Raw genomic sequence first — 56269 nt, 5'->3', positions numbered from 1 at the left:
TGGGTGGCGGCGGCGCCCGACAGCTACGCCATGATCGAGGCCGCGGGCCGGACGCTCGGGCGCATCGGCGGGGGCTGATGCGGCGCCTCGCCGGGCTGCTGGCGCTGGCCCTTCTCTATGGCGGCAGCCTCCTGGTCGTGCGGCCCGACCTGCCGCGCCTCTGGGCCGGGCTGCCCCGCCTCTCCGCCTGGCTCGGCGGGGCCTTCCCGCCGGATTTCTCCGGCCTGCCGGACCTGCTGCACCGGGCAGCGGAGACGGTCGGCATCGCCACGCTCGGCACCACCCTGGCGATGCTCCTGGCCCTGCCCATCACGCTGCTGGCGGCGCGGCCGGTCGCGCCGATCGCCGTCCTCTATCACCCGGCCCGCGCCGTGCTGGACGCGCTGCGCGGCATCGACGGCTTCGTCTTCGCGCTGATCTTCGTCGCGGCCGTCGGCCTCGGCCCCTTCGCCGGCATGCTCGGCATCGCGCTGCATTCGGCCGGCAGCATCGGCAAGCTGTGGTCGGAGGTGCTGGAGACCGCCGATCCGGCGCCGCTCGAGGCCGTCCTCACCGCCGGCGGCAGCCGCGCCCAGGCCGCGGCGGTGGTGCTGCTGCCGGATGCGCTGCCGCAGCTCGCCTCGGCCCTGCTCTATGTCTGGGAGTTCAACATCCGCGCCTCCACCGTGCTCGGCCTGGTCGGCGCGGGCGGGCTGGGGCAGGAGCTGAAGAATGCCGTGGACCTGCTCGACTTCGCCCGCGTGCTGGCGATCCTCGCCATCATCGTCGCGCTGGTCCTCGCCGCCGACCGGCTCTCCGGCCTGCTGCGGCGGCAGCTCGGCTGATGCTGCGGGTCGAGGGCCTGTCGGTGGCGCTGGAGGGGAGGCGGGTGCTGCGCGATATCGGCTTCGCCGTGGCGCCGGGCGAGGTGGTGGCGATCGAAGGGCCCTCGGGCGCCGGCAAGACCACGCTGCTGCGGGCGATCGCCGGGCTGGTGCCGGTGGCGGCGGGCCGCATCCTCGCCCCGCCCAGCGCGCTCGTCTTCCAGCAGCACGCGCTGGCGCGGCGGCTGACGGCGCTGGAGAACGTGCTGGTCGGGGCGCTCGGCCGGATCGGCTTCTGGCGCTCGGCCCTGCGGCTCTGGCCGGCGGCGGAGCGGGCCGAGGCCCTGGCCTGCCTGGAGCGGGTCGGGCTGGAGGGGATGGCGGGCCGGCGGGCGGATCGCCTCTCCGGCGGCCAGCGGCAGCGCGCGGCGGTGGCCCGCGCGCTGATGCAGCGGGCGCCGCTGCTGCTGGCGGACGAGCCGGTGGCCAGCCTCGACCCGGACAATGCCGCCGCCGTGCTCGCCCTGCTGCGGGCGCTGGCCGCACGGGGCGACCGGGCGGTGCTGCTCATCCTGCACCAGCCGGAACTCGCCCGCCGCTATGCCGACCGCCGGCTGCGCCTGGAGGAGGGATCGCTGTGCCCGGGATGATCGAGATGCGCTGCGATGGCCCAGTGCTCTGCTTCGGCGGGCCCTATTCGAACCTGCAATCCCTGCAGGCGCTGCTGGCCGAGGCCGGCCGCCGCGGCATCCCGCCCGGGCGGATGCTCTGCACCGGCGATGTCGTCGCCTATTGCGCCGATGCGGCGGCGACGCTCGACCTGATGATGGCGAGCGGCATCGCCACGGTGATGGGGAATTGCGAGGAGAGCCTGGCCGCCGGCGGCGCCGATTGCGGCTGCGGCTTCGCGGCGGGCACGGCCTGCGACCGGCTCTCGCAGGACTGGTTCGCCCATGCCAGCCGGCAGGTGACGCCGCGCCACCGCGACTGGATGGCGGCCCTGCCGCGGCGGATTGAGGTCCGGATCGGCGGCCGGCGGCTGATGGCGCTGCATGGCGGCGCCACCGTGATCAACCGCTTCCTCTTCGCCTCCGCGCCCGAGGCGGTGCTGGCCGCCGAGATCGCCGCGACCGGCGCCGAGGGCGTCATCGCCGGACATTGCGGCATGCCCTTCACCCGGCTGGCCGGCGCCAGGCCCGGTGGCGGCCGTGGCCTCTGGCACAATGCCGGGGCGATCGGCATGCCGGCCGATGACGGCACGCCGCGCGGCTGGTTCTCGGTGCTGACGCCGGAGCCCGAGGGCCTGCGCATCGAGCACCTGGCCCTCGATTACGACCATGCGGCCGCCGCCCGGGCGATGCGCCGCGCCGGCCTCGGCGATGCCTATCGCGCGGCCCTGTCGAGCGGGCTCTGGCCCTCGGCGGATGTGCTGCCGCCGGCGGAGCGGGCGCGCCGCGGCCGGCCGCTCGCGGCAAGCCATGTCCTGTGGCCGCGCGCCGGCCATGGGGCAGGGGGCGCCTGCACCGGCCTGCCGTAGGAGCGCCTCCCGGAACCGTCGCCGCCCGTTGCCCCGCCGCGTCCAGGCCGCGCCGGCATTGCACGAGACGGCGAAGGGAGCCTGTGTCCCCCGGCCGTCAGCGCGAAGGCTTGCCCAGCTCGCGCCAGCTCCGTTCGTGCAGCTCGACGCCGAATTTCTTCGCCGCGGCCTGGATGCGCGTCCAGGCCTCGTCGCGCTCGGCATCGGTGACGCCCTCGACCTGGTCGAAGCGCGCCACGGCGTTGCGGACATGCCGCGCATCCTCGAGCGGCTCCTTGCGCTGCCTGGGGAAGGCGAATTCCTTCGCCGGCAGGGCGTCGCGGTGCGTCTTGTCGAGCTCGGCCATGGGAGGTCTCCGGAGGCGAAAGCAGATCGCGGTGGGCGTGAACGCCCGGACGCGAGACTCTGCTTTGGAAACAATGGGCCACAACGCCGGCCCGGCGGGCGCGGTTTGCGCCGCTCCTTCCGGCCGCGCATGAGGGTCATTGGCCGCGGTGATTGGCGGCCGGGCGGATTCTTCCCCAGATTGCCGGCAACGACGCCCGGGGCCCGCCGCCCCGGCCTCCGCTTCACCCGCCGGCGCCTCGGCGCCGCCGCATCCGGACCCCATCCCGTCATGAAGAAGATCGGCTTCCTGTCCTTCGGCCACTGGGCGCCCTCGCCGCATTCCGGCACCCGCTCCGCCGCCGACGCGCTGCTGCAATCCATCGACCTCGCCGTTGCCGCGGAGGCGCTGGGCGCCGACGGTGCCTATGTCCGCGTCCACCACTTCGCCCGCCAGCTCGCCTCGCCCTTCCCGCTGCTCGCCGCCATGGGGGCGAAGACCAGGACGATCGAGCTCGGCACCGCCGTCATCGACATGCGCTACGAGAACCCGCTCTACATGGCGGAGGATGCCGGCGCCGCCGACCTCATCAGCGGCGGCCGCCTCCAGCTTGGCCTCAGCCGCGGCTCGCCCGAGCAGGTGATCGATGGCTGGCGGCATTTCGGCTACGCCCCCGCCGAGGGCGAGACGGATGCCGATCTGGGCCGCCGCCATGCCGAGGTCTTCCTGGAGGTGCTGAAGGGCGAGGGCTTCGCCCGGCCGAACCCGCGCCCGATGTTCCCGAACCCGCCCGGCCTGCTGCGCCTCGAGCCGCATTCCGAAGGGCTGCGCGAGCGGATCTGGTGGGGCTCCGGCTCCAATGCCACGGCGGTCTGGGCGGCGAAGCAGGGCATGAACCTGCAAAGCTCGACTCTGAAGGACGACGAGACCGGCGAGCCCTTCCACATCCAGCAGGCCAAGCAGATCCGCGCCTATCGCGCGGCCTGGAAGGAGGCCGGCCATGTCCGCACGCCGCGCGTTTCGGTCAGCCGCAGCATCTTCCCGCTGCTCGACGACCGGGACCGGGCGTATTTCGGCCGCGGCGGCCAGGAGCAGGACCAGGTCGGCTTCATCGACGAGCGCACCCGCGCCATCTTCGGCCGCGGCTATGCCGCCGAGCCCGAGGCGCTGATCGAGCAGCTTCGCGGCGACGAGGCGATCGCCGAGGCGGATACGCTGCTGCTGACGGTGCCGAACCAGCTCGGCGTCGATTACTGCGCCCATGCCATCGAGGGCATCCTGACGCAGGTCGCCCCGGCGCTCGGCTGGCGCTGAGGGTCGCGGCGCCGGCCGGTCGGCGGGGCTTCACCCCGGCCTCCGAGGGATATCGGCGTGCCGCTGATCAGGCCGGCGCCGTGGCGCGCGGCAAGACCGAAGCGGCCCAGGCGACGATCCGCTCCGCCGGCATCGCGCCCGCCTGGCGCGCCAGCTCCTGCCCCGCCAGGAAGGCGGCGAGGGTCGGGATGCTGCGGATGCCGAGCTCGCCGGCGAGTTGCGGCGCCTCCTCGGTCGAGACCTTCACCAAGCGCCAGCGCGGCTCCAGCCGGGCCGCCGCCTGTTCGAAGGCCGGCGCCATCGCCTGGCAGGGGCCGCACCAGGAGGCCCAGAAATCCACCAGCAGCGGCAGCCCGCTATGCCGCAGGTGGTGGCGGAAGCGCGCCTCGGTCAGCGGCAGCGCATGGCCCTGGAAGAGGGGTGCCTTGCAACTCCCGCAGCGCGGCGAGTCGCCGAGGCGCGCCGCGGGGACGCGGTTGATGGCGTCGCAGGCCGGGCAGACCACCTGCTGAATGCTGTTGGCCATGATTCCTCCGCTTTGGCCGTAACGTGCATCGCGGCATCGGGCTCCGCTGCGCCGGCCGCCGCGCGGCCCAGGGGAGAGGCATAGGGAGAGGCATAGGGAGGCGTCGTGGAAGGACGCGGTACGCTCGCGGCGCCGGGACCTGCCGGCGCCGCCATGGCGAGGCCATCGCGCGACCCGCCGCATCGCGGGCCCGGTCGGGCCCGCTCGGGGTTCAGGCCGGCTTGCCCAGCCGCTTGCGGCCGCCCGCCCAGGCTTCCTGGGCGCTGGGGAAGGTGTCCTGGGACTGCTGGACGACGACCTGGGAGGCTTCCTCGACGATCAGCCAGAGCCAGCGGCGCGGCGGCAGCGGCTGGCGCTGCACCCTGACCTCGTAGCTGCGCGGGTTGCTCGGCGGGATCGCGGGTCCGTTCTTTCCGATGACGCTTGTCGACATGCGTGCGTGGCTTACAGCTCGTTCTGTTACGGATGTCCGGCCTGGCATGCGAAGCGCGCAGCCCTTGCGGCAGCGCGGATCCTCATGGACCCCAGGCGGATCGTTGCGACTGTCGGGGGTTCTGCGGCCCCGGCACGCCGCTTGTAGGCCAAAGCCCGCTGCGGCGCTGCTCACAAGCTTGCTCAGTCGCCCGACACAGCATGGCATTCGCTGCGGAATGCCCTGGTTCGACGCAGCATTTTCTCGATGCGCGCAAAAATTCTTCTTCATTCTCGCTAAAGACGATAAACCCCGGCACGGCAACCTCGGCAGCCGCTTGACCGCGGCGTCATTTGCCCGGCATGGCGGTTGCTGATCGGATGCAACCGGCGCTGCCTCACCGGCCGGGTCACAGCGTCCGGTCCGGGCCGCGCCGCAGGAGAGCCGCCGATTGGCCAAGCACCGCAGCATGCCGCAACCGGGCCGCGTTGAGGCGCTCGCCCTTGCCCGCGCGGCGCAAGGCCCGGATCTGGTCATCGGCGTTGTCGGCGCCGTCGGCTCCGGCACCTCGACCGTCGCGCGGGTGCTGCGCCGCCTGCTCGGCCGTGCCGGCGTCGATTCGGTCGCCATCCGGGCCAGCGACGTGCTGGCGCGGGCGGCGCCGCTCGACTGGGCGGCCGCGATGGCGGAGCCGCCGATGCGCCGCTTCGGCGCCCTGCAGGCGATCGGCAGCCGGTTGCGGCACGAGAACGACAACGCCTTCGTCGCGGCCGGCATGATCGCCGGCATCCATGCCGCCCGCGCCGGCGGCGGACCGCCGATCGCCGTCTGCGACGCCATCCGCCACCCGGCCGAGCTGCAGCTGCTCCGCTCCGTCTATGGCGAGGCCTTCTGGCTGGTCGGCGTGGTCTGCGACGAGCGCACGCGGCATGCCCGGCTGATGCGCAAATACGGCCTGGCGCCCGAGGATGCCGATGCGGCGCGGGCGGTGCAGGACTTCATGGGCCGCGACGAGAATGCCGGGGTCGAGTATGGCCAGAAGGTCGCCGAGGCCTTCCGCTACGCCGATTTCCACTGCGACAGCTCGGCCGCCCTGCCGCAGGCGGATGCGCCCGATGCGGTGCTCGATGCCTGGCCGGTCACCGCCGATCTCGAGCGCTTCCTGGCGCTGGTCCGGGCCGAACGGCCGATGCTGCGGCCGACCGAGGCGGAGCAGGCGATGTATCACGCCTATGCGGCGCGGCTCGGCAGCGCCTGCCTGTCGCGCCAGGTCGGCGCCGTGCTGCTCGGCCAGGACGGCCAACTGCTGGCCACCGGCTGCAACGAGGTGCCGCGCGCCGGCGGCGGCCTCTATGGCGAGGGCATGGACGACCCGGCCGAGGTCGAGCGCGGCCGTTGCCACGCCTATGGCGGCTTCTGCCGCAACACCGACGAGCGCAACAAGCTGGTCGACCACGTCCTCGACCTGCTGGCCGAGGAGGGGGTCGCGCTCGGCGACGAGACGGCGCGCACCGCGCTGGCGCGGCGGCTGCGGCGCTCGCGGCTCGGCCATCTGGTGGAGTTCAGCCGCTCCGTGCATGCCGAGATGGATGCGCTGGTCTCGGCGGCGCGGCGCGGCGTCTCCACCGTCGGGGCGCGGCTCTTCGTCACCACCTTCCCCTGCCACAATTGCGCCCGGCACATCGTCGCCGCCGGCATCGACGAGGTGCAGTTCATCGAGCCCTATCTGAAGAGCAAGGCGCTCGCCCTGCACGACGACAGCATCACCCTGCCGCAGGAGGGCTGGGTGCCGCCGAGCCTGGCGCGCCGCCTCGGTCGGCCCGGCCCGCAGCGCGTCTGCTTCCGCCCCTATGTCGGCGCCGCGCCGCGCCTGTTCCGCCGCGCCTTCCTCAAGGATGGCGAGGTGAAGGACGGCATGTCCGGCCGACTGCTGCCCGCGCCCGAGGGCGCCTTCGAGAACCGCCTGCCGCTGCGCGACGGCTACCGGGCGCTCGAGGCCGAGATCGCCGCGCGCTTCGCCGGCACCGGTTGAGCGGATTGGCAGGTGGAACGCCCCGGCCTAGGCTCACCGCCTCGGCAAACAGGGGAACGTCCAGCCATGATCCACGTGATCGCCATCATCACCGCCAAGCCCGGCATGCGCGGGCAGATCCTCGAGCATTTCCGCGCCAACATGCCGGCGGTGCATGCCGAGAAGGGCTGCATCGAATACGGCCCGGCGATCGATGCCGAGGGTATGGGCAAGTTCCAGACGCCCTTCGGCGCCGACACCTTCCTCGTCATCGAGAAGTGGGAGAGCAAGGAGGCGCTCGCCGCGCATGCCGCCGCGCCGCATATGGCGGCCTATGCGGCGAAGACGAAGGAGATGATCGCCAGCCGCGTCATCCACGTGCTCGAGCCCGCGGCCTGACATCGCGGCGGGCCGTTGCCGGTCTCCCGGCAACGGCCTTCGGCATCAGGCGGCGAGTTGGGTGCGGATGAACTGGCCGGCCGCGGCGATGGCGCGGCGGCCGGCGGCGAGCTGCGGATGGAACAGGTGCCAGACATGGATCATGTCAGGCCAGACCTCCAGCGTCACCGCCACCTCGGCCGCACCAGCCCGGCCGGCGAAGGCGACATCCTCGTCGAGCAACGTCTCGGCCGAGCCCACCTGCACCAGCATCGGCGGCAGGCCGTGCAGATCGGCGTGGATCGGCGAGGCGAGCGGCGTGCGCGCCGGCGCCTGGCCGAGATACATGGCGGCGATCTCGAGCAGATAGGGCTTCTGCACCATCGGATCGGCCTCGGCCTTGCTCGCCATGCTGGGATAGGTGCTTTCCAGATCGACCCAGGGGCTGATCAGCCAGGCGCAGCCGGGCAGGGGCAGGCCCTGGTCGCGCAGCGCCACCAGCGTCGCCGCCGTCAGCCCGCCGCCGGCGCTGTCGCCGCCGATCGCGATCCGCTCCGGCGCGAAGCCCTGCTCCAGCAGGTGCCGGTAGCCGGCGATGGCGTCCTCGAGCGCGGCGGGGAAGGGATGCTCGGGCGCGAGCCGGTAGTCGAGGGCGAGGGTGCGCATCCCGGCCTGCCGCCCGGCTTCGGCCACCATCGGCCGGTGGCTGGTGAGCGAGCCGGCGACATAGCCGCCGCCATGCAGGTAGAGCAGCACGCGCGAGGCATCCGCCCCCGGCGCCTCGGTCCATTCCGCCGGCACGCCGCCGGCGCTGGTCGGCTCGACGCGAACATCGCCGGGCAGCGCGTAGCTGCCGCCGAGCGCATCGAGCCGCCGGCGGCGCTCGGCCAGCTCCGGCGGCCGCGGCCGGGCGGTGAGGACGGCGCGGATGGCCTCGATCTCGGCATCGGGCTGGCGCTTCGGCATGGTCTTCCTCCCTTGTCGCGTGGATGCGAAGGCAGGAGCATCCACCCGCGCGCCGCCGGCCCGCAAGGTCGCGGCGGGCGGCACGGCATGCCGCTTGCAGTGCCCGGCGTGCCGCCTTGGAGGGGATCTGCCTGCATGTATGACGTCATCGTGGTCGGGGCCGGCTCGGCCGGCGCGCCGCTCGCCGCCCGTCTCAGCGAGGATGCCGGCCGTCGCGTTCTGCTGCTCGAGGCCGGCCGCGACTGGCGCGGCGCGGAGGCGCCGCATGCGCTGCGCAGCGCCAACATCGTGCCCTTCATGCATGATCCGGCGCATCAGGCGGCGTGGCAATGGCCGGGGCTGACGGCCCGCCGCACGGCGGCGCAGGCGCCGAAATTCTATTGGCGCGGCAGGGCGCTCGGCGGCTCCTCCACGGTGAATGCGCAGATCGCCATCCGCGGCGTGCCGGCCGCCTTCGATGCCTGGGCGGAGGCCGGCTGCGAGGGCTGGTCGGCGGCCGATGTGCTTCCGGTCTTCGACGCCATCGAGGACGATGCGCTGAGCGGCGCCGCGCCCGGCATCCGCCGCGGCGGCCCGCTGCCGGTCTTCCGGATGCCGGAGGCGGATTGGGGCGCGGTCGACCTCGCGTTGCGCGACGCGGCGCTCGCCGCCGGGCATCCCTGGAAGCCCGACCTCAACGCGCCGGAGGGCGAGGGCGTCTCCTGCAACCCGATCAACAGCCGCGATGGGAAGCGGGTGACGACGAACGACGCCTATCTCGAGCCGGCCCGCCACCGGCCGAATCTCGAGATCCGCGGCGGCATGCTGGTCGATCGTGTGCTCTTCGAGGGGCGCCGCGCCAGGGGCGTCCGCGCGCGGCGCGAGGGCGGGGCCTGGGAGGAGGTCCCGGCGCGGCTGGTGGTGCTCTGCGCCGGCGCCATCCACAGTCCGACGATCCTCATGCGCTCCGGCCTCGGCCCGGCGCCGCAGCTCGCCGCGCTCGGCATCCCGGTGCTGCAGGACCTGCCCGCGGTCGGGCGGCACTTCATGGACCATCCGATCCTGCGGGCGACGCTGATGCTGAAGCCAGGCCATGCGGCGACCGATCCCGATGCCCGCCACACCAATTGCTGCGTCACCTACAGCAGCGGTCTCGGCGGCGGCGGCGAGCGGGACATGATCATGATCGCCTACAACCATCGCGGGCTGGAGGGCGAAAGGCCGGCGCCGGTCGGCGCCATCGGTGTCGCCCTCTACGACGCCTTCTCGCGCGGCGAGGTGCGGCTGGCCTCGGCCGATCCGGAGGCCAACCCGCTGGTCGAGGAGAACATGCTGGCCGATCCGCGCGACCGGCTGCGGCTGCGCGACGGCGTGCGGCGCCTGGCCGCGCTCTGCGCCCTGCCGCCCGTCGCCGGCATCGCCGGGGCGATTCGCTTCGGCGATAGCGACCTGGCGATGGCCGAGGCCGCGGCGCTGCCCGATGATGCGCTGGACGCGCTGATGCTGCAGGAGGCCGGCGACATCCAGCATGCCGCCGGCACCTGCCGCATGACCGCCCATGAGGACTCGCGCGGCGTGGTCGATCCGCTGCTGCAGGTGCGGGGCGTGGAAGGGCTGCGCGTCGCCGATGCCTCGATCATGCCGGCCGATTGCCGGGCCAACCTGCACTTCACCTGCGTGATGATCGGCGAGATGCTGGCGCGGCGCCTGCGCGCCGGCTGATGCGAGAGGTTGTCAGGTTGTCAGGCTGGGACGGCGGAGGCCTGCGCCTTCGCCGCGCGGACGATGCGGGGCGAGGACCGCGTCGCGCGGGCGAGCTTGCCGATGAGCAGGCCGAGCACCGCCGTCTCCTCCGGCCGCAGCCCGGCGGCATCCTCGCGCAGCTTCTCCTCCGCCTCCCGCTTCAGCCGCAGCGCCAGCCCGCCATCCATGTAGAGGTCGAGCAGGCCGGGATGCACGTAGCACTTGCGGCAGATGGTGGGCGTGTTGCCGAGCCGGGCGGCGACCTGCTCGATCGCCTGCTTCACGTTGCGCTTGGCGGCGGCCTGGCTGTCCACGCGCTCGAACTCGTGCAGGGCGAGGGCGGCGAGCACCGTGCCGGCCCAGGTGCGGAAATCCTTGGCCGTCACCTCCTCGCCGGCGATGTCGCGCAGATAGTCGTTCACGTCGCCGGAATCGATGCCGTGGCGCGCACCCTCGGCGTCGAGATACTGGAACAGCTCCTGCCCGGGCAGCTCCTGGCACTCGCGCAGGATGCGGGCGAGGCGGCGGTCGCTCACCTGCAGTTTCCAGGTCTTGCCGCTCTTGCCCTTGAAGAGGAAGCGGAGGCTGTCGCCCTCCACCGCGACATGCCGGTTGCGCAGGGTGGTGAGGCCGTAGCTGCCGTTCTGCCGGGCGTAGTCGTCGTTGCCGACGCGGATGAGCGTGGTCTCGAGCAGGCGCACCACTGTCGCCAGCACCTTCTCGCGCGGCAGGCCGGGGCGCCGGAGATCGGCCGCCACCCGCTCGCGGATGCGCGGCAGCAGCCGGGCGAAGCCCACCATGCGGCCGAACTTGGCGGCGTCCCGCGTTTCCCGCCAGCGCGGATGGTAGCGATACTGCTTGCGGCCCCGCTCGTCCCGGCCGGTCGCCTGGATATGGCCGTTCTCGAAGGGACAGATCCAGACCTCGGTCCAGGCAGGCGGGATGGCGAGCGCCTTGATCCGCCGCAGCGTCGCCCGGTCGGTGAGCGTGCCGCCATCCGGCGCGCGGTAGCGGAAATGCGCACCGTGGCGGCGCCGGCCGATACCGGGCGCCTCGTCCGAGACGTAGCGCAGCGCGGCGGCGCGGGCCGCCTGGCGGGCATCCTGGGCATGGGTCGGGACGGGATCGGCGGGCATGCGGGCCTGATCGTCGAGGGGCCAGGCTTCAACCCGGCCCTGCCCGGGCGGTTCCTCCGCCGGGGCGGGCACAGGCTTCACCGTTGCGACGGTGGTGGCCAGAACTCCAAGTCTGTCAGGCCTGGTCCAGGCCGTTGTTTGATCGCGTGATTGACGCTTTTCAGTGAGTCTACCTCGAGCGATCACGCTCCAGGATCGGTCAGGCGGCCGGTCCGCTGGCGGCGGAGCGCCTATCGGAACCATCGCTGCCCGCTGCCCTGTCGCGGCTTCGCCGCGGCAGGCTGTGACACCCTTTGGGCAGGAGGGGATTCCATGGGGCCCCCGCAAAGCCGCGCAGCGGTCTTGCGGGGAGTTACCTGACCGCCGGGACGAGCCGCTCGTTCCGATCCGTCGGCGGCGCGTCCGGCGCGGCCGCCTGGTGGCCGGATCGCTGCTCGGCCGGCTTTTCCGACCGGGTCAGGTTGCCGGCGGTGCTGACCAGCGCGATATGCGAGAAGGCCTGCGGGAAGTTGCCGACCTGGCGCTGCGCCTTCGGGTCGTATTCCTCGGCCAGCAGCCCGACATCGTTGCGCAGCGCCAGCAGGCGCTCGAACATCCGCCGCGCCTCCGGTCGCCGGCCGATCATCACGTAATTATCCGCCAGCCAGAAGCTGCAGGCGAGGAAGGCGCCCTCGCCGGGCGGCAGGCCGTCGACATCCGAGCCGGTGTCGTAGCGCCGCACGAAGCCATCCGTCATGAGCTCGCGCTCGATCGCCTCGACCGTGCCGCGGACGCGCGGATCCTCCGGCGGCAGGAAGCCGACCAGCGGGATCATCAGCAGGCTGGCATCGAGATGCGACGAGCCGTAGGCCTGCACGAAGCTGCCCCGCGCCGGGTCGAAGCCGCGGCTGCAGACATCGTGGTGGATGCGCGCGCGCACGGCGCGCCATTCCTCGAGCGGCCCGGGCAGTCCGAAGCTCTCGATCGCCTGCACGCAGCGGTCGATCGCCACCCAGGCCATCACCTTGGAATGGGTGAAGTGCCGGCGCGGGCCGCGGATCTCCCAGATCCCCTCATCCGGCTGGTGCCAGATCTCGATCAGCCGGTTGGCGAGCGTCCGCTCCAGGTTCCAGGCCGCGTCGCTCGGCGGGATGCCGGCGCGGCGGGCATGGTGCATGGCGTCGAGCAGCTCGCCGAAGACGTCGAGCTGCATCTGGCCGGAGGCGGCGTTGCCGATGCGGACCGGGCGTGCCCCCTGATAGCCGGAGAGCCAGGGCACCTCCCATTCGTCGAGGCGCCGCTCGCCGGCGAGGCCGTACATGATCTGCAGCTTGTCGGGGCTGCCGGCCACCGCCCGCAGCAGCCATTCGCGCCAGGCCGTGGCCTCCTCGACATAGTCGCCGGCCATGAGCGCCAGCAGCGTCAGCGTCGCGTCCCGCAGCCAGCAGAAGCGATAGTCCCAGTTGCGCGACCCCTTGAGCTTCTCGGGCAGCGAGGTGGTGGCGGCGGCGACGATGCCGCCGGTCTCGTGATGCGCCAGGCCGCGCAGGGTGATGAGCGAGCGGTCCACCGCCTCCGCCCAGGGCCCGGTGGTGCGGCTGCGCGCCGACCAGGCCTGCCACTCCCGTGTCTCGGCGGTGAGGATGTCCTCGGCCGAGAGCCGCTCCGGCAAGGGCCGGTAGGACGGGTTCCAGGTGAGGAGGAAGGCGATGCTCTGCCCGGCCGCGACATCGAAGCGCGTCACCGTCGTCATCCGCTCGCCCTTGAGCGGGACCGAGGTGTCGAGCAGCAGCCGGTCCGGCCCGGCGATGGCCTGCAGCCGCCCGTCCTCGAGCCGCGACACCCAGGGGATGTCGCGGCCGTAGTCGAAGCGCATCGCCAGGTCGCTGCGCATCGCCATATGGCCATGCTCGCCGCGCACCACCCGCACGATGTCGCTGCAGCCGTCCCGGCGATGCATGCAGTCGATGACCGTGACGGCGCCGCCGGGGCATTCGAAGCGCGTCTCCAGCACCATGGTGCCGGGCCGGTAGCGGCGCGTCACCCGGGCGCCATGGGTAGAGGGGGCGATGCGCCAGCGCCCGTTCTCCGCTGTCCCCAGCAGGGCGGCGAAGCAGGCCGGGCTGTCGAAGCGCGGCAGGCACAGCCAGTCGATGCTGCCGTCGCGTCCGACCAGCGCCATCGTCTCGCGGTTGCCGATGACCGCGTAATCCTCGATGCTGAGCGCCATCCCATCCTGTCCCGCAGAGAGTTCGGCCTATGATCGGCGCGGCCGGCTGAGCGCCGCGCCGAGTGGCGCGAAGCCAGGCCGCCGGAGGCGGCGCCGGCGACTGAGGCCATGGAAATGCACCCGCATTGATGCGGATCGGTATCAGAGGGTGAAGTCGATCACGGTCTTGATGTCGTCCTTCTGCCGCTGCAGCGCCGATTGCCAGCGATCGAGTGGCTCGCGCCGGGTCACCAGCTGCCCGAGCCAGCCGCGGTCGGCGCGGGCCAGCGCCTCGGCGGCGGCGCGGAAATGCCGCATGTTGGCGTTGACCGAGCCGAACAGCACCTCGTTGCCGAGCACCATCTGCCGTTCCGCCGTGCCGCCGTCGAAGCAGATCCGCCGGGCGCCGGAGGAGATCCCGGCCAGGCAGCAGATGCCGGCCGGCGCGATCTGCTGCATCGCCGCCACCACCACCTCCGGCGCGCCGGTGCATTCGATGACGACATCCGGGTGGAACGGCAGGTCGGTGACCTCGCCGGCATGGTAGGTGGCGCCGAGCGCCCGGGCGAGGCGCGGCCGCGGCCCGTCCGGGCTGCGCGCCAGCACATGCACCTCGAGGCCGCGCTGCTGGCCCATCATCGCGGCGAGCAGCCCGATCGGCCCGACGCCGGTGACCAGTACGCTGCGCGGCGCCCAGCGGGCGCGCTGGCCGATGCGCTCCACATGCTCCCAGGCCTTGGCGAGGATGCTCGCCGGCTCCATCAGCACCCCGTGCAGGCCGAGGCCGGGATCGATCGGCACCAGGAAATTCGGCTCGATCCGGAACCGCTCCGAGGCGAAGCCGTGCCGCTGCTTGATGCCGCGCTCGGTGTAGCGGCCGTTGCGGCACATGTCCCACTCGCCGACGCCGCAGGCGAGGCAGGGCACCGGGTCGGGCCGCCGGACCACCCCGGCCACCAGGTCGCCCGGCTTGAAGCCGCTGCCCGCCGGCGCCTCCAGCACCTCGCCGAGAGATTCGTGGCCGATGATCAGCCGCTCCTCGCCCTCCGGCGCCCAGCCATAGGTGCCGGAGACGATCTCCTCATCCGTGCCGCAGACCCCGACCGCATGGGTCCGGACCAGGATCGGGCCATCCTCCAGGGAGGGTTCCGGCACCTCGACGACCGCGGCGGAGCCGGCCCGCCCGGGGATGACCGTCAAAGCTCGCATGACGCACTCCACACCCGCGAAGCGGCCTCAACGCCATGCAATCCGCGGACGTTCACCCTCATGCCGTTCAATTCACATGCGGTTCATGTGGGACGGAATCGCCCGGACTCGGGCAAATGGTGGTCAGGCGGGGTTCCCGCTGCCGTCGCAGTCGCCTACGAGTGCCATCATGAGACGCCGAAGCCTGTGCCTCGCGGCGCCAGCCGCGATCGCCATCCTCCCCAGCGTCGCACGCGCCGCGCCGCGCCGGCCGGCGGTGTCGCCGCGGCGCATCGCCATCCGGCACGCGGCGAACAACTCGCGCTTCGCCGGCGTGTGGCACGATGGCCGCGCCGCCGATCCGCGCGCGATGTCCGAGCTGTCCGAGGTCCTGGCCGATACCCGCACCGGGGCGGTCATGCCCTTCGACCCGGCGGCGATCGAGATCCTCTGGGAGGTGGCGCAGCGGGCCGGCCTGGCCGGCGAGATCATCATCCTCTCGGGCTACCGCACGCCGGCGACCAACTACGCGGTGCATGGCGCCGGGGACAGCCAGCACCTGCGGGCCGGGGCGCTCGACGTGATGCTGGCGCCGGAACGCCTGGCCGGTTTCGGCGAGCAGGCGATCCGCCTCGGCCGCGGCGGCGTCGGCATCTATGGCAGCCGCGGCTTCGTGCATGTGGACAGTGGCCCGGTGCGGCGCTGGGGCGACGTGCCAGCCGAGTTGCAGACCCTGCCGGTCGCCGCCGGCGGGCCGCGGCGGCGCCTCGACCTCACCTTCGACCCGGTCTCCCGCCTCGCCGAAGCCTGGGCCAAGACCCGGCTGAAGTAGCGCCGGCGGCGCGATGCCGGCGGACCGGCCTTCGACCGGTCCGAGGCTCCGAACGGGGCGCCCCCATGCGGTCCCGCAGGCGGGCCTTCCCTCCAAGACCTCTCGGCCGGGCCTCAGCCCGGCCGCGGCGCGGTCCATTCCTGCCAGAGCAGGGCGAGGGCGGCCATCAGCGCCGGGCCGAGGAAGAGGCCGAGCAGGCCCCAGCTCTCCACGCCGCCCAGGATGCCGAGCAGCACCAGCAGGAAGGGCAGGCGGGTGGCGCCGCCGATCAGCGCCGGCCGCACCGCATGGTCGGCGACGAAGACCACCGCGAGGCCGAACAGGAACACCGCCAGCCCGGCCGTCGCGGCGCCCTGCGCGGCCAGGACCAGCGCCGCCCCGCCGAAGACGATGGGCGCGGCGAAGGGGATGATGGCGGCGAGGCCGGTGACGGCGCCGAGCAGGGTCGGGTGCGGCACGCCGGCCAGGGCATAGGCGATGCCGAGCAGCAGCCCTTCGCCGAGCCCAACCAGCACCAGCCCGTCCACCGTCCCATGCACCGAGGCGACCATCTGCCGCGCCACCCGCTCGCCGGTCGGCCCGAAGCCGCGGGCGCTGGCCCGCAGCGCCTGGGCGGTCAGCGCCGTGCCGTCGCGGAACAGGAAGAACAGCGTCAGGATCGTGAAGGCGAAGAGGATCACCCGGTGCAGCAGGCTGACGCCGAGCTCGCGGCCCATGCCGATCACCTGGGACTGGTTGAGGCGCGCCAGCAGCTCCGCCAGCGAATCGGGATCGGCGAGGTTCTCCTGCCACCAGTGGCGGAGCTGGGCGCCGCCGAGGGGGAGGTTGGCCAGCCAGTCCGGCGGCGGCAGCCCGCTGCGCTGCGCCTCCTGCAGCCAGTGCAGCAGCCCGCCCGCCTCCCGCCCGGCCTGCACCGCCAGCAGGGCGAGGGGCAGCAGAAAAAGCAGCGCGAGGGCGGTGGTGAAGAGGATCGGCAGGACGAGCCGGCGCTGTCCCGGCCAGCGCCGGCCGGCGCGCTCGAAGGCCGGCCAGGCGGCGATGGCCAGGATCACCGCCCAGGCGAGGGCCGGCAGGAAGCCGTGCAGGGTCCAGAGCCCGAGCAGGACGAGCCCGGCCACCAGCGCGGCGCGTGCGAGGGCGGGGCCGCCGGCGACGAGGCCGGTCGGGGGCTGGGCGGGATCGGCGGGCATGCGGAGTCTCCTGGTGGCCGGCGGCCTAGGCGGGCTGGCCCTGCCCGTCGAGTCGCGGCCGGACCTGGCGACTCGTGGCCTCCGAGGACCCGGTCAAGGCCGCGGCGGGCCAGGGGAGAGGCAGGGGAAAGGCCGCTCGACAGCGCGGATTTGATCGAGTCGCTCCCCTCACAGGCGCCCGGCGGCGGGTTCTTGCACGCCAGACGCAATGAGATGACTGACGCCGCGCGATCTTCTCGCTATGACGCGAGGACTCGCAGGGAGTCCCGAGCATGTCGAAGAAGTTCCTGACCGACGTCATCGTCCAGTCCACCGAGATGCCGGCCGTCGCGGCGAACCGGCTGGCCACCGACATCATCGAGGCAATCAAGACCGAGATCACCGGCACCGGCCGCTTCACCCTGCCGGATTTCGGCTCCTTCGTCGTGCGCGAGACGCCGAAGCGCACGGCCATGAATCCGCGGACCGGCGAGAAGGTGCCGGTGAAGGCCGGCGCGACGGTCCGCTTCAAGGCCAGCCCCTCGCTGAAGGAAGCGGCGCTGGCCGGCATGAAGAAGGCGAAGCGGAAGGCCGCGAAGGCCTGATCCCAACGGACCGGTCCCTCGGCCGGTCCGAGGCCCCCGAACGGGGCCTGCGACTTATGGCGCGACGCCAGGGAGACCGGAGGTTTGCGTCCGGCGTGTGAGGGCGTTGGGCTGACGCCCGTTGCCCTGCCGCGGCCTGGCTGCGGCGAGGCGTCACGCGCCTCGACCCTGAAGCGAAGCACAGGGCCCCTGCGGCGACGCGAAGCGGCGTCGCGGGGGAATTCTCAGAGCCGGTAGGCTTGGCGCGCCAGCAGCTTCCAGTTGCCGCCTTCCTTGGTCCAGACCTGCAGCACGCCGATCTTCACCGGCGTGACCTTGCCGGCCGGGCTGACCGTCTCGCCGGTGAAGAGGTGGCGGACGATGGCCTCGTCACTGACGATGGAAATCGTCTGGTCGCTCAGCTCGATCGTCCGGAAGGCGCTCTCGCGGCTGACCAGGTAGTCGATGAACTGCTTCTTGGTCTCGATCCGGCCGGCGGAATGGCCGTAGCTGAGCCCTTCGGCGGTCAGCGCCTCGAGCTGCGGCTTGTCGACGGCGATCATCGCCTTGGTCAGGGCATCAACGGCCTTGGCGACCTGCGCCTGCTCGTCGGATTGGGCGTGCGCGAGGCCAGGCAGCAGCAGCATGGCGGCGCCCGCCATGGCGAGGTGGCGGCGTGCGGGGTTCATGGCGTTTCTCTCCCTTGGCGCGTCTTGCGACGCGGCGCCGCGAGCCTATCGCGGCTGCGCCGGGTTTTGAACGGCCTACCGCCCCGCCCTTCCCCGCGGCGACCGGGCGCGGCATGGTGACCGGGTGGAACCGACCCTGCCGCTCGAGGCGCTGACCGAGCGCCAGCACACCATCCTCACCCTGGCGCGGGAGGCCGGCCGGGTGCAGGTCGAGGAGCTGGCCGGCCGCTTCGGCGTCAGCCCGCAGACCATCCGCAAGGATCTCAACACCCTCTGCGACCGCCGCCTGCTGGCGCGCCAGCATGGCGGGGCGATGCTCGCCTCGGGCGTCGAGAATCTCGGCTACGCCGCCCGCCGCGCCCTGGCGCATGCCGAGAAGCGCCGCATCGCCGTCCGCTGCGCCGCCCTGATCCCGGACGGATCGAGCCTCTTCATCAATATCGGCACGACGACGGAGGAGGTGGCGCGCGCCCTGGTGCATCACCGCAACCTGCTCGTCGTCACCAACAACATCCATGTCGTCTCCATCCTGCTGCCGAGTCCGGGGGTGGAGGTGGTGGTGGCCGGCGGGCCGGTGCGGCGGGCCGATGGCGGCATCGTCGGCGAGGCGACGGTCGACCTCGTCTCGCAGTTCAAGCTGGATTTCGCGGTGATCGGCGCCTCCGCCCTCGACGAGGATGGCAGCCTGCTCGACTTCGACTACCGCGAGGTGCGGGTGGCGCGCGCCATCCTCGGCAATGCGCGGCAGGCGATCCTGGTCGCCGATGCCGGCAAGTTCGAGCGCTCCGCGCCGGTCCGCATCGGCCATGTGGCGCAGCTCCACGGGGTGGTGACCGACCGGCCGCCGCCGCCCCGCTTCACCGCCGCCTGCCGCGAGGCCGGCACCCGGCTGGACATTGCCGGGCCGGAGCTGGACGCGGCAGACGAAAGCGAAATGCCTGAAATCGAAACCCTCTGAGGCGCGGTTGGGGCGCGAAATTTTCGCTTGTCCTTGCGTTTCGGCTTCGGCAAGCTCGCGACCGCGTCCAGGGAACACAGCGTGTCGGCAGCGGGCAACGGCCAGGTCCAGGATCTCCTCGTCATCGGCGGCGGGGTGAATGGCTGCGGCATCGCCCGCGACGCGGCCGGGCGCGGCCTCGCCGTCACCCTGGTCGAGAAGGGCGACCTCGCCGGCGCCACCTCCTCCGCCTCCACCAAGCTGATCCATGGCGGGCTGCGCTATCTCGAGCACCGGGAGTTCCGCCTGGTGCGGGAGGCGCTGATCGAGCGCGAGGTGCTGCTGCGGGCGGCGCCGCACATCGTCTGGCCGCTGCGCTTCGTGCTGCCGCACCACAAGGGGCTGCGGCCCTGGCCGGTGCTGCGGCTCGGCCTCTTCCTCTACGACCATCTGGGCGGGCGGCGCATCCTGCCGCCGACCCGCACGCTCGACCTGCGGCGCGACCCGGCCGGCGCGCCGCTGCAGCCGCAATACCGCCGCGGCTTCGAATATTCCGATTGCTGGGTCGAGGATGCGCGGCTCGTCGTGCTGAACGCGCGCGACGCCGCCGATCGCGGCGCGACGGTGCTGACCCGCATGCGCTGCCTCGCCGCCCGGCGCGAGGACGGGCTCTGGCGGGCGACCCTGCGCGACGAGGCGAACGGCGCGACGCGGGAGGTGACGGCGCGCGCCCTGGTCAATGCCGCCGGCCCCTGGGTGGGCGAGATGCTCGGCGCCGCCGGGCAGAACGCACCGGCGCGGGTGCGGCTGGTCAAGGGCAGCCACATCGTCACCCGCCGGCTCTACGGCCATGACCGCTGCTACATCTTCCAGAATGCCGATGGCCGCATCTGCTTCGCCATCCCCTACGAGGAAGACTTCACCCTCATCGGCACCACCGACGAGGAATTCGCCGGCGACCCCGCCGGCGTGGCGATCTCGGAGGGCGAGACCGCCTATCTCTGCCGCGCCGTCAGCGACTATTTCCGCCAGGCGGTGACGCCGGCCGATGTGGTCTGGAGCTATGCCGGGGTGCGGCCGCTCTACGACGACGGGGCGAGCCGGGCGCAGGAGGCGACGCGGGACTATGTCCTGACCCTCGACGCGCCGGAGGGTGGGGCGCCGCTGCTCTCGGTCTTCGGCGGCAAGATCACCACCTATCGCCGGCTGGCGGAGGCGGCGATGGCCCGGCTGGCGCCGCATCTCCCCGGCCTCGGCGCGCCCTGGACGGCGGGCGCGGCGCTGCCCGGCGGCGATTTTCCCTGGGACGGCGCGCCGCGGCTCGTCGCCGATCTGCGCGCGCGCTACCCCTTCCTCGCCCCGGCCCTGGCCCGCCGGCTGGTGCGGCAATACGGCACGCGCGCCGACGCGGTGCTGGGCGAGGCGCGCAGCATGGCGGCGCTGGGCCGGGATTTCGGCGCCGGGCTGACCGAGCGCGAGGTCGCCTGGCAGATGCGCGAGGAATGGGTGCGCGAACCGGCCGATCTGCTCTGGCGGCGGAGCAAGCTGGGCCTCAGGATCGACGCGGCCGGGCAGGCGGCGCTGGCGGGCTACCTGGCCGGCGCCGCGGAGCGCGCGGGGAGGGCGGCGGAATGAGCATCCTGCTGGAGGGGCTCGGCCTTGCCGCCGGCTACCAGGCGGTGCTGCATCCGGTCAGCCTCGAGCTCGCGGCCGGCCGGCCGAACGTGCTGCTCGGCCCGACCGGCGCCGGCAAGACCACGCTGCTGCGGCTGCTGGCCGGCCTCGACCGGCCGAGCGAGGGCCGGCTGCTCGACCGCGGCCGCGACGTGACCGGGCTGCCGCCGCGCCGGCGCAGCGTCGCCATGGTCTACCAGCAATTCATCAATTACCCCTCCTTCACCGTCTTCGAGAACATCGCCGCGCCGCTGCGCGTCGCCCGGCTGCCTCGGGCGGAGATCGAGGCGCGGGTGCAGGAGGCGGCGCGGCTGCTGCGGCTCGACCCCTATCTCGACCGCCGGCCGCTGGCCCTGTCCGGCGGGCAGCAGCAGCGCACGGCGATCGCCCGGGCGCTGGTCCGCCGGGCGGCGCTGGTGCTGATGGACGAGCCGCTGGCCAATCTCGACTACAAGCTGCGCGAGGAATTGCGGGAGGAGCTGCCGCGGCTCTTCGCCGAGAGCGGCAGCGTCTTCGTCTATGCGACGACCGAGCCGGCCGAGGCGCTGCTGCTCGGCGGCCATGCCGCCACCCTCTCCGAGGGACGGGTCACGCAATTCGGCCCGGCCGGGTCGGTGTTCCGCCGCCCCGCCGACCTCGCCACCGCCCGCGTCTTCTCCGACCCGCCGCTGAACGAGGCGCCGGCGCGGCTGCAGGAGGGACGGCTGCTCTTCGGCGCTGGCGCCGCAATCCCGGCGCCGGCGCCGGACCTGCCGGCGGGGCCCTGCACCATCGGCATCCGCGCGCATCAGCTCTCCCTCGAGCCGCTTCCCGGCGCGGTGGCGCTGCCGGCGACGGTGCGGGTCGCCGAGGTCACCGGCTCCGAGAGCTACGTGCATCTCGATGTCGGTGGCCTCGCCTGGGTGGTGCTCGCGCCCGGCATCCGGCGGCCCGAGCCGGGCGCGGCGGCGACCGTCTGGCTCGACCCGCGGCGCTGCCTGGTCTTCGGCGGCGACGGCCGGCTCGCCGCCGTCGCGGCGCTGGCGGAGGCGGCCTGATGGCGCGCATCGCCTTCGACAGGCTGGCGCATGCCTATGCCGGGGGCGGCGGCTATGCGCTGAAGCCGATGGACATGGTCTGGGAGGATGCCGGCGCCTATGCGCTGCTTGGCCCCTCGGGTTGCGGCAAGACGACCCTGCTCAACATCGTCTCCGGCCTGATCCATCCGAGCGCCGGGCGCGTGCTCTTCGACGGCATCGACGTCACCGCCCTGCCGACCGAGCGACGCAATGTCGCGCAGGTCTTCCAGTTCCCGGTGGTCTACGACACCATGACGGTGCGGGAGAATCTCGCCTTTCCGCTGCGCAACCGCGGCGTGCCGGCGGTGGCGGCGCGGGCGCGGGTGGAGCATGTGGCCGGGCTGCTCGGCCTCGCCCGCGACCTCGACCGGCGGGCGCGCAACCTCGGCGCCGACGAGAAGCAGAAGATCTCCCTCGGCCGCGGCCTGGTGCGGGACGACGTCGCCGCCATCCTGTTCGACGAGCCGCTGACCGTCATCGACCCGCACCTGAAATGGGAGCTGCGCTCGCGGCTGAAGGAGCTGCACCGGCAGGTGCCGGTGACGATGATCTACGTCACCCATGACCAGACCGAGGCGCTGACCTTCGCCGACCGGGTGGTGGTGATGAGCGAGGGCGAGGTGCTGCAGATCGGCACGCCGGAGGCGCTGTTCGACCGGCCGTCGCACCGCTTCGTCGGGCATTTCATCGGCAGCCCGGGCATGAATTTCCTGCCCTGCACGGTGATCGGCGACGCGGCGCTGCTGCCGGGCGGCGAGCGCATCGCCCTGCCGCGGGCCTATCCGGTGCTGCAGGGCCGCGTCGAGCTGGGCATCCGGCCGGAATTCGCCAGTCTTGCCCCGGCGGGGTCGCAGGCGGGCCTGCCGGCGCGGCTGCAGCGGGTGGAGGATCTCGGCCGGCGCCGCATCGCGCGGCTCGACCTCGCCGGGCAGCCCTTCGCGGCGACGCTGCCCGAGGGGATGCCGGTGCCGTCCGAGCCGCGCGTCGCGCTCGATCCGGCGCGGCTGCATGTCTATGCCGATGGCCGGCTGACCGTGGGGGAGGGCTGAGCATGGCGAAGCCGCGCGACGACCGCGCCTGGGTGCTGGTGCTGCCGGTGCTGCTGCTGGTCGCCTTCTCCGCCCTCATCCCGATGATGACCGTGGTCAACTACTCGGTGCAGGACAGCTTCGGGAACAACCAGTTCTTCTGGAACGGCACCGGCTGGTTCCGGGAATTGCTCGATCCCGCCACCGAGCTCGGCGGCCGCTTCTTCGACGCGTTGTGGCGCACGCTGCTGTTCAGCGCCCTCTGCCTGCTGATCGAGATCCCGCTCGGCATCGCCGTCGCGCTCACCCTGCCGCGCCGGGGCTGGGGCGTCGCCGTCTCGCTGGTGGTGCTCGCCCTGCCGCTGCTCATCCCCTGGAACGTGGTCGGCACCATCTGGCAGGTCTTCGCGCGGCGCGACATCGGGCTGCTCGGCGCCGCGGTGAACGGGCTCGGCATCGACTACAACTACGCGCAGGACCCGCTCGCCGCCTGGGTGACGGTGGTGGCGATGGATGTCTGGCACTGGACCTCGCTGGTCGTGCTGCTCTGCTATGCCGGGCTGCGCGCCATCCCCGACGCCTATTACCAGGCGGCCAAGGTGGACGGCGCCGGCGCCTGGGCGGTGTTCCGCGCCATCCAGCTGCCGAAGCTGCGGCGGGTCCTGACCATCGCCGTGCTGCTCCGCTTCATGGACAGCTTCATGATCTACACCGAGCCCTTCGTGGTGACGGGCGGCGGGCCGGGCAATGCGACGACCTTCCTCTCGATCGACCTCGTCAAGCTCGCGCTCGGCCAGTTCGACCTCGGCAAGGCGGCGGCCATGTCGATCGTCTACAACCTGATCATCCTGACGGTCTGCTGGGTGTTCTTCGCCACCACCACGCGTGGCCAGAGCGAGGCGGTCCAGGGGACGGCGCAAGGGGCGGGGCGATGAGCGCGGCGCAGCCGGGGGCGCTGGCCAGGCCGGCGGCGCGGCCCCGCGCCGGGGCGGCGCCGCGGGCGGGGGCGGCGCGGGCCCTGTTGCCGCGGATCGGGCTCGGCCTCTACCTGCTGTTTCTGCTGGTGCCGATCTACTGGCTCGTCAACATGAGCCTGAAGACCAATTTCGAGATCAGCGGCGGCATGACCCTCTGGCCGCAGAACCCGACGCTGGAGAACTACCGCCGCATCTTCACCGACAGCTCCTGGTACGGCGGCTACATCAATAGCCTGACCTACGTGCTGCTGAACATGGCGATCTCGCTCGCCGTGGCGCTGCCGGCCGCCTATGCCTTCAGCCGCTACCGCTTCCTCGGCGACAAGCACCTGTTCTTCTGGCTGCTCTCCAACCGCATGGCGCCGCCCGCGGTCTTCGCGCTGCCCTTCTTCCAGCTCTACAGCGCGGTCGGGCTGTTCGACACGCCCTGGGCGGTGGCGCTGGCGCATTGCGTCTTCAATGTCCCGCTGGCGGTCTGGATCCTGGAAGGCTTCATGTCCGGCGTGCCGCGCGAGATCGACGAGATGGCGGCGATCGACGGCTGGTCCTTCCCGGCCTTCTTCGTGCGGATCTTCATGCCGCTGGTCGCGGGCGGCATCGGCGTCGCCGCCTTCTTCTGCTTCATGTTCTCCTGGGTGGAACTGCTGCTGGCGCGGACCCTGACGACGGTGAACGCCAAGCCGATCGTCGCCACCATGACGCGCACCGTCTCCGCCGCCGGGATGGACTGGGGCCTGCTCGCCGCGGCGGGGGTGCTCACCATCCTCCCCGGCATCGTCGTCATCTGGTTCGTCCGCAACCACATCGCGCGCGGCTTCGCGCTGGGCAGGGTCTGATGGCGCTCGACTGGATGGCCTGGACCTCGGAGACGGCGCTGTTCTTCGCGCTGCTCTTCGCCACCCTGGCGGCGATGACTGCGCTCGCCATCCTGCGGCCGGAGACCGAGCGCGTCGGCATCCTCGGCCTGCCGACCACGCGCGGCGACCGGCTGTTCCTGACCTTGCTCGGCGCCGCCTTCATCCATCTCGCCTGGCTGGCGCTCGCCGGCGAGGCGCCGCTCTGGGGCGCGAGCCTCGTCTCCCTGATCTACGGCGCGGCGATGTTCCGCTGGGCCTGACCTGGTACACGCCCGGCGGGGGCCGGGCGCGGGCGAAGGAGGAAACAGGAATGACCATCCACACGCCGCTCGACCGGCGCCGGCTGCTGCTCGGCAGCGCCGCCGCCATCGCCGCGCCGGCCCTGATGCTGCGGCCGCGGCACAGCCTGGCCCAGGGAATCGACGCCGCCCGCCGCTGGGTGGATGGCGAGTTCCAGCCCAGCACGCTCTCGAAAGAGCAGCAGATGCAGGAGATGGAGTGGTTCGCCCGTGCCGCCCAGCCCTATCGCGGCCAGGACATCAACGTGGTGTCGGAGACGATCACCACGCATGAATACGAGGCGCGGACGCTCGCCAAGGCCTTCTCCGAGATCACCGGCATCAACCTGCGGCACGACCTGCTGCAGGAAGGCGACGTCGTCGAGAAGATCCAGACCCAGATGCAGTCGGGGCGCAACCTCTACGATGCCTGGGTGAACGACAGCGACCTGATCGGCACGCATGTCCGCTACCAGCAGGCGGTGCCGCTCAGCGACTGGATGACGGGCGAGGGCAAGGACCAGACCCTGCCGACGCTCGACATCGAGGATTTCATCGGCCGCGGCTTCTGCACCGGGCCGGACGGCAAGCTGTACCAGCTGCCGGACCAGCAATTCGCCAACCTCTACTGGTTCCGCTACGACTGGTTCAGCCGGCCGGCCATCAGGGACGCCTTCAAGAAGAAGTTCGGCTACGAGCTCGGCGTGCCGGTGAACTGGTCCGCCTATGAGGACATCGCCGAGTTCTTCACCAACGACGTCAGGGAGATCGATGGCGTCAAGGTCTACGGCCATATGGACTATGGCAAGAAGGACCCGTCGCTCGGCTGGCGCTTCACCGATGCCTGGCTGTCCATGGCCGGCAACGGCGATCGCGGCATCCCGAACGGCAAGCCGGTCGATGAATGGGGCATCCGCATGGAGGGCTGCCGGCCGACCGGCTCCTCCATCGAGCGCGGCGGCGACACCAACGGCCCGGCGGCGGTCTATGCCATCACCAAATACGTGGAGTGGCTGAAGAAATACGCGCCGCCCGAGGCGGCCGGCATGACCTTCAGCGAGTCCGGCCCGGTCCCGGCCCAGGGCAACATCGCGCAGCAGGTCTTCTGGTACACCGCCTTCACCGCCGACATGGTCAAGCCCGGCCTGCCGGTGGTGGATGCGCAGGGGCTGCCGAAATGGCGCATGGCGCCGAGCCCGCACGGCGCCTACTGGAAGGAGGGGATGAAGCTCGGCTACCAGGATGCCGGCTCCTGGACCCTGCTGAAGTCGACGCCGGTCGACCGCCGCCGTGCCGCCTGGCTCTACGCGCAGTTCTGCGTCTCGAAATCGACCAGCCTGAAGAAGAGCCATGTCGGCCTCACCTTCATCCGCGAGAGCGACATCTGGCACCCCTCCTTCACCGAGAGGGCGCCGAAGCTCGGCGGGCTGGTGGAGTTCTACCGCTCCCCGGCGCGGGTGCAGTGGACGCCGACCGGCGTGAACATCCCGGACTACCCGAAGCTGGCGCAGCTCTGGTGGCAGAATATCGGCGATGCCTCCTCCGGCGCGAAGACGCCGCAGGCCGCCATGGATGCGCTGGCCACGGCGCAGGACAGCGTGCTCGAGCGGCTGCAACGCGCCAATGTCCAGGGCGAGTGCGGGCCGAAGCTGAACCCGAAGACCAGCGCCGAGCACTGGTACGAGCAGGCGAAGAAGGACGGCAACATCGCGCCGCAGCGCAAGCTGGCGAATGAGAAGCCGAAGGGCGAGACGGTGGACTACGACACGCTGATCCGCAGCTGGCCGGCCAGCCCGCCGAAGCGCGCCTGACCCTGGACCATGGGGCGGCGCGCCTGCGGGTGGCGTCGCCCCATGCCATGCCATTTTCCCGCCGCGACGGGGATGCCGATCCTCCGTCCGGCCCTCACCAGGACCCCGAGCATGTCCGCTGGCCATATCCTCGCCCTCGACCAGGGCACCACCTCGACCCGCGCGATCCTCTTCAGCACCCCTGGGCTCGCGCCCGTCGCCATGGCGCAGCAGGAATTCCGCCAGCACTACCCGGCCTCGGGCTGGGTGGAGCACGATGCGGAGGATCTCTGGGAGAGCTCCCTCGCGGTCATGCGCGAGGCCATCGACCATGCCGGGCTGCGGCCGCAGGACATCGCCGGCATCGGCATCGCCAATCAGCGCGAGACCACGCTGCTCTGGGACCGCCGCACCGGCCGGGCGATCCATCGCGCCATCGTCTGGCAGGACCGGCGCACCGCCGCCGCCTGCGCCGCCCTGCGCGAGGCGGGGCATGCCGAGGCGGTCGCGGCCAGCACCGGCCTGCTCATCGACCCGTATTTCTCGGCCACCAAGCTCACCTGGCTGCTCGACCACGTGGCCGGGGCGCGGGAGGCGGCGGAGCGGGGCGAGCTCGCCTTCGGCACCGTCGACAGCTTCCTGCTCTGGCGCCTGACCGGCGGCCGGGTGCATGCGACGGATGCGACCAACGCCGCCCGCACCATGCTCTTCGACATCCGCGCCGGGCGCTGGGACCCGGCGATGTGCGCGCTGCACCGCGTCCCGATGTCGCTGCTGCCGGAGGTGCGCGACTGCGCTGCCGAGTTCGGCAGGGCGGAGGCCGGGCTGCTCGGCGCCGCCATCCCGGTGCGCGGCATCGCCGGCGACCAGCAGGCGGCGACGCTCGGCCAGGCCTGCTTCCGCCCGGGCATGCTGAAATCCACCTACGGCACCGGCTGCTTCGCGCTGCTGAACACCGGCGAGGTGCCGGTCGCCTCGCGCCACCGGCTGCTGACCACCATCGCCTATCAGCTCGGCGGCCGGCGGACCTATGCGCTGGAGGGCGCGATCTTCGTCGCGGGCGCCGCGGTGCAATGGCTGCGCGACGGGCTCGGGATCATCCAGGATGCGGCGGAGAGCGGCACCTTGGCCGCCAGCTCGGACCCGGCGCAGCGGCTCTACCTGGTGCCGGCCTTCGTCGGGCTCGGCGTGCCGCATTGGGATGCCGAGGCGCGCGGCGCCATCCATGGGCTGACCCGCGCCTCCGGCCCGGCCGATTTCGCCCGCGCCGCGCTCGAGAGCGTCGGCTACCAGACGCGCGACCTGCTGATCGCCATGCAGGCCGACCTCGCCGGCGCCGAGGCCACCGCCGCCGCGACCCCGGCGGGCGCCGGAGCGGCGGGGGCGAGCAGCGTGCTGCGCGTCGATGGCGGCATGGTGGCCTCCGACTGGACCATGCAGTTCCTCGCCGACATCCTCGGCGCGCCGGTCGACCGGCCGGTGGTGCGGGAGACGACGGCGCTCGGCGCCGCCTATCTGGCCGGGCTGCAGGCGGGGCTCTGCCCGGCGCCGGAGGCGTTCGCCGCGAGCTGGCGGCTCGACCGCCGCTTCACCCCGGACATGCTGCAGGCGGAGCGCGAGGCGGCCTATGCCGGCTGGCAGCGGGCGGTGCGGCGCACGCTGTCGGACTATCCATAAACGGCAAAAGGGGCAGGCCTGGCGGCCCGCGCCTTCCGATCCCGCAGGACGAGGTCCCGGGTATCAGCTCTTCTTCATCGCCTTCTGCAGGTTCTCGTCCAGCTTGACGAGGAAGGCCTGGGTGTTGAGCCAGGGCTGGTCCTTGCCGATGAGCAGAGCGAGGTCCTTGGTCATGGAGCCGCTCTCGACGGTATCGACGCAGACCTTCTCCAGCGCCTCGGCGAAGGCGACGACGTCCGGGGTGTCGTCGAACTTGCCGCGATAGGCGAGGCCGCGGGTCCAGGCGAAGATCGAAGCGATCGGGTTGGTGCTGGTCTCGCGGCCCTTCTGGTGCTCGCGGTAGTGGCGGGTGACGGTGCCGTGCGCCGCCTCCGACTCCACCGTCTGGCCGTCCGGGGAGAGCAGCACCGAGGTCATCAGGCCGAGGCTGCCGAAGCCCTGCGCCACGATGTCGGACTCGACGTCGCCGTCGTAATTCTTGCAGGCCCAGACATAGCCGCCTTCCCACTTCAGGGCGGTGGCCACCATGTCGTCGATCAGCCGGTCCTCGTAGGTCAGGCCCTTCGCCTTGTACTGGTCGGCGAATTCGGTGTCGTAGATGCGACGGAAGATGTCCTTGAACTCGCCGTCATAGGCCTTGAGGATCGTGTTCTTGTGGCTGAAGTACACGCTGTAGCCGCGCGCCAGGCCATAGTTGAGCGAGGCGCGGGCGAAGCCCTCGATGCTGGCGCGGGTGTTGTGCATGCCCATCAGCACGCCGCCACCGGCCGGGAAGTTGGTCACCTCGAGCTCGATCGGCTGGCCGCCATCCGCCGGCGTCCAGGTCAGCGTCGCCTTGCCCGGGCCGGGGATCTTGGTCTCGGCGGCGCGGTAGATGTCGCCATAGGCGTGGCGGCCGATGACGATCGGCTTCGACCAGTGCGGCACCAGCCGCGGCACGTTCGAGCAGATGATCGGCTCGCGGAAGATGGTGCCGTCGAGGATGTTGCGGATGGTGCCGTTCGGGCTCCGCCACATCTTCTTCAGGCCGAACTCCTTCACCCGCGCCTCGTCCGGGGTGATGGTCGCGCATTTCACGCCGACGCCGTACTGCTTGGTGGCATTGGCGGCGTCCACCGTCACCTGGTCGTCGGTCTGGTCGCGGTACTGGATGCCGAGGTCGTAATACTTCAGGTCGATGTCGAGATAGGGCAGGATCAGCTTGTCCTTGATGAACCCCCAGATGATCCGGGTCATCTCGTCGCCATCCATCTCGACGACCGGGGTCTTCACCTTGATCTTCGCCATGCCACGCCCTCGTGCTCTGCGGCCGCTGCGGTCCCCGCCCGGCCGGGCTCATTCGACGGGCCGGAACATCGCACCGGGCCGGGGCAGGGGCAAGGGCCGCCCCGGCGGGTCGTGGCGGTCCCGGTCCGTTACTGGTCGAGCCGGATGTCGTGCTCGCGGATGATCCGGCCGAGGGTCGCTGTGTCGGCGCGGAGCTGGCTGCGGAAGGCGGCCGCGCCCTCGGTCTTCACCTCGGCGCCGAGCTCGGCGATGCGGCTGCGGACCGCCGGCTCCTGCATCGCCGCGCGCAGCATCGCCTCCAGCCGCGCCACCTGCTCGGGCGGGGTCTGGCCCTGGACCAGCACGCCCTGCCAGGTACCGGCATTGGCCTGCGGCCAGCCGAGCTCGGCATAGGTCGGCAGGTCCGGCAGCGCCGCCAGCCGGTGCGGGCCGGAGACGGCGATGCCGCGCATCTGCCCTTGCGCGACATAGGGCATGGATTGCGTCGCCCCGGCCATGGTCAGGTCCGCCTCGCCGCTGGCGACCGCGAGCAGGGCCGGCGCGCCGCCGCGATAGGGCACATGCGTCGCCTCGCTGCCCCAGGCGGAGGCGAGCGCCACCGCGACCAGGTGGCTCAGCGTGCCGGCGCCCGAATTGGCGAAGTTGAGCTTGCCCGGATTGGCCTTGGCATAGGCGGCCAGCCCCGCCGCATCGGCGACCGGCAGCGTCTTGCTCGCCGCCAGGATGTAGGGCGCGTAGATCAGCATGCTGACCGTGGCGAGGTCCTTCTCCACATCATAGGGCAGGCGTGCGAAGAGGAAGGGGTTGGTCGCCAGCACGCTGACATCGAGCAGCAGCAGGGTATGCCCGTCCGGCGGGCTCTTCGAGACCAGGTCGGCGCCGATATTGCCGCCGGCGCCGGCGCGGTTCTCGACCACCACCGGCTGCCCCGCCGCCTGGCCGAGCGGGGTGGCGATCAGCCGCGCCAGGATGTCGCTGGTGCCGCCGGGGGCGTTGGGGACGATGATGCGGAGCGGGTGGTCGAAGCCCGACGGAGACCCGGGCGTCGCCCCTTGGGCACGGGGGATGGCGGGCAGGGCCAGCGCGCCCGCGGCGGCGAGCAGGTGGCGTCGGTGCATCTGTTCCTCCCGGTGCGCTGGTCGGTGCGCTGGTTCCGCATGCTCGCCGGGCCGCCGCGGCGGCGGTCCCGGTTCGCCCGGCAGCATCCTCGCGCCGGCGCAACCGTCGCGGCAAGCGCCATCGGCGTGGTGAGGCCGGCGGCGGGGGCAGGCGAGGGCGAGGGAACCGTGCCGGCGCGCGGGAAATGTGACAAATGGATGACCGCCCGCCCTGTCGCCCGTTGCGACCCGATGCCGGCCTGCCCAAGGGAACAGCCCCGGATGATGCACTGGTTCCGCCGCCTGATGCCGCGCGAGGAGCGGTTCTTCGAGATGTTCGCCCGCCATGCCGAGGCCGTCATGCGCGGGGCTCGGGCGCTGCGCGGCATGCTCGAGGGCGGCGAGGCGGTGCAGCGCCACTATGCGGCGGTCCTTGCCGCCGAGGACGATGCCGATGCGGTGACGCGCGAGGTGGTGCAGGCGGTCCGCCGCACCTTCGTCACCCCCTTCGACCGCGGCGACATCCAGACCCTGATCGGGCGCATGGACGATGCGGTCGACCAGATGAAGAAGGCGGCGAAGGCGATCGTGCTGTTCGAGATGACCGAGTTCGACGACGAGCTGCGGCGCATGGGCGACGCCATCGAGCGCTGCGCCGCGCTGCTGCGGGAGACGGTGCCGCTGCTCTCGGCCATCGGCCAGAACGCCGGGCGGATCAACGAGTATTGCGAGCAGATCCGCCGCATCGAGGGCGAGGCGGACGACATCCACGATGCCGGGGTGACCGAGCTGTTCCGCCGCGCGCCGCCCGAGGGGGCGCTGCGCTTCATCGCGGCGCGCGAGGTCTTCGACCAGCTCGAGAAGATCGTGGACCGCTTCGACGACGCGGCGAACGAGATCGAGGGCATCGTGGTCGAGCACGTCTGAGCCGGGCCGATGGACGCGCATCTCGCCCTGCCGCTGCTCTACGGCCTGGTGGCCGTGGCGCTGCTCTTCGACTTCCTCAACGGGCTGCACGACGCGGCCAATTCCATCGCCACCATCGTCTCGACCCGGGTGCTGCGCCCGCAATACGCCGTGCTCTGGGCCGCGGGCTTCAACTTCATCGCCTTCCTCTTCTTCGGCCTGCACGTGGCGCAGACCATCGGCACCGGCATTGTCGAGGCCTCGGTCATCGACCCGCGGGTGATCTTCGGGGCGCTGGTCGGCGCCATCGCCTGGAACCTCGTCACCTGGCGCTTCGGCATTCCCTCCAGCTCCTCGCATGCGCTGGTCGGCGGCATCGTCGGCGCCGGCACGGCCAAGGCCGGCATCGGCGCCATCGTCTGGTCGGGGCTCGGCAAGACGCTGCTGGCCATCGTGCTCTCGCCGGCGCTCGGGCTGCTGCTGGCGCTGCTGCTGGTGCTGGTGGTCTCCTGGGTCTTCTCCCGCAGTACCCCCTTCGCCGTCGACAGCACCTTCCGCATCCTGCAATTCGGCTCCGCCTCGCTCTACTCGCTCGGCCATGGCGGCAACGACGCGCAGAAGACCATGGGCATCATCGCCGTGCTGCTCTACTCGCAGGGGATGCTGGAGGGCGGCTTCCACGTGCCGCTCTGGGTGGTGCTGGCCTGCCAGGCAGCGATGGCGTTCGGCACGCTCTTCGGCGGCTGGCGCATCGTCCACACCATGGGCTCGCGCATCACCCGCCTCACGCCCATGCAGGGCTTCTGCGCCGAGACGGGCGGCGCCATCACGCTGTTCCTGGCGACCGAGCTTGGCGTGCCGGTCTCGACCACCCACACCATCACCGGCGCCATCATCGGCGTCGGCACCGCCCGGCGCGCCTCGGCGGTGCGCTGGGGTGTCGCCGGCAACATCGTCGTCGCCTGGGTGGTGACCATGCCGGCGGCGGCCGCGATCGCCGCCGCCGCCTATCTGCTGGCCGGCCTCGGGGGGTAGGGCGCCTTCACTTGTCCAGCGTGGCCAGCGCCTGGGCCAGGTCGGCGATGAGGTCGTCGGCATGCTCGATGCCGATCGACAGGCGGACCAGCCCGTCGGTGACGCCGATGCGGGCCCGGACCTCGGCCGGCACGCCGGAATGGGTGGTGGAGGCCGGGTGGCTGGCGAGCGATTCCGTGCCGCCCAGGCTGACCGCGAGCTTGAACACCCGCAGCGCGTTCAGCACCCGGAAGGCCTCCGCCTGACCGCCGGCGATCTCGATGCTGAAGGTCGAGCCGGGGCCGCTGCACTGCGCGTCATAGACCCGCCGCGCCGCCTCGCCCTCCGGCAGGTGGTTCAGCGCATGCACCGCAGTGATGCGCGGATGCCGCTCGAGGAACTCCGCCACCACCTCGGCATTGCGCGCCGCCGCCCGCATCCGCAGCGACAGCGTCTCCAGCGAGCGGCCGAGCATCCAGCAGGAATGCGGGTCGAGCTGGGTGCCGATGGCGCCGCGCAGCAGCCGCACCGGCCGCAATTGCGCCCGGCTGCCGGCCACCGCCCCGGCGACGAGGTCGCTATGCCCGCCGACATATTTGGTCAGCGAGTAGAGCACCAGGTCGCAGCCATGCGCGAGCGGCTGCTGGAAGACCGGGCCGAGCATGGTGTTGTCGCAGGCGATGGGCGGGCGATGCCCCTGCTCGGCGCCGATCCGCTCGGCGGCGCGCTGGATGGCGGCGAGGTCGACCAGCGTGTTGAGCGGATTGGAGGGCGTCTCGACCAGGATCAGCCCGACCCGGCCGCGCGCCCGGGCGCGATCCGCCGCCGCCTCGATCGCCGCCGGCTCGGTGCCGGCCGAGAAGCCCTCGGCGCCGATGCCGAACTCGGCGAGGGTGCGGGCCAGCAGCGTCTCGGTGCCGCCATAGAGGGGCTGGCTGTGCAGGATGACGTCGCCCGGCCGGGCATGGGCGAGGATGGTGGTGGCGATGGCCGCCATGCCGGAGGCGAAGACCAGCGCCGTCTCCGCCCCGTCCCAGAGGGAGAGGCGGTCCTCGACGATCTCGCTGTTCGGGTGGTTGAAGCGGGAATAGACGAGGCCGGCGCCGCCCTCGGGCGCCTCCTTCCGCCCGGCCACCACGTCGAAATAGTCGCGCCCCTCCTCGGCGGAGCGGAAGACGAAGGTGGAGGTGAGGAAGACGGGCGGCTTGACCGATCCCTCGGAGAGGCCGGGATCGTAGCCATAGCCGAGCATCAGCGTTTCCGGGCTGAGCCGGTGATTGCCGATGGTGGTGTGATGGCTGCGGTCCTTGGCCATGCCCGCTCCTCCGATCGCCAGGGTCTCATTATGCCGGGGCGGGCCCCCGGCTGTCCCGGGTTTCCGCGCGACGCCGCTCCTTGGGAACCTTCAGTCCCGCCAGGCCGCCAGGATCTCCTCCGTGCTCGCCGTCTCCACCTGCTGGCCATAGCGGCTGTGATAGAGGCCGAGCAGCGCGTCGTGCATGGCATCGGAGGAGGAGCAGAGCGCATCCACCGGCACCACGACCCGATAGCCGCGATCCACCGCGCCGAGCACGGCGGCGAGGACGCAGATATCCGTCTCCGCGCCGCTCACCACCAGCGTATCCGTCCCGCGCGCCGCCAGCCGAGCCTCGAGCGCAGTGTCGAACCAGGGGCTGTAGCCGGGCTTGTCCAGCAGCTCGGCCGGTGGGACGAGTCGCGCCAGGGGCGGCAGGAGCTCGATCTGTCCCGGCGGCAGGGCCTCCAGGGTCAGGCTCCGCCAGCGCTGCCAGTAGCGGCGCCAGGTGCCCTTCGCCGCCTCGGGCCGGGACGCCGGGATGAAGCGGGTGAAGATGGTGCGCTCGGGCCAGGCCGTGGCCAGCCGCTCGACCATCGGCAGCACGCGCTCGAGCCAGGGCGTGTGCCATTCGGTGTCGCGGAAGAGGATCTGCATGTCGATGCAGAGATGGACCGCATGCCGTCCGAGCGGTCCGTGCCGCAAGCCGCCTTCGCCCATGCCTTGCCTCCCGGTTGTGCCACGGTCAACGGATGAACGCGGCCGCGGATGCAGCGGGAGCGCGACACGCCGGCGCCATCCGGCCCGGCGGGCGGCAAGTCGGACCCTCCTGCGCCCGAGGTTCAACCCTCCGGCACGTTGCGGCGCAGCTCCTCCAGCCAGGCCCGGGCATTGCCGTCCGAGGGCGCCCGCCAGTCGCCGCGCGGCGAGAGGGAGCCGCCGGCGGCCACCTTCGGCCCGTTCGGCATGGCGCTGCGCTTGAACTGGCTGAAGCCGAAGAAGCGCTGCAGGAACACCTCCAGCCAGTGGCGGATCTCGGCCAGCGCATAGGCATTGCGCTTCCCGGCCGGGAAGTTCGGCGGCCAGCTCCCGCGCGCCGCGTCGCCCCAGGCCCGCAGGGCGAGGAAGGCGATCTTCGAGGGGCGGAAGCCGTAGCGCAGCGTGTAGTAGAGGTTGAAGTCCTGCAGCGCATAGGGGCCGACCTTGGCCTCGGTGCTCTGGATCGCCTGGTCCTCCGTGGCCGGGATCAGCTCGGGCGAGATCTCGGTGTCGAGGATCGCCTCGAGCGTCGCGCCGACCTCGGCATCGAACTGGCCGGACTGGATGACCCAGCGGATCAGGTGCTGGATCAGGGTCTTCGGCACCCCGGCATTGACGTTGTAATGCGACATCTGGTCGCCGACGCCATAGGTGCACCAGCCGAGCGCCAGCTCGGACAGGTCGCCGGTGCCGAGCACGATGCCGTCCACGTAATTGGCGGCGCGGAACAGGTAGTCGGTGCGCAGTCCCGCCTGCACGTTCTCGAAGGTGATGTCGTAGACCGGCTCGCCCCGGCTGAAGGGGTGGCCGAGATCGCCGAGCATCTGCCGCGCCGCCGGGCGGATGTCGAGCTCATGCGCGGTGACGCCGAGGGCGGCCATCAGCCGGTGGGCGTTGCCCTTGGTGCCCTCGCTCGTGCCGAATCCGGGCATGGTATAGGCGACGATGTCGGTGCGCGGCTTGCCGAGCAGGTCCATCGCCTTGGCGGCGACGATCAGCGCCTGGGTGGAATCGAGGCCACCGGAGACGCCGATGACCAGCCGCCGGATGCGCGCCGCCTCCAGCCGCTGGGTCAGGCCGGCCACCTGGATGTTGTAGGCCTCGTAGCAATCCTGGGCGAGGCGCGCGGGATTCGCCGGCACGAAGGGGAAGCGCTCGATCGGCCGCTCGAAGCCGATATCCCCCTCCGGCGGGTCGAGGCGGAAGCCGATGCGGCGGGTCTGCAGCGCCGCCGGCGTGTTGCGGCGGTTGTCGTCGAAGGTGCCCTGGCGCATGCGCTCCTGCCGCAGCAGGTCGAGATCGACATCGGCGACCGCCATCTGCGCGCCGCGCGGGAAGCGCGCGGTCTCGGCGAGCAGGGCGCCGTTCTCCCAGATCTCCGCCTGGCCGTCCCAGGAGACCTCGGTGGTTGATTCGCCGGCGCCGGCGGCGGTGTAGACATAGGCGGCGAGGCAGCGGGCCGATTGCGACTGGCAGAGCATCCGCCGGGTCTCGGCCTTGCCGATGGTGATGGGGCTGCCGCTGATGTTCAGCAACACCGTCGCCCCGGCCAGCGCCGCCGCCGAGCTGGGCGGGATCGGCACCCAGAAATCCTCGCAGATCTCGGTATGCAGGACGAGGCCGGGCAGGTCCTCGGCGGCGAAGAGCAGGTCGGCCCCGGCTGGCGCCTGCTGCCCGGCGAAGCGGATGTCGCCGGCGGGCAGGCCGTCGCCGGGCGCCACCTGCCGCTTCTCGTAGAACTCGCGGTAGGTCGGCAGGTAGGTCTTCGGCACGATGCCGAGCAGCCGGCCGCGATGGATGACCAGGGCGGTGTTGTAGACCCGGCCGGCATGGCGCAGCGGCGCCCCGACCACCAGCACCGGCCGCAGCGCCGCCGCCGCGGCGAGCAGCTCGGCCGTCGCCGCCTCCACCGCCTCGAGCAGCGTGTCCTGCAGCAGCAGGTCCTCGATCGAGTAGCCGGAGAGGGCGAGCTCCGGGAAGACCGCGACCGCCGCGCCGCGGGCGTCGCAGTCCCGCGCCGCGGCGAGGATGGCCGCGGCATTGGCGGCGGGATCGGCGAGTGCCGTGCGGATGGTGCAGGCGGCGATCCGGGCGAAGCCGTGGCGGTAGAGGGATTCGAAATGCATGCGGGCTGACCGTACCTCTCCTTGCTGGCCCCCAGGGCTGGCCCCCGGGCCGCCATGCCGGCCGGGATCAGAGCGGGGAACGCGCATCCGGCACGATGGTCCCGTCCCGCGACGATCGCGGACCGGCTCCGACCAATTGTCAATGCGCCGCGGCGGGGAAAGCCCTTGCACCGCCCGGCCGCCGCGCTAGATTGTGCATCGCAGCAACGCGGTCTTCCGCCTGCTGCTTTCTTGGACGTTTCCTCCCTAAACTCGGCGGCGCTTTCGGGCGCCGCCCTTTTTTTGTCCTGGGCCCGCCCTTGCGGGTCTTCGAAACCATGTGACACAAAGAGACATATTTCTTGCGGCCCGGATCGAAGAAGGAACATCCGGGATGCGGCGGCAGAGGCGCACTGTAATTGCTGAGCCATAGACGGCGGATTGGCGTCACTGGCGGAAAATCATGCGGTCCCGCCCGAGAAAATGCCCGATCGATACTCAGCCGATGCCGGCCGCTGCGACAGGTGCAAGCCTGGACATATGCAGTTTGCCTCGCATACAGACACGGCCCGGGCAGCTTCGCTTGTGCATCCATCATCTCACCACATCGTGAGGTCTCGTGAACGCGCGCATTTCCGGCAGCCGAGCTGGGGTGAGATACAGTTTGCATCAGCCAACCGACGGAATTGCGTGGCAGGCGCGGCGAGGTTGCGATGCGGGACATGCCCGCCGCATGGCGGCACCCATGCACACATCCGGGCACGTCCGGCAGGCGGATAGAGCGCGATGGACATGAACCTCCCAGCCCTTCCCCGCCGCGACGTCATGCTCGCCGGCATCGAGATCGGCCCGGAGGTCGACTGGATGCCGGGCCCGCACCGGCCCACCGCCTGGCACCTGCACGTGCCCTTCGCCTTCTGGCTGGTGAAGGCCCTGCGGCCGCGCAGCATCGTCGAGCTCGGCCGCTCCAACAGCGTCGCCTACGGCGCCTTCTGCCATGCCGTCGAGCGGCTTGGCCTCGCCACCCGCTGCTTCGCGGTCGAGCGCATGGCCGAGCCCGGGCGGCCGCGCGAGAGCGTCATCCGCCTCAGTCCCCCCCGGCAGGCCGATGGCCGCGGCCATGCCTTCTCCACCCTGCTGCGGATGCGGCCGGAGGAGGCGCGGGCGCATTTCGACCGCGGCGAGGTGGACCTGCTCCACATCAACGCCGCCGATGACGAGCAGGTGGCGGCCGCCTTCCGCGACTGGCAGGACACGATGTCGGATCGCGGCGTCGTGCTGATCCACAACACCAACCTGCGCGAGCGCCACAACGGCGTCTGGCGACTGTGGCGGGAGCTGCGGACGGCGCATCCGCATTTCGAGTTCCTGCACGGCCATGGGCTCGGTGTGCTCGGCCTCGGCAGCGCGCTGCCGGAGCCCTGCCGCGCCCTCTTCGCCGCCAGCGCGGAGCTGGACCAGGCCTTCGCCATTCGCCGCTTCTTCGCCACGCGCGGCGAGGCGGTCCGCGACCATTTCACCGTGCAGGCGCTCGAGGCACGGCTGGCCGAGATGGAGGAGACCGCGATCGCCGAGCGCGACGCGGCGGTCGCGGCGCGCGACGAGGCGCGCAACCAGGCGCAGGCGGCGGCGGCGGAGCGGGACCGGCTTCACGCCGAGCTCGGCGCCGCCCGCGCCGAGCGGGATGCGACGCTGGCCGATGCGCAGCGGGCGCGGCAGTTGCGCGACGCGGTGATCCGCTCCACCTCCTGGCGCATCACCAAGCCGATGCGCATCGCGGTCGGGCTGGCCCGCCGGGAGCCGAGCTATGTCGCGCAGCTCAGGCGCGCCCTCGGCCGCGCCGCGCCGGTGCCTGGCGGCCTGCCGGCGCCGACGATGCCGCTGCTCGAGGCGCTGCTGCCGAACAGCCTGCCCGGCACGACCGAGGTGCATGGCTACCTCGCCGCGCACCTGCCCGCGCCGCTCACCACCTTCCCCGAGACGGCCGCGCCGCGCCGCCTGACGCTGGTGACCGACAGCATCAATGCCGGGCATCTCTTCGGCGGCGTCGGCACCGCCGTGGTGCTGGCGGCGTTGCTGGCCCGCCGGCTGGAGGTGCCGCTCCGCGTGGTGACGCGCTTCGAGGCGCCGGAGCCGCGCAATTTCGGCACGGTGCTGAGCGCGCATGGCGTGCGCTACGACGGCAATGTCGAGTTCCTGCATGCCGGCAACAACCGCGCCGTCCCGATGGGGGGCGAGGACCTGCTGCTGACCACCTCCTGGTGGAGCACCTGGGCCGCGCTGCGGGCGGTGCGCCCGGACCGCATCCTGTACCTGCTGCAGGAAGACGAGCGGATGTTCTACCCCGCCGGCGACGAGCAGCTCCGCTGCCGCGAGGTGATGGACGACACCCGCATCCGCTTCATCGTCAACACCAAGGCGCTGCGCGACTACCTGATCGCCGACGGCGTGCGCGGCATCGCGGCCGACAGCGTCGCCTTCGAGCCCGCCTTCCCCGAGACCATCTATCACCGCGAGGCCCAAACCGGGCAGCGGCAGCGCCGCTTCTTCTTCTACGCCCGGCCGAAGAACGATCGGAACCTCTTCCTCCGCGGCCTCGAGGCGATCTCGGCGGCGATGGAGCAGGGCGTGCTGCCGACGCAGGGCTGGAGCTACCATTTCGTCGGCAAGGACGTGCCGCGGATCTCGCTGCCCGGCGGCATCCAGCCGGAGATCGCGCAGAACCTGCCCTGGGCGACCTATGCGGCGCTGATCCGCAGCATCGATGTTGGCCTCTCGCTGATGTTCACGCCGCATCCGAGCTACCCGCCGCTCGACCTGGCTGCGAGCGGCGCGGTGGTGGTGACCAACCGCTTCGGACCGAAGGTGTCGCTCGACCAGTACTGCCGCAACATCCTCTGCGCCGAGCCTTCGGTCGATGCGTTGGTCGCGGCGCTGGGGGAGGCGGTGAAGCTGGCCCAGGACGAGCCCCGGCGGGAGACCAACTACCGGGAGGCCCGGATCGGCCGCGACTGGGAGGCCGCCTTCGCCCCCGTCCTCGACCACATCGCGCGCTGACCGATGTTCCCGAACGGCCCCCCCGCCATCCGCTACCGGGATCCCTGGTCGCAGAGCTTCGCCTCGCGCCTCGCGGCGCTCTCGCGCGGCGCGCCGCGCGTCGCCTATTTCTACGAGCGGCCGGATACCAGCACCTTCCGCTACCGCTGCTTCAACATGGTGGAAGCGCTCGGCCTGGCGGAACCGGGCGTCGGCGCCTCCTGGTTCTGCGCCGCGGATCTCGAATGGGCGGACCGCATCATCGACCGGGCCGATACCATCGTCATCTGCCGCGCCCGCTACACCCCGGCCTTCGCCCGCCTCATCGGCGCGGCGAAGTCGCGCGGGCGGCGCGTGCTCTTCGATGTCGACGACCTGATCTTCGACACCCGCTTCACGCATCTGGTCCTCGACACGCTGGACCAGAACACCACCGATACCGACCTCGACTTCTGGTTCGCCGCCATGGGGCGGATCGGCGAGACGATGCGCCTCTGCGACGGCGTGATCCTGACCAACGAGTTCCTCGCCCGCCGCGCCACGGATTTCTGCGGCCTGCCCACCTGGGTGGTGCCGAACTTCCTCAACGGGGCGCAGCTCGACATCTCCGCCCAGATCGTCGAGCGCAAGCGCGCCTCGGGCTGGCGCCGCGACGGGCGGATCCATCTCGGCTATTTCTCCGGGACGCCGTCGCACAACCGCGACTTCGCCATCATCGCCGACACGCTCGCCGAGCTGCTGCAGCGCGACCGGCGCCTGGTGCTCCGCATCGTCGGCTTCCTCGAGCCGCGCGGGCGGCTCGCCGGGCTGAGCGAGCGGATCGAGCGCTTCCCGCTGCAGGACTTCCTCAACCTGCAACGGTTGATCGGCGAGGTGGAGCTCAACCTGGTGCCGTTGCAGGACAACACCTTCACCAACTGCAAATCCGAGCTGAAGATCTTCGAGGCCTCGATCACCGGCACCATCAGCATCGCCTCGCCCAGCTTCACGCTGCGCCGGGCGATCGAGGAGGGCGAGACGGGCTATCTCGCCCCGGCGCATCGGTGGGAGGAGGTGCTGCTGCACGCCATCGACCGGCTCGAGGACTATCCGCACATGGCCGAGGCCGCCCTGGCCATGGCCGAGGATCGCTACGGCCCGGCCCGGCAGGCCGCGGCGATCATGGCGGCGGCCTTCGGCTGAGGCCGGCGGCGCGGCCGGGCCAAGGCCGGTTGCCAGTCGATTGCCGGTGAATTGCAGCGGGGAGCGGAAGCTGCTCCGCTGTAGCTTGCTGTTTTCAGGGCGGATTCAAGCGTCCGGGCGTTCACGCCCTTCCGCGATCCGCTCTAGGGATATTGTTGTCGAGGCGTATTCACGTGTCCGGACGTTCGCGTCCTGCCGCGATCCGTTCTGGAGGGAAGGGGCGAGATGTCCGAGCGCAATGAGAAGCTGCTGCAGGGGATCGCGCGCGACGCGCCGCTGATCGAGATCGGTCCGAGCTTCAACCCGGTGGCGCCGCGCTCGGAGGGCTGGCAGGTCACCATCATCGACCATGCGTCGCAGGCCGAGCTGGTCGCCAAGTACTCCGGCGGTGCCGTCGATACCAGCCGCATCGAGCCGGTGGATTTCGTCTGGGCCGGCGGACCGCTGCACGAGGTGGTGCCGGTCGCGCGCCACGGCAGCTACGAGGCGATGATCGCCTGTCATGTGATCGAGCACCTGCCGGACCTGATCGGCTTCCTCCGCTCGGCGGAACGGCTGCTCGACCCGGCGAAGGGCACGCTGCTGCTGGCCGTGCCGGACAAGCGCCTCTGCTTCGACTTCTTCCGCCCGCCCTCGACCACCGGGCAGTTCGTCGAGGCGCATCGCGCCGGCCGCGGCATGCACAGCCCGCGCGCGCTGTTCGACCACGTCGCCTACAGCGCCACCGATGGCGGCCGGGCCGGCTGGGGTCGCGCGCCGCTCGCCGAGCTGCGGCTGGAGCACAGCCTGGAACAGGCGGTCGAGCAGATGGAGCTGGCCACGGCCGGCAAGGACTACATCGACTGCCATGGCTGGCAGTTCACCCCTGCCAGCTTCGAGTTGCTGGTGCTGGAATTCGGCGAGCTCGGCCTGACCGACTGGCGGGTCGACTGGGTGGAGCCGCGGCCGGCGGTGGAGTTCTTCGCCCGGCTGGTGCGCGGCCGGGAAAGCTTCGCCTCCACCGCGGTGCGCGAGGCGCGGCGCCTCGACCTGCTGCGCCGTATCGTGCTGGAGCAGCGCGAGCAGATCGACCTCCTGGTCGGCCCCTCGGCCGGCGCATCGGCGCCACCAGCGCCACCGGCGCCGGGCGGGGACCGCCTCGGCGCCATCGAGGCCAAGCTGCGGCACCTGCAGGAGGCGCAGCTTCCGGCCATCGCCGCCGAGCTCGGCGCGACGCGCGCCGCGCTGGCGCCGGTGCGCGACCTGCTGGAGGAGCTGCGGCCCATGGGCGCGGCGATGACGGCGATGCTGCCGGTGCGGCGCGCCATCGCCCGGATGCGCGGACGCATCTGACCGGGGCCCGGCGGGGCCATCGCGCGCCGCCTGGACCGGGCCGCATGGACAACCGCGCGGTATCGCGCTTCCCTGGCGCGGACGAGACGGGGCAGGGCGGGTTGCCGGAGGGCCCTGGCCGCATCGCGGCCTGACGCCGGGCGTCGGGGCCGCGTGCCATCGCCCTCCGCCGGACACCGCCCCTGCCCGCGCGACAGGGGAGAACGTCCATGCCCGACCGAATCGCGGGTCCCGCCGCCGGAGCGGCGCTGCGCCGATGAGCGCCGAAGGCCTCGCCGGCCTGTTCCGCGCCCGCTCGGTTGCGCTGGTCGGCGCCACCGAGCGCTCCATCTGGTCCACAGCCGCCTTCGCCAATTTCGCGCGGCTCGGCTTCACCGGCCGGGTCCATCCCGTCAGCCGCAAGGGCGGCACGGTGCATGGCCTGCCGGCCGCGACTTCCTGCGCCGCCATCGGCGAGCCGGTGGATGCGGCGTTGCTGATGGTGCCGGAGCAATCCATCGCCGAGGCCTTCGCCGACCTCAACGCCGCCGGCATCCGCCACGCCGTCGTGCTGACCTCCGGCTTCGCCGAGGTGGGCGCCGAGGGCGCGGCGCGGCAGGAAGCGCTGCTGGCGGCGGCGCGCGCCCAGGGGGTGACGCTGCTCGGGCCCAACTGCCTCGGCTTCATCAACTATGCCGACCGGGTGCCGATCTGGACCACCCAGCCGCCGATGCCGATCCTGCAGGGCGGCAGCATCGGCGTCGTCTCGCAGAGCGGCGCCACGGCGGGCTTCATCGCCGGCTTCGCGCATCGCCAGGGCATCGGCCTTTCCTACCAGGTCTCGACCGGCAACGAGGCGGATGTGAACGTCGCCCGCGTCGTCGACTTCCTGGTCGAGGACCCGGCGACCAGGGTGATCGGCCTCTTCCTCGAGACGGTGCATGACGCGCCGCTGCTGGCCGCCGCGGCGCGGCGCGCGCTCGCCGCCGACAAGCCGATCGTCGCCATCAAGATCGGCGCCAGCGAGACCGCGGCGCGGGCGGCGGAGGCGCATACCGGCTCGCTGGTCGGCGACGACCGGGTGTTCGACGCGGTCTGCCGCCAGCTCGGCATCATCCGCGTCTCCTGCATCGAGGACCTGGTCTTCACCGCCGCGCTGCTGTCCCGCACCGGGCATGTGCGGGACCGCCGGCTCGGCCTCGTCTCCATCTCGGGCGGCATCTGCGAGATGGCGGCGGACCATGCCGAGCTCGCCGGCGTCGCGGTGCCGCGCCTCGCCGAGCCGACCCGCGCGGCGCTGCGCGAGATTCTGCCCGCCTTCGGCACGCCGAACAACCCGCTCGACGTGACCGGCGGGGCGATGCTCGACGCCTCGCTCTTCGCCCGCTCCCTGCCGGCCTTCGGCGCCGATCCCTCGCTCGGCCTGCTCGCCTGCTTCATGGACCTGCCCGACACGCCGGAGGAGATCGCCAGCTATCGCGGCGAGATCGTGCGCCAGATCGGCGCCGGCTTCCGCGCCGCCGGCAAGCCCTCGGTCATGCTCAGCGTCATGGCGCGGCCGGTGCTGGAGCCGGGCCGGGCGCTGCTGGCCGAGACCGGCATCACCTATCTCGGCAGCGGCGTGCTGCACGGGCTCGGCGCCATCGGCCGCGCCTTCGCCTGGGCCGAGCGGCAGGAGCGGGGGCTGCCCGCCGCGCCGCCGGCCCCCGCGCCAGTCGGGGAGCGGCCGGCGAGCGAGCATGCGACGCTCGCCTATCTCGGACAGCGCGGCGTGCCGGTGGTGCCGCTGACGCTCGCCCGCATGGCGGCCGAGGCGGTGCGCGCCGCGGCGGCGCTCGGCGGCCCGGCGGTGCTGAAGATCGCCTCGCCCGACATCGCGCATAAATCCGATATCGGCGGCGTGCTGCTGAACCTCGAGGGCGAGGCGGCGGTCGCCGAGGGCTTCGCGCGCATCATGGCGAGCGTGCGCGCGGCGAAGCCGGAGGCGCGGATCGAGGGCATCCTGGTCGGGCCGATGCGCCGTGACTCCGGCATCGAGCTCTTCGTCGGCGTGCTGCGCGACCCGCTCTGGGGGCCGGCCATCGCTGTCGGCCTCGGCGGCATCTGGGTAGAGGCGCTGCGCGACACCGCCATCCGCCTGCTGCCGGTGACGCCCGGGGAGGTGCTGGAGATGCTGTCGGAGTTGCGCGGCGCGAAGCTGCTGGACGGCTATCGCGGCACGCCCGGCATCGACCGCCAGGCAGCCGCCGAGGCGGTGGCGCGCATCGGCGATGCGGCGCTGGCCCTCGGCCCCGATCTCGTCTCGCTGGAGGTGAACCCGCTGCGCGCGACGATGGCGGGCGCCGAGGCGCTGGACGCGCTGGCGATCTGGAACGAGGAGGGCTGAGATGGAGGCCGACCGCATTCCCGTCATCATCGGCGCCGGCGAGATCACCGAGCGTCCGGCCGATCCGCGCGAGGCGCATGAGCCGGCGGCGCTGATGGCCGAGGCGCTGCGCCGCGCCGCCGCCGATGCCGGCGCGCCGGACCTGCTGCCGGCGCTCGACAGCCTCGACATCGTCAACTCCGTCTCCTGGCCCTATGGCGACCTGCCGGCGGCGCTCGCCGGGCAGCTCGGCGTCCGGCCGCGCCGCCTGGTCTATGGCCCGGTCGGCGGCGAGAGCCCGGTGCGGCACATGCACGAGGCGGCGAACCGCATCGCCCGAGGCGAGAGCGAGGTGGCCGCGGTGGTCGGCGCCGAGGCGACGCATGCCGTGGCGCAGGCGCAGAAGCAGGGCATCGCGCTGCCCTGGACCACGCCCGATCCGAACTGGACCCGCACCCGCGGGCGCGACTTCCTGCATCCGCTCTCGGTGCGGCTCGGCGTCGCCGATCCGGTCTCGGTCTATCCCTTCTACGAGAATGCGGTGGAGGCGCATCTCGGCCAGACGCCGGCGGAGGGGCAGGCGGAATCGGCCGCGCTCTGGTCGCGCTTCTCGGCCGTCGCGGCGCGGAACCCGGCGGCCTGGCTGAAGCGGGAATACTCGCCCGAGGAGATCGGCACGCCCGGCCCGGCCAACCGGCCCATCGCCTATCCCTATACCAAGCTGCAGGTCGCCAACCCGATGGTGAACCAGGGCGGCGCCATCCTGCTGACCAGCCTCGCCCGGGCGCGCGCCGCCGGCGTGCCGGAGGAACGCCTCGTCTATCTCTGGGCCGGCGCCGCGGCGGTGGAGCCGCGCGACTACCTCAACCGCGACCACTACCATGAGAGCCATGCGCAGAATGCCGTGCTCGATGCCTGCGGCCGGATCGCCGCGGCGGAGGGCGCCGAGTTCACCACCTGCGAGCTCTATTCCTGCTTCCCCTGCGTGCCGAAGATGGCCTCGCGCCGGCTCGGCCTGCCGGCGGGCATGGCGCCGACCACGACGGGCGGGCTGACCTTCTTCGGCGCGCCGCTCAACAACTACATGACGCATGCGGCGGCGGCGATGACGCGGGCGCTGCGCGAGCGGCCGGGCAGCGCCGCGCTGCTCTACGGCCAGGGCGAGTTCGTCACCAAGCATCACGCGGTGGTGCTGGCCAGCCGCCCGCCGCGGCAATGGCGCCTGCCGCAGGACTATTCCGTGCAGGCCGATGCGGACAGCCGCCGCGGCCCGGTGCCCGCCTTCGCCGAGACGGCCGAGGGCGATGCGGCGATCGAGACCTTCACCGTGCTGCACGACCGCGACGGCGCGCCGCATCATGGCGTGGTGATCCTGCGCCTGAAGGATGGCCGCCGCGCGCTCGGCCGGGTGCCGGGCAGCGACGCGGCGACCATCGCGCTGCTCAAGCGCACCGACCGCACGCCGATCGGCACGCCGGGGCGGCTGCGGCCCGCCGAGGATGGATTGCAGGATTGGAGCCCCGCCTGATGCCCGACGCCGTTCTGTTCGAGGTCACCGCGCCGCATATCGCGCTCGTCACCATCAACCGCCCCGAGGCACGCAACGCCGTCAACGGCGCCGTCGCGGCGGGGCTGGAGGCGGCGGTGGAGCGCGTCGAGGCGGATCCCGACCTCTGGGTCGCCATCCTCACCGGCGCCGGGCAGCACGCCTTCTGCGCCGGCGCCGACCTGAAGGAGGTCGCGGCCGGCAACAGCGCCAGCCTCGCCACCGAGAAGGGCGGCTTCGGCGGCTTCGTCCGGGCGCAGCGCAGCAAGCTCTGGATCGCCGCGGCGCAGTCCCATGCGCTGGCTGGCGGACTGGAGCTGCTGCTGTCCTGCGACCTCGCCGTCGCCGCCGAGCATGCCAATCTCGGCCTGCCGGAGGTGAAGCGCAGCCTGGTCGCCGGCGCCGGCGGCGTCTTTCGCCTGCCGCGCGCCCTGCCGAAGGCGATCGCCCTGCAGATGATCGCGACCGGCGAGCCGATCCTGGCGACGCAGGCGGCGCAGCACGGCTTGATCAACGCCGCCGTGCCGGCCAATGAGGTGATGCCGGTCGCGCTCGACCTGGCGCATCGCGTCACCGCCAATGCTCCGATCGCCGTGCGCGAGAGCCTCGGCGTGGCGCGCCGCGCCGCCGACCTGCCGGAAGCGGAGCTCTGGGAGGTGAGCCGCGCGGCGAGCGGGCGCGTGCGCGCGACCGAGGATTTCAAGGAAGGCCCGCGCGCCTTCATCGAGAAGCGGGCGCCACGCTGGACCGGGCGCTGATATAGGTGTGCAGCAATGGTGACCCATCGCTGCCCTCATTCGCCGGCGCTGCCTGCGGCAGCTTGGCTACGCGGCATAAGCCGCGACGCCCGTTCGGGTGTTCAGCCGGCTGCGCCGGCTGCGGGCTAGGCTTCCGGCAACCAGTATGAGACCGAGAAGACGGAGGATCGGAGATGGCGGGGACGCTCGACGGGAAGGTGGCGCTGGTCTCGGGCTCGGGGCGCGGCATCGGGCGACAGATCGCGCTCAAGCTCGCCAGCGAGGGCGCGCGGGTCGTGGTCAACGACCTTGATGACGCGCCGGGCAACGAGACCGCGGCCGAGATCAAGGCGATGGGCGGCGAGGCCATCGCCTGCAACGGCGACGTGACCAAGGAGGGCTTCGCCGAGCGCTTCGTCGCCGCCGGCGTCGATAGCTGGGGCGGGCTCGACATCATCGTCAACAATGCCGGCTATACCTGGGACAACGTCATCCAGAAGATGACGGACGAGCAGTGGTACGCCATCCTCGACGTGCATCTGACGGCCCCCTTCCGCGTCATGCGCGCGGCGCAGCGCTTCATCCGCGAGGCGGCGCGCAAGGAGGCCGAGGAGGGGCGGGAGGTGTTCCGCAAGGTGGTGAACATCTCCTCCACCTCCGGCGTCTTCGGCAATGCCGGCCAGGCCAACTACTCCACCGCCAAGGCCGGCATCCAGGGCCTGACGCGGGCCATGGCGAAGGAGTGGGGGCGCTACAAGGTGAACGTCAACGCCGTCGCCTTCGGCCTGATCATGACGCGGCTGACCGAGGCGCCGGCGCATGGCGGCGCCAGCATCGACATCTCCGGCCGCGAGATCCCGGTCGGCGTGCGGCCGGAGGTGCTGCAGACGGCGGAGAAGATGATCCCGCTCGGCCGCGGCGGCCGGCCGGAGGAGGCCGCCGGCTCGGTCTATCTCTTCTGCATCCCGGAATCGAATTACGTCACCGGCCAGACGCTGGTCGTCAGCGGCGGCCGGCCGTGAGGCCGGGCGCGCGAGCCTCCGGCCCGCGGTCCGCAGGGCCGAGCGCCCGAATGGGCGCCGCCGACGCAGCGGCGAAGCCAAGCCGCTGGAAGCGGCGCTCGGCGTCTGAGGGGCAGGACGGCGAAGCCGGCCTGCGCTCGGCATGACAGGCACGGTGCTCATCGCTGGCGCCCTCGGCCTGGTCGGCCGGGCGGCGCTGGCGGAGTACGAGGCGTCGGGCTGGGACATCGTGGCGCTCGCCCGCCGCAAGCCGGAATTCGAGACCCGGGCGCGCTTCCTCTCGGTCGATCTCACCGATGCCGAGGGCTGCCGCGCCGCGCTGGCGCCGCTGCGGGGCGTCGAGCGCATCGTCTATGGCGCGCTCTACAAGAAGCCCGATCTCGGCCGCGGCTGGCTGGAGGCGGACCAGATCGCCACCAACGCCGCCATGCTGCGCAATCTGCTCGACGCGATGGAGCCGGGCAATCCCGGGCTGCGGCACCTCTCGCTGCTGCAGGGCACCAAGGCCTATGGCGTGCATCTCGGCCAGATGCCGATCCCGGGCAAGGAAAGCGCGCCGCGCCACATCCACCCGAATTTCTACTGGGCGCAGGAGGATCTGGTGCGCGAGCGCCAGGCCCGCGCCGGCTGGTCCTTCACCATCTTCCGGCCCCAGGCGCTGATCGGCTTCGCCCTCGGCAGCGCCATGAACCTGCTCTCGGCCATCGGCTGCTACGCCGCCATCAGCCGCGAGCTTGGCGTGCCGCTGGTCTGGCCCGGCGCCGGCGCGCGCTACACCGAGGCGACGGATGTGCGGCTGCTGGCGCGCGCCATGCTCTGGGCAGCGGGGCCGGCGGGGGCGGAAGGCGCGGCCAACCGCACCTTCAACGTCACCAATGGCGATGTCTTCCTCTGGCAGGACATGTTCCCGCTGGTGGCGCGGCGCTTCGGCCTGGAGATGGGGGCGCCGCATCCGATGTCGCTCGCCGTGCTGATGGCTGACAAGGGACCGGTCTGGCAGCGCATCGCGGCGCGGCACGGCCTCGCGCCCTGGACGCTGGAGCAGCTCATCGGCGGCTCCTGGCAATTCGCCGATTTCGCCTTCGCCCGGCCGGGTCAGATGGCCTCCATCCTCTCGACCATCGCCATCCGCCAGGCCGGCTTCGGCGACTGCATCGACAGCGCCGCCATGCTCGACGAATGGCTGGCCGAGCTGCAGCGCCGCCGCATCCTGCCCGAGTAAGGGCCCGATTGAGGAGCATCGCCTTGTCCGCCGGCCCACGCCCGCTCGCCCGCGCCGAGGATCTCGGCCGCCTGCTGCATCCGCGCAGCATCGCCATCATCGGCGCCTCGGAGCGCGCCGGTTCCTTCGGCGAGCGGACGCAGCGCAACCTCGCCGGCTTCGGCGGCCGGCTGCACCTGGTCAACGCCCGCTACCAGCGCCTCGGCGGGCTGCCCTGCCACGCCTCCATCGCGGCGCTGCCCGAGGTGCCCGACCTCGTCGTCTGCGCCGCGCCGATGGAGGCGGTGGAGGTCGTGGTGCGCGACTGCGTCGAGGCCGGGGCCGGCGCCGCCATCCTCTACGCCGCCGGCTTCGCCGAGACCGGCCGGCCGGAGCGCGTGGCGCTGCAGGCGCGCATCGCCGCCATGGCGCGGGAAGGCGGCGTCAGGCTCATCGGGCCGAATTGCATCGGCATGCTGGACTACGCCTCGGGCGCCACCATCAGCTTCGCCGCCGTGCCGCGGCCGGCGGCGCCGCCCACGGGCCCGGCGCTCGGCATCGTCAGCCAGTCCGGCAATCTCGGCTTCGCCCTGGCCCAGGCGGTGGAGCGCGGCGTCGCCATCGGCCGCGTGCTCGCCTTCGGCAATTCCGCCGATCTCGACGTCGCCGATGGCGTCGCCATGCTGGCCGGCGATCCCGGCTGCGCCGCCATCGCCTGCGTCTTCGAGGGCATGGCCGAGCCGCGCCGGCTGGTCGAGGCGGCGGAGATCGCCTGGGCGGCGGACAAGCCGCTCACCGTCTTCAAGCTGGCGACGGGCGAGCAGGGGGCGGCGGCGGCGCTGTCGCATACCGGCTCGCTCGCCGGCTCGGATGCCGCCTACCGCGCCGTCTTCGAGCGTGCCGGCGTGGTGCTGGTGGAGCAGTTCGACGCGCTGCTCGAGACCGCCGCCTTCCTCGCCAAGGCGCCGCCCTGCCGGGCGCCTGGCGTCGCGGTGGTCTCGACCTCGGGCGGCGCCGCGATCATGGCGGCCGACAAGGCGGAGGCGCATGGCGTGGCGCTGCCGCAACCGGGCGAGGCGGCGCAGGCGGTGCTCGCCGCGCGCATCCCGGAATTCGGCTCCAGCCGCAACCCGGTCGACATCACCGCGCAGGTGCTGAACGACCCGGACTCGCTGCGTGCCTGCACCGATGCGCTCTGCGCCGATCCCGCCTATGGCGCGGTGATCCTGCCGAACGGCTACGCCTACGACTTCGCCACGCCGCGCTTCGCCCTGCTCGGCGAGCTGGCGGCGGCGCATGGCAAGGCGGCGGCGGTGGTCTGGCTGACGGAATGGCTGGAAGGGCCGGGCGCCCGCGCCGCCGAGGCCAATCCGCAGGTGGCGCTGTTCCGCTCCATGGATCGCTGCTTCGCCGCCCTCGCCGCCTGGCAGGCGCGTGCCGAGCGCCGGGCGGCGGCGCCCGATCCGGCGACGCGCCTCGCCCCGCCCGAGGCCGCCGCGCGCGCCGCCGCGCTGCTCGACGCGGCGGGGCCGGCGCTCACCGAGCGCGAGGCGAAGGCGGTGCTCGCCGCCTATGGCGTGCCGGTGGTGGAGGAGCGGCTGGCGGCCGATGCCGAGGCAGCCGTCGCCGCCGCCGCCGCGCTCGGCTATCCGGTGGCGCTGAAGGTCGAATCGCCCGACATCCCGCACAAGACCGAGGCCGGCGTCATCCGCCTCGGCCTCGCCGATGCCGATTCGGTGCGGGCGGCGCATGCGGCGGTGCTGGCCAATGCCGCGCGCGCCGCGCCGGGCGCGCGGATCAACGGCGTGCTGGTGCAGCCCATGGTGCCGCAGGGGATCGAGATCGTGGTCGGCGCCCGGCGTGACCCGCTCTTCGGTCCGATGGTGGTGGTCGGGCTCGGTGGCATCCTGGTGGAGCTGCTGCGCGACAGCGCGACGGCGCTGGCGCCGGTGGGCGAGGCCGAGGCGCGGGCGATGCTGCGGCGCCTGAAGGGACACCGGCTGCTGCAGGGCTTCCGCGGCCTGCCGTCGGTCGACGAGGCGGCGCTCGCGGCGATCATCCGTCGCGTCGGCGAGCTCGCCGCCGACCAGCGCGAGCGGATCGCCGAGATCGACGTCAACCCGCTGATCTGCGCCGGCAGCCGCATCCTGGCGGTGGACGGGCTGATCCTGCGCGGGTGAGCGGCGGGATCATACCCGGCGTACTAAGTTCCGGCCTGCGGCCCGCAGGGCCGAGCGCCCGAATGGGCGTCGCCGGTCGCGCCTTTTGGCGCGCCTGACGGCGCGACGCGGCGAAGCCAAGCTGCCGGAGGCAGTGCCCGGCGTTCGAGGGGCGCGAAGGTGAAACCTTCGCGGGCTAGGCATCACACCACCAGCACGATCTTCCCGGTCACCCGCCGCTCCAGCAGCGCCTGCAAGGCCTCCGGCGCACGCTCCAGCGGCCAGGTCTCGGCGATGGCCGGGCGCAGCGCGCCGGCGGCGATCCAGTCGAAGAGCTGCGCCATCAGGACGCGGTTCGCCTCCGGGTCGCGCTTGACGGCATTGCCGTAGAAGACGCCGAGAATGTCGCAGCCCTTCAGCAGGGCGAGGTTGAAGGGCAGGCGCGGGATGTCGCCGGCGGCGAAGCCGACCACGAGGTAGCGCCCGCCCCAGGCGATGCTGCGCAGCGCCGGCTCGGCATAGGGGCCGCCGACCGCATCGAAGATCACCTCCACCCCCTCGGGCGCCAGCACCTTCAGCGCCTCGCGCCAGCCCTCGGCGGTGTAGTCGATCGCCGCCTCGGCGCCGGCGGCGCGGCAAGCCTCGTGCTTGGCCGGCGAGGCGGCGGCGATCACCCGCGCGCCCATCAGCCGCGCCACCTGCAGCGCCGCCATGCCGGCGCCGCCGCCGGCGCCGAGCACCAGCACCGTCTCGCCGGGCCGCAGCCGGGCGCGGTCGCGCAGCGCGTGCAGCACCGTGCCATAGGCGTAGGAGAGAGCGGCGCCGGTCGCGGCATCGATGGCGTCGGGCAGGGCGACGACATTGCCCTCGGGCGCCACCGCCAGCTCGGCGAAGCCGCCATGCCCGGTCATCGCCAGCACCCGCGTGCCGGGGGCGGGGCCGGCGACGCCCGGGCCGAGCGCCGCGACGCTGCCCGCCACCTCGCCGCCAGGGGCGAAGGGGAAGGGTGGCCGCGCCTGGTAGCGGCCCTGGATGATGAGCGTGTCGGGGAAGTTCGCCGCCGCCGCCTCGACCCGGATCAGCACCTCGCCCGGGCCCGGCCGCGGCGCCGGCGCCTCGCCGAGCACGAGGCTGGAGGGCGGCCCGAATTCCCGGCACAGCACGGCGCGCATCGATCCCATCCTCCCGCTTCGCCGCGAGGCTGGCGGGCCCGGCGGCGCAAGGCAAGGGGCCGCTTGCCGCCCCGCCCTCGCTGAGTCAGGCTGCCGGCCAGAACGGTGGCACGGTTGGGGAGAACGTCATGGACTTCGCTTTTCCGGAGAAGGTCGAGCAGCTTCGCGCCCGTCTCCTCGCCTTCTTCGACGAGCATATCTACCCGAACGAGCAGGTGCACCGGCAGCAGCTGGCCGAGGCCAAGGACCGCTGGCAGCCGGTGCCGATCGTCGAGGCGCTGAAGCCGAAGGCGCGCGAGGCCGGGCTGTGGAACCTGTTCCTGCCGGAATCCGAGCACGGCGCCGGGCTGACCAACCTGGAATACGCGCCGCTCGCCGAGATCATGGGCCGCGTCGGCTGGTCCTCCGAGGTGTTCAACTGCTCCGCGCCCGATACCGGCAACATGGAGACGATCGAGCGCTACGGCACCGCCGAGCACAAGGAGCGCTGGCTGAAGCCGCTGCTGGAGGGCGAGATCCGCTCCTGCTTCGCCATGACCGAGCCGGACGTCGCCTCCTCGGACGCCACCAACATCCAGACCCGGATCATCCGCGACGGCGACCACTACGTCATCAACGGCCGCAAGTGGTGGTCCTCCGGCGCGCTCGACCCGCGCTGCGCCGTCTTCATCGTCATGGGCAAGACCGCGCCCGACAGCCCCGACCGGCACCGCCAGCAATCGATGATCCTGGTGCCGCGCGACACGCCGGGTCTGACCATCGTGCGCCACCTGCCGGTCTTCGGCTTCGACGACGCGCCGCACGGCCATGCCGAGCTGCGCTTCGAGAACATGCGCGTGCCGGCCTCCAATATCCTGCTCGGTGAGGGCCGCGGCTTCGAGATCGCCCAGGGGCGGCTCGGCCCGGGGCGCATCCATCACTGCATGCGCGCCATCGGCATGGCGGAGCGGGCGCTGGAGAAGACCTGCCGCCGGGCGCTGGAGCGGCGGCCCTTCGGCAAGCCGCTGGCCGAGCAGGGGGTGATGCGCGAGCGCATCGCCAATGCCCGGATCATGATCGACCAGTGCCGGCTGCTGACGCTCCACGCCGCCTGGCGCATGGACACGGTGGGCAACAAGGTGGCGCGCAAGGACATCGCGGCGATCAAGGTGGCGGCGGCGAACATGGCCTGCCAGGTGGTGGACATCGCCATCCAGGCGCATGGCGGCGGCGGCGTCACCAGCGATTTCGGCATCGCCGAGATGTGGCGCTACGCCCGCACGCTGCGCATCGTGGACGGGCCGGACGAGGTGCACCGCGACCAGCTCGCCCGCATGGAGCTCTCGCAGTACAAGCCGCCGAAGACCGAGGCGAAGGCGGCGGAGTAGGCCATGCCCGCCGACGCGGCCGCATCCGCCGCCGGCCCGCCGCTCGACGGCCGGCCCGAGCTGGTGCCGGTGCTGGAGCGGCACCGCTTCGACGAGGCGGCGCTGGCCCGCCACCTCGCGCCGCATCTGCCGGGCTTCGACGGGCCGATCGAGGTGCGGCAGTTCCAGGGCGGGCAGTCCAACCCGACCTTCCACATCGCGACGGGCGCCGGCGACTACGTGCTGCGCAAGAAGCCGCCCGGCAAGCTGCTGCCGCGGGCGCATGCGGTGGAGCGGGAATACCGCATCCTCCGCGCGCTCGAGGGCAGCGAGGTGCCGGTGCCGCGGGCGCGCATCCTGGTCGAGGACGAGAGCGTCATCGGCACGGTCTTCTTCGTCATGGACCACGTGCCGGGCCGCATCTTCTTCGACCGCGTGCCGATGGCAGCACCCCCCGCCGAGCGCGCCGCGATCTACGAGGACATGGCGCGCGTGCTGGCGGCGCTGCACCGGGTCGACTGGCGCGCCGCCGGGCTGGAGGGCTTCGGCCGGCCCGAGGGCTACATGCCGCGCCAGGTCGATCTCTGGGTGCGGCAATGGCAGGCGGCCAAGGTCGAGGAGATGCCGGAGATGGACCGGCTCGGCACCTGGCTGGCGGCGAACCTGCCGCCGGAGGAGCCGGCGACCATCGCGCATGGCGACTACCGGCTCGGCAACCTCATCATCCATCCGACCGAGCCGCGCATCGTCGCGGTGCTGGACTGGGAACTGGCGACGATCGGGCATCCGCTGGCCGATCTCGGCTATTGCTGCCTCACCTACCATTTCGACCCGGGGCCGGAAGGGGTGACGGGCGTCGCCGGCCTCGACCTCGCCGGCACCGGCATCCCGGACGAGCAGGCGTTCGTCGCCCGCTACAGCGCGCTGATGGGCCGGCCGGTGCCGGCGGCGCTCGACGTCTTCGTCGTCTTCTCGATGTTCCGCCTCGCCTCCATCGTCGCCGGAGTGTGGCGGCGGGCGCTCGACGGCAACGCCTCCGACCCGCGGGCAATCGGCTACCGCCACCGCTACCGGGAGATGGCCGAGCGCGCCTGGGCCATCGTCCAGCGGATCGACCCCGCGGCCTGACCTGCCGCGGCTTCGCCGCGGCAGGCTGTGACGTCCCCTCGATCGGAAGCGGATCACGGGGCCCCCGCGACGGCGCGCAGCGACGTCGGGGGGATCAACCCATACGGTGCAGGCCGCAGAGTTTGTTGCCGTCCGGGTCCCGCAGATAGGCGAGGTAGAGCTTGCCGGACGGGCCCTCGCGCACGCCCGGCGGGTCCTCGATCGCGGTGCCGCCATGCGCGACGCCCGCCTTGTGCCAGGCCTCCGTCTCGGCCGGGCTCGCCATGGCGAAGCCGATCGTGCCGCCATTGGCATGGGTGGCCGATTTGCCGTCGATCGGCGTGGTGATCAGGAAGCGGCCGCCGTTATGGGCGTAGACGAGGCGCCCGCGCGGGTCGACCGTGCCGGGCTTGCCGCCGATTGCCGCGAACAGGGCATCGTAGAAGGCCTTCGACCGGGTGATGTCGTTGCTGCCGATCATGACATGGGTGAACACGCTGGCTTCCCCTCCCGTTTGGATCGCCGTTCCTGCGGCGCGGCGGGACCTTCGCGCGGCCGCGCCGGGAAGGGAAGGGGCGCTCCCGCCGGCCACCCCCCGCTTCCCCCTGGACCGCGCCGCCCGGCCGGGCGAGTGTGCGGCGCACAACCGCACGGATCCCGGAATGGACCAGCACGCCAGCCTCGCCCCCGAGACGCCGCCCGGCTTCGTGCCGGCGAGCCATGGCGGCCCCTATGCCCAGGCGCTGGGGCCCTTCTTCTCGCACCGGGCCGAGGACTACACCGCGCTCGGCATCCGGGTGCAGCACCGGCACAGCAATTCCATGGGCGGCGCGCATGGCGGCTTCGTCGCCAGCCTCGCCGATCTCGCCCTGGTGCATGCCGTCGCCGTGGCGCGGGAGAGGGCCGGGCTGCCGCGTGCCGCGCTCTCGACCGTGACGCTCTCGGTCGATTTCATCGGCCCGCCGAAGGAGGGCTGCTGGCTGGAGACCCGCGCCCGGGTGACCCGCCTCGGGCGCAGCATCGCCTTCACCGAGGGGGAGATGCTGGCGGACGGCAAGCGGGTGGCCCGGGTCAGCGGCGTCTTCGCCATGAAGGAGCGCCGGGCCGCGCCAGGCGCTTGACCACGGCCGGGCCGCCGGGGAGAATCCGATATGCGCAAGGATGAGGCCGTGACCGGCACGGCGCCCGGCATGGCACCCGGCGCGGCACCGGAGCCGGAGAGCCTCGCGGCCGATGTCGTCGTCATCGGCGGCGGGCCGGCGGGCTCGACCGCGGCCGCGACGCTGGCCCTGCGCGGGCACGCCGTGGTGCTGCTCGAGAAGGAGGCGCATCCCCGCTTCCACATCGGCGAGAGCCTGCTGCCGCGCAACCTCGACATCCTCGAGCGCCTCGGCGTGCTGCCCGAGATCGCCCGCATCGGCGTGCACAAGCCGGGCGCCGAATTCGTCTCCGACCGCACCGGCCGCAGCCAGGCCTTTCCCTTCGCCCGCGCCCTCGACCGGGACCGGACCTTCGCCTGGCAGGTGAAGCGCGCCGAGTTCGACCACATCCTGTTCGAGAATGCCGC

At 72.4% G+C, this 56269-nt stretch carries 50 protein-coding genes (2 of these 50 only partly in view); 34 read left to right on the top strand and 16 right to left on the bottom strand.

All coding sequences use genetic code 11. From position 1 onward, the window contains the following. The 4 genes in view from HJG45_RS06275 to HJG45_RS06260 are tightly spaced (each overlapping or abutting the next) and all read left to right on the top strand, a layout consistent with a single transcriptional unit that may run on beyond the window. A protein-coding gene (locus HJG45_RS06275; protein ID WP_171611217.1) for a phosphate/phosphite/phosphonate ABC transporter substrate-binding protein crosses the window boundary here: on the top strand, window positions 1-78 show its 3' end. Its footprint begins 780 nt before the window's first position; only the last 78 of its 858 coding nucleotides appear in the window; the start codon falls outside the window, past its left edge; it ends in the stop codon at window positions 76-78. After that, the gene (phnE, locus tag HJG45_RS06270; protein ID WP_171611216.1) at window positions 78-824 is read left to right on the top strand and encodes a phosphonate ABC transporter, permease protein PhnE; all 747 of its coding nucleotides are present in this window, start codon (window positions 78-80) and stop codon (window positions 822-824) included. Before HJG45_RS06275 ends, phnE begins: the two co-directional genes overlap by 1 nt. Continuing rightward, window positions 824-1453: a phosphonate ABC transporter ATP-binding protein gene (locus HJG45_RS06265; RefSeq protein WP_171611215.1), complete on the top strand. Its 630-nt coding sequence runs from the start codon at window positions 824-826 to the stop codon at window positions 1451-1453. Before phnE ends, HJG45_RS06265 begins: the two co-directional genes overlap by 1 nt. Beyond that, a complete protein-coding gene (locus HJG45_RS06260) occupies window positions 1441-2340 on the top strand; it encodes a metallophosphoesterase (RefSeq protein ID WP_254452294.1) in 900 nt (299 codons plus the stop codon). Before HJG45_RS06265 ends, HJG45_RS06260 begins: the two co-directional genes overlap by 13 nt. Before the next feature lie 97 nt (window positions 2341-2437). Here HJG45_RS06260 and HJG45_RS06255 read toward each other — a convergent pair whose 3' ends face one another. Continuing rightward, window positions 2438-2686, bottom strand: a complete 249-nt coding sequence (locus tag HJG45_RS06255; RefSeq protein WP_171611214.1) for a DUF6582 domain-containing protein — start codon at window positions 2684-2686, stop codon at window positions 2438-2440. Between the two features lie 270 nt (window positions 2687-2956). Here HJG45_RS06255 and HJG45_RS06250 point away from each other — a divergent pair, with 270 nt between their 5' ends. Further along, window positions 2957-3979: an LLM class flavin-dependent oxidoreductase gene (locus tag HJG45_RS06250; protein WP_171611213.1), complete on the top strand. Its 1023-nt coding sequence runs from the start codon at window positions 2957-2959 to the stop codon at window positions 3977-3979. 67 nt (window positions 3980-4046) lie between these two features. Here HJG45_RS06250 and trxC read toward each other — a convergent pair whose 3' ends face one another. Together trxC and HJG45_RS06240 are read right to left on the bottom strand one after the other, a co-directional pair. Continuing rightward, complete coding sequence (trxC, locus tag HJG45_RS06245) at window positions 4047-4505, bottom strand: thioredoxin TrxC (RefSeq protein WP_171611212.1); 459 nt, start codon at window positions 4503-4505, stop codon at window positions 4047-4049. 211 nt (window positions 4506-4716) lie between these two features. Beyond that, on the bottom strand, window positions 4717-4938 hold the full coding sequence (locus tag HJG45_RS06240) for a hypothetical protein (protein ID WP_171611211.1): 222 nt from the start codon (window positions 4936-4938) through the stop codon (window positions 4717-4719). A gap of 430 nt (window positions 4939-5368) precedes the next feature. Between HJG45_RS06240 and HJG45_RS06235 the strand changes: the two genes are divergently transcribed. Both HJG45_RS06235 and HJG45_RS06230 read left to right on the top strand, forming a co-directional pair. Further along, on the top strand, window positions 5369-6949 hold the full coding sequence (locus HJG45_RS06235) for a deaminase (RefSeq protein WP_171611210.1): 1581 nt from the start codon (window positions 5369-5371) through the stop codon (window positions 6947-6949). A 66-nt stretch (window positions 6950-7015) separates the two neighbouring features. Beyond that, on the top strand, window positions 7016-7327 hold the full coding sequence (locus tag HJG45_RS06230) for a putative quinol monooxygenase (RefSeq protein WP_171611209.1): 312 nt from the start codon (window positions 7016-7018) through the stop codon (window positions 7325-7327). A 45-nt stretch (window positions 7328-7372) separates the two neighbouring features. Here HJG45_RS06230 and HJG45_RS06225 read toward each other — a convergent pair whose 3' ends face one another. Next, complete coding sequence (locus HJG45_RS06225) at window positions 7373-8272, bottom strand: alpha/beta hydrolase (protein WP_171611208.1); 900 nt, start codon at window positions 8270-8272, stop codon at window positions 7373-7375. A 135-nt stretch (window positions 8273-8407) separates the two neighbouring features. On the opposite strand from HJG45_RS06225, the gene HJG45_RS06220 reads away from it, so the two are divergent. After that, a complete protein-coding gene (locus HJG45_RS06220) occupies window positions 8408-9973 on the top strand; it encodes a GMC family oxidoreductase (RefSeq protein WP_171611207.1) in 1566 nt (521 codons plus the stop codon). A 20-nt stretch (window positions 9974-9993) separates the two neighbouring features. Here HJG45_RS06220 and HJG45_RS06215 read toward each other — a convergent pair whose 3' ends face one another. The 3 genes from HJG45_RS06215 to HJG45_RS06205 form a co-directional block, all read right to left on the bottom strand. Next, entirely contained in the window at window positions 9994-11130 is a 1137-nt protein-coding gene (locus tag HJG45_RS06215; RefSeq protein ID WP_171611206.1) for a DNA topoisomerase IB, read from the bottom strand. A gap of 352 nt (window positions 11131-11482) precedes the next feature. Continuing rightward, window positions 11483-13339 (bottom strand): glycoside hydrolase family 15 protein, encoded by a 1857-nt coding sequence (locus tag HJG45_RS06210; protein ID WP_171611205.1) that lies wholly within the window; start codon window positions 13337-13339, stop codon window positions 11483-11485. A 141-nt stretch (window positions 13340-13480) separates the two neighbouring features. Continuing rightward, window positions 13481-14527 (bottom strand): glucose 1-dehydrogenase, encoded by a 1047-nt coding sequence (locus HJG45_RS06205; RefSeq protein ID WP_171611204.1) that lies wholly within the window; start codon window positions 14525-14527, stop codon window positions 13481-13483. 169 nt (window positions 14528-14696) lie between these two features. Between HJG45_RS06205 and HJG45_RS06200 the strand changes: the two genes are divergently transcribed. Then, complete coding sequence (locus HJG45_RS06200) at window positions 14697-15338, top strand: DUF882 domain-containing protein (RefSeq protein ID WP_171611203.1); 642 nt, start codon at window positions 14697-14699, stop codon at window positions 15336-15338. Window positions 15339-15451: 113 nt separating this feature from the next. Here the strand turns inward: HJG45_RS06200 and HJG45_RS06195 are convergent, their stop codons facing one another. Then, a complete protein-coding gene (locus HJG45_RS06195; protein WP_171611202.1) occupies window positions 15452-16528 on the bottom strand; it encodes an AI-2E family transporter in 1077 nt (358 codons plus the stop codon). Window positions 16529-16800: 272 nt separating this feature from the next. On the opposite strand from HJG45_RS06195, the gene HJG45_RS06190 reads away from it, so the two are divergent. Further along, on the top strand, window positions 16801-17112 hold the full coding sequence (locus HJG45_RS06190; RefSeq protein WP_171611201.1) for an HU family DNA-binding protein: 312 nt from the start codon (window positions 16801-16803) through the stop codon (window positions 17110-17112). A 224-nt stretch (window positions 17113-17336) separates the two neighbouring features. Here HJG45_RS06190 and HJG45_RS06185 read toward each other — a convergent pair whose 3' ends face one another. Beyond that, window positions 17337-17780, bottom strand: coding sequence for a nuclear transport factor 2 family protein (locus tag HJG45_RS06185; RefSeq protein ID WP_171611200.1), 444 nt, complete (start codon window positions 17778-17780; stop codon window positions 17337-17339). 124 nt (window positions 17781-17904) lie between these two features. Here HJG45_RS06185 and HJG45_RS06180 point away from each other — a divergent pair, with 124 nt between their 5' ends. The 9 genes from HJG45_RS06180 to glpK all read left to right on the top strand — a co-directional run bounded on the left by HJG45_RS06180 (window position 17905) and on the right by glpK (window position 28056). Continuing rightward, window positions 17905-18738: a DeoR/GlpR family DNA-binding transcription regulator gene (locus HJG45_RS06180; protein ID WP_408902011.1), complete on the top strand. Its 834-nt coding sequence runs from the start codon at window positions 17905-17907 to the stop codon at window positions 18736-18738. A gap of 81 nt (window positions 18739-18819) precedes the next feature. After that, window positions 18820-20352, top strand: coding sequence for a glycerol-3-phosphate dehydrogenase (gene glpD / locus HJG45_RS06175; protein ID WP_171611199.1), 1533 nt, complete (start codon window positions 18820-18822; stop codon window positions 20350-20352). Continuing rightward, the gene (locus tag HJG45_RS06170; protein WP_171611198.1) at window positions 20349-21428 is read left to right on the top strand and encodes an ABC transporter ATP-binding protein; all 1080 of its coding nucleotides are present in this window, start codon (window positions 20349-20351) and stop codon (window positions 21426-21428) included. The genes glpD and HJG45_RS06170 overlap by 4 nt, the downstream gene beginning before the upstream one ends. Next, window positions 21428-22498: an ABC transporter ATP-binding protein gene (locus HJG45_RS06165; RefSeq protein ID WP_171611197.1), complete on the top strand. Its 1071-nt coding sequence runs from the start codon at window positions 21428-21430 to the stop codon at window positions 22496-22498. The genes HJG45_RS06170 and HJG45_RS06165 overlap by 1 nt, the downstream gene beginning before the upstream one ends. Window positions 22499-22500: 2 nt before the next feature. Beyond that, window positions 22501-23412 (top strand): carbohydrate ABC transporter permease, encoded by a 912-nt coding sequence (locus HJG45_RS06160; protein ID WP_171611196.1) that lies wholly within the window; start codon window positions 22501-22503, stop codon window positions 23410-23412. Continuing rightward, window positions 23409-24290, top strand: coding sequence for a carbohydrate ABC transporter permease (locus tag HJG45_RS06155; protein WP_171611195.1), 882 nt, complete (start codon window positions 23409-23411; stop codon window positions 24288-24290). Before HJG45_RS06160 ends, HJG45_RS06155 begins: the two co-directional genes overlap by 4 nt. Then, a complete protein-coding gene (locus HJG45_RS06150) occupies window positions 24290-24571 on the top strand; it encodes a DUF2160 domain-containing protein (RefSeq protein WP_171611194.1) in 282 nt (93 codons plus the stop codon). The genes HJG45_RS06155 and HJG45_RS06150 overlap by 1 nt, the downstream gene beginning before the upstream one ends. Before the next feature lie 50 nt (window positions 24572-24621). Further along, the gene (locus HJG45_RS06145; RefSeq protein ID WP_171611193.1) at window positions 24622-26400 is read left to right on the top strand and encodes an ABC transporter substrate-binding protein; all 1779 of its coding nucleotides are present in this window, start codon (window positions 24622-24624) and stop codon (window positions 26398-26400) included. A 111-nt stretch (window positions 26401-26511) separates the two neighbouring features. Then, window positions 26512-28056 carry a glycerol kinase GlpK gene (gene glpK / locus HJG45_RS06140; protein WP_171611192.1) on the top strand — a complete coding sequence of 515 codons (1545 nt, stop codon included), beginning with the start codon at window positions 26512-26514 and terminating at the stop codon, window positions 28054-28056. A 63-nt stretch (window positions 28057-28119) separates the two neighbouring features. Here glpK and HJG45_RS06135 read toward each other — a convergent pair whose 3' ends face one another. Together HJG45_RS06135 and HJG45_RS06130 are read right to left on the bottom strand one after the other, a co-directional pair. Further along, window positions 28120-29343 carry an NADP-dependent isocitrate dehydrogenase gene (locus tag HJG45_RS06135; RefSeq protein ID WP_171611191.1) on the bottom strand — a complete coding sequence of 408 codons (1224 nt, stop codon included), beginning with the start codon at window positions 29341-29343 and terminating at the stop codon, window positions 28120-28122. 128 nt (window positions 29344-29471) lie between these two features. Continuing rightward, on the bottom strand, window positions 29472-30461 hold the full coding sequence (locus HJG45_RS06130) for a tripartite tricarboxylate transporter substrate binding protein (protein WP_171611190.1): 990 nt from the start codon (window positions 30459-30461) through the stop codon (window positions 29472-29474). Window positions 30462-30722: 261 nt separating this feature from the next. On the opposite strand from HJG45_RS06130, the gene HJG45_RS06125 reads away from it, so the two are divergent. Together HJG45_RS06125 and HJG45_RS06120 are read left to right on the top strand one after the other, a co-directional pair. Continuing rightward, entirely contained in the window at window positions 30723-31367 is a 645-nt protein-coding gene (locus tag HJG45_RS06125) for a DUF47 domain-containing protein (protein ID WP_171611189.1), read from the top strand. A gap of 9 nt (window positions 31368-31376) precedes the next feature. Next, a complete protein-coding gene (locus HJG45_RS06120) occupies window positions 31377-32381 on the top strand; it encodes an inorganic phosphate transporter (protein WP_171611188.1) in 1005 nt (334 codons plus the stop codon). Window positions 32382-32388: 7 nt separating this feature from the next. Here HJG45_RS06120 and HJG45_RS06115 read toward each other — a convergent pair whose 3' ends face one another. The 3 genes from HJG45_RS06115 to HJG45_RS06105 all read right to left on the bottom strand — a co-directional run bounded on the left by HJG45_RS06115 (window position 32389) and on the right by HJG45_RS06105 (window position 36539). Continuing rightward, window positions 32389-33675, bottom strand: a complete 1287-nt coding sequence (locus tag HJG45_RS06115; protein ID WP_171611187.1) for a cystathionine gamma-synthase family protein — start codon at window positions 33673-33675, stop codon at window positions 32389-32391. 90 nt (window positions 33676-33765) lie between these two features. Beyond that, window positions 33766-34374, bottom strand: coding sequence for a cysteine hydrolase (locus HJG45_RS06110; RefSeq protein WP_171611186.1), 609 nt, complete (start codon window positions 34372-34374; stop codon window positions 33766-33768). A 122-nt stretch (window positions 34375-34496) separates the two neighbouring features. Beyond that, on the bottom strand, window positions 34497-36539 hold the full coding sequence (locus HJG45_RS06105) for an NAD(+) synthase (RefSeq protein WP_171611185.1): 2043 nt from the start codon (window positions 36537-36539) through the stop codon (window positions 34497-34499). A gap of 765 nt (window positions 36540-37304) precedes the next feature. Here HJG45_RS06105 and HJG45_RS06100 point away from each other — a divergent pair. The 9 genes from HJG45_RS06100 to HJG45_RS06060 all read left to right on the top strand — a co-directional run bounded on the left by HJG45_RS06100 (window position 37305) and on the right by HJG45_RS06060 (window position 51098). Continuing rightward, window positions 37305-39575, top strand: coding sequence for a class I SAM-dependent methyltransferase (locus HJG45_RS06100; protein WP_171611184.1), 2271 nt, complete (start codon window positions 37305-37307; stop codon window positions 39573-39575). Window positions 39576-39578: 3 nt separating this feature from the next. Continuing rightward, window positions 39579-40736: a glycosyltransferase gene (locus HJG45_RS06095; RefSeq protein WP_171611183.1), complete on the top strand. Its 1158-nt coding sequence runs from the start codon at window positions 39579-39581 to the stop codon at window positions 40734-40736. A gap of 225 nt (window positions 40737-40961) precedes the next feature. Beyond that, the gene (locus HJG45_RS06090) at window positions 40962-42068 is read left to right on the top strand and encodes a methyltransferase domain-containing protein (RefSeq protein WP_171611182.1); all 1107 of its coding nucleotides are present in this window, start codon (window positions 40962-40964) and stop codon (window positions 42066-42068) included. Window positions 42069-42324: 256 nt separating this feature from the next. Then, window positions 42325-44433 (top strand): acetate--CoA ligase family protein, encoded by a 2109-nt coding sequence (locus HJG45_RS06085; protein WP_171611181.1) that lies wholly within the window; start codon window positions 42325-42327, stop codon window positions 44431-44433. A 1-nt stretch (window position 44434) separates the two neighbouring features. After that, window positions 44435-45940, top strand: a complete 1506-nt coding sequence (locus HJG45_RS06080; protein WP_171611180.1) for an acetyl-CoA acetyltransferase — start codon at window positions 44435-44437, stop codon at window positions 45938-45940. Beyond that, window positions 45940-46716 carry an enoyl-CoA hydratase-related protein gene (locus HJG45_RS06075; RefSeq protein WP_171611179.1) on the top strand — a complete coding sequence of 259 codons (777 nt, stop codon included), beginning with the start codon at window positions 45940-45942 and terminating at the stop codon, window positions 46714-46716. The genes HJG45_RS06080 and HJG45_RS06075 overlap by 1 nt, the downstream gene beginning before the upstream one ends. 173 nt (window positions 46717-46889) lie before the next feature. Continuing rightward, on the top strand, window positions 46890-47717 hold the full coding sequence (locus tag HJG45_RS06070; protein ID WP_171611178.1) for an SDR family NAD(P)-dependent oxidoreductase: 828 nt from the start codon (window positions 46890-46892) through the stop codon (window positions 47715-47717). 142 nt (window positions 47718-47859) lie between these two features. Continuing rightward, the gene (locus HJG45_RS06065; protein ID WP_171611177.1) at window positions 47860-48939 is read left to right on the top strand and encodes an SDR family oxidoreductase; all 1080 of its coding nucleotides are present in this window, start codon (window positions 47860-47862) and stop codon (window positions 48937-48939) included. Window positions 48940-48962: 23 nt separating this feature from the next. Further along, entirely contained in the window at window positions 48963-51098 is a 2136-nt protein-coding gene (locus HJG45_RS06060; RefSeq protein WP_217362830.1) for an acetate--CoA ligase family protein, read from the top strand. Between the two features lie 182 nt (window positions 51099-51280). On the opposite strand, the gene HJG45_RS06055 is transcribed toward HJG45_RS06060, so the two are convergent. After that, window positions 51281-52249, bottom strand: coding sequence for an NADPH:quinone oxidoreductase family protein (locus tag HJG45_RS06055; protein WP_171611175.1), 969 nt, complete (start codon window positions 52247-52249; stop codon window positions 51281-51283). A gap of 128 nt (window positions 52250-52377) precedes the next feature. Between HJG45_RS06055 and HJG45_RS06050 the strand changes: the two genes are divergently transcribed. Together HJG45_RS06050 and HJG45_RS06045 are read left to right on the top strand one after the other, a co-directional pair. Beyond that, window positions 52378-53616: an acyl-CoA dehydrogenase family protein gene (locus tag HJG45_RS06050; protein ID WP_171611174.1), complete on the top strand. Its 1239-nt coding sequence runs from the start codon at window positions 52378-52380 to the stop codon at window positions 53614-53616. Between the two features lie 3 nt (window positions 53617-53619). Continuing rightward, window positions 53620-54723 (top strand): phosphotransferase, encoded by a 1104-nt coding sequence (locus HJG45_RS06045; RefSeq protein WP_171611173.1) that lies wholly within the window; start codon window positions 53620-53622, stop codon window positions 54721-54723. 94 nt (window positions 54724-54817) lie between these two features. Here HJG45_RS06045 and HJG45_RS06040 read toward each other — a convergent pair whose 3' ends face one another. Next, the gene (locus HJG45_RS06040; RefSeq protein ID WP_171611172.1) at window positions 54818-55198 is read right to left on the bottom strand and encodes a VOC family protein; all 381 of its coding nucleotides are present in this window, start codon (window positions 55196-55198) and stop codon (window positions 54818-54820) included. 166 nt (window positions 55199-55364) lie between these two features. On the opposite strand from HJG45_RS06040, the gene HJG45_RS06035 reads away from it, so the two are divergent. Then, a complete protein-coding gene (locus HJG45_RS06035; RefSeq protein WP_171611171.1) occupies window positions 55365-55823 on the top strand; it encodes a PaaI family thioesterase in 459 nt (152 codons plus the stop codon). A 30-nt stretch (window positions 55824-55853) separates the two neighbouring features. Continuing rightward, window positions 55854-56269 carry the 5' portion of an NAD(P)/FAD-dependent oxidoreductase gene (locus HJG45_RS06030; protein ID WP_254452293.1) on the top strand. 940 nt of this gene lie beyond the right edge of the window, so the window shows 416 of its 1356 coding nt (coding positions 1-416); it begins with the start codon at window positions 55854-55856; its stop codon lies beyond the right edge, outside the window.

The sequence above is a fragment of the Roseicella sp. DB1501 genome (assembly GCF_013112485.1).
Classification (GTDB): Bacteria; Pseudomonadota; Alphaproteobacteria; order Acetobacterales; family Acetobacteraceae; genus Paracraurococcus.
Note: the sequence above shows the minus strand (reverse complement) of the source record. Positions and strands in the feature narration are given on the sequence as shown.

Bases quoted from the DNA above. Each gene is read 5' to 3' on its own strand.
- HJG45_RS06130 (WP_171611190.1), bottom strand. From the start codon at position 30,461: ATGCACCGACGCCACCTGCTCGCCGCCGCGGGCGCGCTGGCCCTGCCC.
- HJG45_RS06195 (WP_171611202.1), bottom strand. From the start codon at position 16,528: ATGCCCGCCGATCCCGCCCAGCCCCCGACCGGCCTCGTCGCCGGCGGC.
- HJG45_RS06075 (WP_171611179.1), top strand. From the start codon at position 45,940: ATGCCCGACGCCGTTCTGTTCGAGGTCACCGCGCCGCATATCGCGCTC.
- HJG45_RS06035 (WP_171611171.1), top strand. From the start codon at position 55,365: ATGGACCAGCACGCCAGCCTCGCCCCCGAGACGCCGCCCGGCTTCGTG.
- HJG45_RS06230 (WP_171611209.1), top strand. From the start codon at position 7,016: ATGATCCACGTGATCGCCATCATCACCGCCAAGCCCGGCATGCGCGGG.
- HJG45_RS06265 (WP_171611215.1), top strand. From the start codon at position 824: ATGCTGCGGGTCGAGGGCCTGTCGGTGGCGCTGGAGGGGAGGCGGGTG.
- HJG45_RS06050 (WP_171611174.1), top strand. From the start codon at position 52,378: ATGGACTTCGCTTTTCCGGAGAAGGTCGAGCAGCTTCGCGCCCGTCTC.
- phnE (WP_171611216.1), top strand. From the start codon at position 78: ATGCGGCGCCTCGCCGGGCTGCTGGCGCTGGCCCTTCTCTATGGCGGC.
- HJG45_RS06100 (WP_171611184.1), top strand. From the start codon at position 37,305: ATGGACATGAACCTCCCAGCCCTTCCCCGCCGCGACGTCATGCTCGCC.
- HJG45_RS06165 (WP_171611197.1), top strand. From the start codon at position 21,428: ATGGCGCGCATCGCCTTCGACAGGCTGGCGCATGCCTATGCCGGGGGC.
- HJG45_RS06080 (WP_171611180.1), top strand. From the start codon at position 44,435: ATGGAGGCCGACCGCATTCCCGTCATCATCGGCGCCGGCGAGATCACC.
- HJG45_RS06115 (WP_171611187.1), bottom strand. From the start codon at position 33,675: ATGGCCAAGGACCGCAGCCATCACACCACCATCGGCAATCACCGGCTC.
- HJG45_RS06200 (WP_171611203.1), top strand. From the start codon at position 14,697: ATGAGACGCCGAAGCCTGTGCCTCGCGGCGCCAGCCGCGATCGCCATC.
- HJG45_RS06120 (WP_171611188.1), top strand. From the start codon at position 31,377: ATGGACGCGCATCTCGCCCTGCCGCTGCTCTACGGCCTGGTGGCCGTG.
- HJG45_RS06155 (WP_171611195.1), top strand. From the start codon at position 23,409: ATGAGCGCGGCGCAGCCGGGGGCGCTGGCCAGGCCGGCGGCGCGGCCC.
- HJG45_RS06205 (WP_171611204.1), bottom strand. From the start codon at position 14,527: ATGCGAGCTTTGACGGTCATCCCCGGGCGGGCCGGCTCCGCCGCGGTC.
- HJG45_RS06145 (WP_171611193.1), top strand. From the start codon at position 24,622: ATGACCATCCACACGCCGCTCGACCGGCGCCGGCTGCTGCTCGGCAGC.
- HJG45_RS06160 (WP_171611196.1), top strand. From the start codon at position 22,501: ATGGCGAAGCCGCGCGACGACCGCGCCTGGGTGCTGGTGCTGCCGGTG.
- HJG45_RS06250 (WP_171611213.1), top strand. From the start codon at position 2,957: ATGAAGAAGATCGGCTTCCTGTCCTTCGGCCACTGGGCGCCCTCGCCG.
- HJG45_RS06240 (WP_171611211.1), bottom strand. From the start codon at position 4,938: ATGTCGACAAGCGTCATCGGAAAGAACGGACCCGCGATCCCGCCGAGC.
- glpK (WP_171611192.1), top strand. From the start codon at position 26,512: ATGTCCGCTGGCCATATCCTCGCCCTCGACCAGGGCACCACCTCGACC.
- HJG45_RS06220 (WP_171611207.1), top strand. From the start codon at position 8,408: ATGTATGACGTCATCGTGGTCGGGGCCGGCTCGGCCGGCGCGCCGCTC.
- HJG45_RS06210 (WP_171611205.1), bottom strand. From the start codon at position 13,339: ATGGCGCTCAGCATCGAGGATTACGCGGTCATCGGCAACCGCGAGACG.
- HJG45_RS06105 (WP_171611185.1), bottom strand. From the start codon at position 36,539: ATGCATTTCGAATCCCTCTACCGCCACGGCTTCGCCCGGATCGCCGCC.
- HJG45_RS06090 (WP_171611182.1), top strand. From the start codon at position 40,962: ATGTCCGAGCGCAATGAGAAGCTGCTGCAGGGGATCGCGCGCGACGCG.
- HJG45_RS06085 (WP_171611181.1), top strand. From the start codon at position 42,325: ATGAGCGCCGAAGGCCTCGCCGGCCTGTTCCGCGCCCGCTCGGTTGCG.
- HJG45_RS06215 (WP_171611206.1), bottom strand. From the start codon at position 11,130: ATGCCCGCCGATCCCGTCCCGACCCATGCCCAGGATGCCCGCCAGGCG.
- HJG45_RS06255 (WP_171611214.1), bottom strand. From the start codon at position 2,686: ATGGCCGAGCTCGACAAGACGCACCGCGACGCCCTGCCGGCGAAGGAA.
- HJG45_RS06225 (WP_171611208.1), bottom strand. From the start codon at position 8,272: ATGCCGAAGCGCCAGCCCGATGCCGAGATCGAGGCCATCCGCGCCGTC.
- HJG45_RS06095 (WP_171611183.1), top strand. From the start codon at position 39,579: ATGTTCCCGAACGGCCCCCCCGCCATCCGCTACCGGGATCCCTGGTCG.
- HJG45_RS06045 (WP_171611173.1), top strand. From the start codon at position 53,620: ATGCCCGCCGACGCGGCCGCATCCGCCGCCGGCCCGCCGCTCGACGGC.
- trxC (WP_171611212.1), bottom strand. From the start codon at position 4,505: ATGGCCAACAGCATTCAGCAGGTGGTCTGCCCGGCCTGCGACGCCATC.
- HJG45_RS06170 (WP_171611198.1), top strand. From the start codon at position 20,349: ATGAGCATCCTGCTGGAGGGGCTCGGCCTTGCCGCCGGCTACCAGGCG.
- HJG45_RS06185 (WP_171611200.1), bottom strand. From the start codon at position 17,780: ATGAACCCCGCACGCCGCCACCTCGCCATGGCGGGCGCCGCCATGCTG.
- HJG45_RS06070 (WP_171611178.1), top strand. From the start codon at position 46,890: ATGGCGGGGACGCTCGACGGGAAGGTGGCGCTGGTCTCGGGCTCGGGG.
- HJG45_RS06055 (WP_171611175.1), bottom strand. From the start codon at position 52,249: ATGCGCGCCGTGCTGTGCCGGGAATTCGGGCCGCCCTCCAGCCTCGTG.
- HJG45_RS06150 (WP_171611194.1), top strand. From the start codon at position 24,290: ATGGCGCTCGACTGGATGGCCTGGACCTCGGAGACGGCGCTGTTCTTC.
- HJG45_RS06190 (WP_171611201.1), top strand. From the start codon at position 16,801: ATGTCGAAGAAGTTCCTGACCGACGTCATCGTCCAGTCCACCGAGATG.
- HJG45_RS06110 (WP_171611186.1), bottom strand. From the start codon at position 34,374: ATGGGCGAAGGCGGCTTGCGGCACGGACCGCTCGGACGGCATGCGGTC.
- HJG45_RS06125 (WP_171611189.1), top strand. From the start codon at position 30,723: ATGATGCACTGGTTCCGCCGCCTGATGCCGCGCGAGGAGCGGTTCTTC.
- HJG45_RS06065 (WP_171611177.1), top strand. From the start codon at position 47,860: ATGACAGGCACGGTGCTCATCGCTGGCGCCCTCGGCCTGGTCGGCCGG.
- HJG45_RS06135 (WP_171611191.1), bottom strand. From the start codon at position 29,343: ATGGCGAAGATCAAGGTGAAGACCCCGGTCGTCGAGATGGATGGCGAC.